Annotated in this window: 61 protein-coding genes (1 of these 61 running past the window's edge); 30 read left to right on the forward strand and 31 right to left on the reverse strand. The window is 30.8% G+C overall.

The annotated features are described in order from the left end of the window. Positions 1 to 141: 141 nt before the first annotated feature. The 3 genes from ABD939_RS02180 to ABD939_RS02190 form a co-directional block, all read right to left on the reverse strand. Positions 142 to 2763 carry an MGH1-like glycoside hydrolase domain-containing protein gene (locus ABD939_RS02180; RefSeq protein ID WP_345164063.1) on the reverse strand — a complete coding sequence of 874 codons (2622 nt, stop codon included), beginning with the start codon at positions 2761 to 2763 and terminating at the stop codon, positions 142 to 144. Positions 2764 to 2899: 136 nt separating this feature from the next. Further along, the gene (locus ABD939_RS02185) at positions 2900 to 3559 is read right to left on the reverse strand and encodes a class I SAM-dependent methyltransferase (protein WP_345164065.1); all 660 of its coding nucleotides are present in this window, start codon (positions 3557 to 3559) and stop codon (positions 2900 to 2902) included. Further along, complete coding sequence (locus ABD939_RS02190; RefSeq protein WP_345164067.1) at positions 3560 to 4093, reverse strand: RNA methyltransferase; 534 nt, start codon at positions 4091 to 4093, stop codon at positions 3560 to 3562. A 177-nt stretch (positions 4094 to 4270) separates the two neighbouring features. Between ABD939_RS02190 and ABD939_RS02195 the strand changes: the two genes are divergently transcribed. From ABD939_RS02195 to ABD939_RS02215, 5 genes are all read left to right on the forward strand, one after another. Beyond that, positions 4271 to 4540, forward strand: coding sequence for a SemiSWEET family sugar transporter (locus tag ABD939_RS02195; protein ID WP_345164069.1), 270 nt, complete (start codon positions 4271 to 4273; stop codon positions 4538 to 4540). A gap of 222 nt (positions 4541 to 4762) precedes the next feature. Continuing rightward, the gene (ald, locus tag ABD939_RS02200) at positions 4763 to 5863 is read left to right on the forward strand and encodes an alanine dehydrogenase (RefSeq protein WP_345164071.1); all 1101 of its coding nucleotides are present in this window, start codon (positions 4763 to 4765) and stop codon (positions 5861 to 5863) included. Positions 5864 to 5935: 72 nt separating this feature from the next. Beyond that, entirely contained in the window at positions 5936 to 6634 is a 699-nt protein-coding gene (locus ABD939_RS02205; RefSeq protein WP_345164073.1) for a zinc metallopeptidase, read from the forward strand. Between the two features lie 101 nt (positions 6635 to 6735). Then, positions 6736 to 7440, forward strand: a complete 705-nt coding sequence (locus ABD939_RS02210) for a Bax inhibitor-1/YccA family protein (protein WP_345164075.1) — start codon at positions 6736 to 6738, stop codon at positions 7438 to 7440. 80 nt (positions 7441 to 7520) lie between these two features. After that, a complete protein-coding gene (locus ABD939_RS02215; RefSeq protein ID WP_345164077.1) occupies positions 7521 to 9293 on the forward strand; it encodes a MutS-related protein in 1773 nt (590 codons plus the stop codon). Here ABD939_RS02215 and ABD939_RS02220 read toward each other — a convergent pair. Next, complete coding sequence (locus ABD939_RS02220; RefSeq protein WP_345164079.1) at positions 9290 to 10189, reverse strand: hypothetical protein; 900 nt, start codon at positions 10187 to 10189, stop codon at positions 9290 to 9292. The genes ABD939_RS02215 and ABD939_RS02220 overlap by 4 nt on opposite strands. A 187-nt stretch (positions 10190 to 10376) precedes the next feature. Between ABD939_RS02220 and ABD939_RS02225 the strand changes: the two genes are divergently transcribed. Genes ABD939_RS02225 through ABD939_RS02235 form a run of 3 tightly spaced genes read left to right on the forward strand, consistent with a single transcriptional unit; the run spans position 10377 to position 13212 of the window. After that, positions 10377 to 11354, forward strand: a complete 978-nt coding sequence (locus tag ABD939_RS02225) for a sensor histidine kinase (RefSeq protein WP_345164081.1) — start codon at positions 10377 to 10379, stop codon at positions 11352 to 11354. Then, complete coding sequence (locus ABD939_RS02230) at positions 11351 to 12040, forward strand: LytR/AlgR family response regulator transcription factor (RefSeq protein ID WP_345164083.1); 690 nt, start codon at positions 11351 to 11353, stop codon at positions 12038 to 12040. The genes ABD939_RS02225 and ABD939_RS02230 overlap by 4 nt, the downstream gene beginning before the upstream one ends. A 29-nt stretch (positions 12041 to 12069) precedes the next feature. Next, positions 12070 to 13212, forward strand: coding sequence for a methionine aminotransferase (locus ABD939_RS02235; RefSeq protein ID WP_345164085.1), 1143 nt, complete (start codon positions 12070 to 12072; stop codon positions 13210 to 13212). Here ABD939_RS02235 and ABD939_RS02240 read toward each other — a convergent pair. Further along, positions 13209 to 14369, reverse strand: coding sequence for a serine hydrolase domain-containing protein (locus tag ABD939_RS02240; RefSeq protein ID WP_345164087.1), 1161 nt, complete (start codon positions 14367 to 14369; stop codon positions 13209 to 13211). The two genes, ABD939_RS02235 and ABD939_RS02240, sit on opposite strands and share 4 nt — an antisense overlap. Before the next feature lie 78 nt (positions 14370 to 14447). Between ABD939_RS02240 and ABD939_RS02245 the strand changes: the two genes are divergently transcribed. Further along, entirely contained in the window at positions 14448 to 15230 is a 783-nt protein-coding gene (locus tag ABD939_RS02245) for an amidohydrolase (RefSeq protein WP_345164089.1), read from the forward strand. Here ABD939_RS02245 and ABD939_RS02250 read toward each other — a convergent pair. Continuing rightward, complete coding sequence (locus ABD939_RS02250; protein ID WP_345164091.1) at positions 15214 to 16827, reverse strand: Ig-like domain-containing domain; 1614 nt, start codon at positions 16825 to 16827, stop codon at positions 15214 to 15216. The genes ABD939_RS02245 and ABD939_RS02250 overlap by 17 nt on opposite strands. A gap of 57 nt (positions 16828 to 16884) precedes the next feature. Then, positions 16885 to 17562 (reverse strand): ComF family protein, encoded by a 678-nt coding sequence (locus tag ABD939_RS02255; protein WP_345164093.1) that lies wholly within the window; start codon positions 17560 to 17562, stop codon positions 16885 to 16887. 106 nt (positions 17563 to 17668) lie between these two features. Here ABD939_RS02255 and ABD939_RS02260 point away from each other — a divergent pair, with 106 nt between their 5' ends. Beyond that, entirely contained in the window at positions 17669 to 19210 is a 1542-nt protein-coding gene (locus ABD939_RS02260; protein WP_345164095.1) for a glycine--tRNA ligase, read from the forward strand. Between the two features lie 59 nt (positions 19211 to 19269). Here the strand turns inward: ABD939_RS02260 and ABD939_RS02265 are convergent, their stop codons facing one another. The 3 genes from ABD939_RS02265 to ABD939_RS02275 form a co-directional block, all read right to left on the reverse strand. Next, positions 19270 to 19815 (reverse strand): DUF3575 domain-containing protein, encoded by a 546-nt coding sequence (locus ABD939_RS02265; protein WP_345164097.1) that lies wholly within the window; start codon positions 19813 to 19815, stop codon positions 19270 to 19272. Between the two features lie 125 nt (positions 19816 to 19940). Beyond that, positions 19941 to 20408 carry an Lrp/AsnC family transcriptional regulator gene (locus tag ABD939_RS02270; protein ID WP_345164099.1) on the reverse strand — a complete coding sequence of 156 codons (468 nt, stop codon included), beginning with the start codon at positions 20406 to 20408 and terminating at the stop codon, positions 19941 to 19943. Positions 20409 to 20574: 166 nt separating this feature from the next. Continuing rightward, positions 20575 to 21939, reverse strand: a complete 1365-nt coding sequence (locus tag ABD939_RS02275; RefSeq protein ID WP_345164101.1) for a saccharopine dehydrogenase family protein — start codon at positions 21937 to 21939, stop codon at positions 20575 to 20577. Between the two features lie 111 nt (positions 21940 to 22050). Between ABD939_RS02275 and ABD939_RS02280 the strand changes: the two genes are divergently transcribed. Both ABD939_RS02280 and pckA read left to right on the forward strand, forming a co-directional pair. Further along, entirely contained in the window at positions 22051 to 22449 is a 399-nt protein-coding gene (locus ABD939_RS02280; protein WP_345164103.1) for a DUF423 domain-containing protein, read from the forward strand. 60 nt (positions 22450 to 22509) lie between these two features. Then, positions 22510 to 24126 (forward strand): phosphoenolpyruvate carboxykinase (ATP), encoded by a 1617-nt coding sequence (pckA, locus tag ABD939_RS02285; protein WP_345164105.1) that lies wholly within the window; start codon positions 22510 to 22512, stop codon positions 24124 to 24126. A 56-nt stretch (positions 24127 to 24182) separates the two neighbouring features. Here the strand turns inward: pckA and ABD939_RS02290 are convergent, their stop codons facing one another. Beyond that, positions 24183 to 24932: a uroporphyrinogen-III synthase gene (locus tag ABD939_RS02290; protein ID WP_345164107.1), complete on the reverse strand. Its 750-nt coding sequence runs from the start codon at positions 24930 to 24932 to the stop codon at positions 24183 to 24185. A gap of 21 nt (positions 24933 to 24953) precedes the next feature. Next, positions 24954 to 25598 carry a DUF4271 domain-containing protein gene (locus tag ABD939_RS02295; protein WP_345164110.1) on the reverse strand — a complete coding sequence of 215 codons (645 nt, stop codon included), beginning with the start codon at positions 25596 to 25598 and terminating at the stop codon, positions 24954 to 24956. Between the two features lie 122 nt (positions 25599 to 25720). Here ABD939_RS02295 and ABD939_RS02300 point away from each other — a divergent pair, with 122 nt between their 5' ends. The 3 genes from ABD939_RS02300 (at position 25721) to ABD939_RS02310 (ending at position 28444) form a co-directional block, all read left to right on the forward strand. Beyond that, a complete protein-coding gene (locus tag ABD939_RS02300; protein ID WP_345164112.1) occupies positions 25721 to 26446 on the forward strand; it encodes a polyprenol monophosphomannose synthase in 726 nt (241 codons plus the stop codon). A gap of 94 nt (positions 26447 to 26540) precedes the next feature. After that, positions 26541 to 27887, forward strand: a complete 1347-nt coding sequence (locus tag ABD939_RS02305; RefSeq protein WP_345164114.1) for a dihydroorotase — start codon at positions 26541 to 26543, stop codon at positions 27885 to 27887. A 26-nt stretch (positions 27888 to 27913) separates the two neighbouring features. Beyond that, complete coding sequence (locus ABD939_RS02310; protein ID WP_345164116.1) at positions 27914 to 28444, forward strand: DUF4296 domain-containing protein; 531 nt, start codon at positions 27914 to 27916, stop codon at positions 28442 to 28444. Here ABD939_RS02310 and ABD939_RS02315 read toward each other — a convergent pair. Further along, on the reverse strand, positions 28407 to 29414 hold the full coding sequence (locus ABD939_RS02315) for an NAD-dependent epimerase/dehydratase family protein (protein WP_345164118.1): 1008 nt from the start codon (positions 29412 to 29414) through the stop codon (positions 28407 to 28409). The genes ABD939_RS02310 and ABD939_RS02315 overlap by 38 nt on opposite strands. 86 nt (positions 29415 to 29500) lie before the next feature. On the opposite strand from ABD939_RS02315, the gene tyrS reads away from it, so the two are divergent. Then, on the forward strand, positions 29501 to 30796 hold the full coding sequence (gene tyrS / locus ABD939_RS02320) for a tyrosine--tRNA ligase (RefSeq protein WP_345164120.1): 1296 nt from the start codon (positions 29501 to 29503) through the stop codon (positions 30794 to 30796). 131 nt (positions 30797 to 30927) lie between these two features. Here the strand turns inward: tyrS and ABD939_RS02325 are convergent, their stop codons facing one another. The 3 genes from ABD939_RS02325 to ABD939_RS02335 all read right to left on the reverse strand — a co-directional run bounded on the left by ABD939_RS02325 (position 30928) and on the right by ABD939_RS02335 (position 32816). Next, a complete protein-coding gene (locus ABD939_RS02325; RefSeq protein WP_345164122.1) occupies positions 30928 to 31377 on the reverse strand; it encodes a YHS domain-containing (seleno)protein in 450 nt (149 codons plus the stop codon). Between the two features lie 37 nt (positions 31378 to 31414). After that, entirely contained in the window at positions 31415 to 32395 is a 981-nt protein-coding gene (locus ABD939_RS02330; protein ID WP_345164123.1) for a LuxE/PaaK family acyltransferase, read from the reverse strand. A 79-nt stretch (positions 32396 to 32474) separates the two neighbouring features. Continuing rightward, positions 32475 to 32816 carry a T9SS type A sorting domain-containing protein gene (locus ABD939_RS02335; protein ID WP_345164125.1) on the reverse strand — a complete coding sequence of 114 codons (342 nt, stop codon included), beginning with the start codon at positions 32814 to 32816 and terminating at the stop codon, positions 32475 to 32477. A gap of 203 nt (positions 32817 to 33019) precedes the next feature. Here ABD939_RS02335 and ABD939_RS02340 point away from each other — a divergent pair, with 203 nt between their 5' ends. Next, positions 33020 to 33700 (forward strand): response regulator transcription factor, encoded by a 681-nt coding sequence (locus tag ABD939_RS02340; protein WP_345164127.1) that lies wholly within the window; start codon positions 33020 to 33022, stop codon positions 33698 to 33700. Continuing rightward, positions 33700 to 34743 (forward strand): sensor histidine kinase, encoded by a 1044-nt coding sequence (locus ABD939_RS02345; RefSeq protein ID WP_345164129.1) that lies wholly within the window; start codon positions 33700 to 33702, stop codon positions 34741 to 34743. The genes ABD939_RS02340 and ABD939_RS02345 overlap by 1 nt, the downstream gene beginning before the upstream one ends. On the opposite strand, the gene ABD939_RS02350 is transcribed toward ABD939_RS02345, so the two are convergent. Next, positions 34726 to 35775: a glycosyltransferase gene (locus ABD939_RS02350; RefSeq protein ID WP_345164131.1), complete on the reverse strand. Its 1050-nt coding sequence runs from the start codon at positions 35773 to 35775 to the stop codon at positions 34726 to 34728. The two genes, ABD939_RS02345 and ABD939_RS02350, sit on opposite strands and share 18 nt — an antisense overlap. 111 nt (positions 35776 to 35886) lie before the next feature. On the opposite strand from ABD939_RS02350, the gene trmB reads away from it, so the two are divergent. The 6 genes from trmB to ABD939_RS02380 all read left to right on the forward strand — a co-directional run bounded on the left by trmB (position 35887) and on the right by ABD939_RS02380 (position 39542). Continuing rightward, positions 35887 to 36561 (forward strand): tRNA (guanosine(46)-N7)-methyltransferase TrmB, encoded by a 675-nt coding sequence (trmB, locus tag ABD939_RS02355; protein WP_345164133.1) that lies wholly within the window; start codon positions 35887 to 35889, stop codon positions 36559 to 36561. Positions 36562 to 36563: 2 nt separating this feature from the next. Further along, positions 36564 to 37193 (forward strand): LysE family transporter, encoded by a 630-nt coding sequence (locus ABD939_RS02360; RefSeq protein WP_345164134.1) that lies wholly within the window; start codon positions 36564 to 36566, stop codon positions 37191 to 37193. A gap of 1 nt (position 37194) precedes the next feature. After that, positions 37195 to 37524: an MGMT family protein gene (locus tag ABD939_RS02365; RefSeq protein WP_345164135.1), complete on the forward strand. Its 330-nt coding sequence runs from the start codon at positions 37195 to 37197 to the stop codon at positions 37522 to 37524. A 100-nt stretch (positions 37525 to 37624) separates the two neighbouring features. Further along, positions 37625 to 38761: an Mrp/NBP35 family ATP-binding protein gene (locus tag ABD939_RS02370; RefSeq protein ID WP_345164136.1), complete on the forward strand. Its 1137-nt coding sequence runs from the start codon at positions 37625 to 37627 to the stop codon at positions 38759 to 38761. A 3-nt stretch (positions 38762 to 38764) separates the two neighbouring features. Next, a complete protein-coding gene (locus ABD939_RS02375) occupies positions 38765 to 39010 on the forward strand; it encodes a NifU family protein (RefSeq protein ID WP_345164137.1) in 246 nt (81 codons plus the stop codon). A gap of 202 nt (positions 39011 to 39212) precedes the next feature. Continuing rightward, the gene (locus ABD939_RS02380) at positions 39213 to 39542 is read left to right on the forward strand and encodes a 2Fe-2S iron-sulfur cluster-binding family protein (RefSeq protein WP_345164138.1); all 330 of its coding nucleotides are present in this window, start codon (positions 39213 to 39215) and stop codon (positions 39540 to 39542) included. Between the two features lie 4 nt (positions 39543 to 39546). Here the strand turns inward: ABD939_RS02380 and ABD939_RS02385 are convergent, their stop codons facing one another. The 3 genes from ABD939_RS02385 to ABD939_RS02395 are packed head-to-tail and all read right to left on the reverse strand — an operon-like array spanning position 39547 to position 42796. Continuing rightward, positions 39547 to 40281, reverse strand: coding sequence for a LytR/AlgR family response regulator transcription factor (locus ABD939_RS02385; protein WP_345164139.1), 735 nt, complete (start codon positions 40279 to 40281; stop codon positions 39547 to 39549). Further along, a complete protein-coding gene (locus ABD939_RS02390; RefSeq protein ID WP_345164140.1) occupies positions 40278 to 40628 on the reverse strand; it encodes a hypothetical protein in 351 nt (116 codons plus the stop codon). The genes ABD939_RS02385 and ABD939_RS02390 overlap by 4 nt, the downstream gene beginning before the upstream one ends. Positions 40629 to 40630: 2 nt before the next feature. Beyond that, positions 40631 to 42796 carry a tetratricopeptide repeat-containing sensor histidine kinase gene (locus ABD939_RS02395; RefSeq protein ID WP_345164141.1) on the reverse strand — a complete coding sequence of 722 codons (2166 nt, stop codon included), beginning with the start codon at positions 42794 to 42796 and terminating at the stop codon, positions 40631 to 40633. Between the two features lie 208 nt (positions 42797 to 43004). On the opposite strand from ABD939_RS02395, the gene ABD939_RS02400 reads away from it, so the two are divergent. Continuing rightward, a complete protein-coding gene (locus ABD939_RS02400) occupies positions 43005 to 44162 on the forward strand; it encodes a VWA domain-containing protein (protein WP_345164142.1) in 1158 nt (385 codons plus the stop codon). A gap of 33 nt (positions 44163 to 44195) precedes the next feature. Here ABD939_RS02400 and ABD939_RS02405 read toward each other — a convergent pair whose 3' ends face one another. Next, positions 44196 to 45200: a PorP/SprF family type IX secretion system membrane protein gene (locus ABD939_RS02405; RefSeq protein WP_425550274.1), complete on the reverse strand. Its 1005-nt coding sequence runs from the start codon at positions 45198 to 45200 to the stop codon at positions 44196 to 44198. Positions 45201 to 45373: 173 nt separating this feature from the next. On the opposite strand from ABD939_RS02405, the gene ABD939_RS02410 reads away from it, so the two are divergent. The 5 genes from ABD939_RS02410 to ABD939_RS02430 all read left to right on the forward strand — a co-directional run bounded on the left by ABD939_RS02410 (position 45374) and on the right by ABD939_RS02430 (position 49927). Beyond that, a complete protein-coding gene (locus ABD939_RS02410) occupies positions 45374 to 46276 on the forward strand; it encodes a NifU family protein (protein WP_345164144.1) in 903 nt (300 codons plus the stop codon). A gap of 70 nt (positions 46277 to 46346) precedes the next feature. After that, entirely contained in the window at positions 46347 to 46547 is a 201-nt protein-coding gene (locus ABD939_RS02415) for a dodecin family protein (RefSeq protein ID WP_345164145.1), read from the forward strand. Between the two features lie 77 nt (positions 46548 to 46624). Then, positions 46625 to 48727 carry a thioredoxin domain-containing protein gene (locus ABD939_RS02420; RefSeq protein WP_425550275.1) on the forward strand — a complete coding sequence of 701 codons (2103 nt, stop codon included), beginning with the start codon at positions 46625 to 46627 and terminating at the stop codon, positions 48725 to 48727. Then, on the forward strand, positions 48724 to 49083 hold the full coding sequence (locus ABD939_RS02425; RefSeq protein WP_345164146.1) for a DUF1304 domain-containing protein: 360 nt from the start codon (positions 48724 to 48726) through the stop codon (positions 49081 to 49083). Before ABD939_RS02420 ends, ABD939_RS02425 begins: the two co-directional genes overlap by 4 nt. 28 nt (positions 49084 to 49111) lie before the next feature. Next, positions 49112 to 49927 carry a mechanosensitive ion channel family protein gene (locus tag ABD939_RS02430; protein ID WP_345164147.1) on the forward strand — a complete coding sequence of 272 codons (816 nt, stop codon included), beginning with the start codon at positions 49112 to 49114 and terminating at the stop codon, positions 49925 to 49927. A 57-nt stretch (positions 49928 to 49984) separates the two neighbouring features. Here ABD939_RS02430 and tsaB read toward each other — a convergent pair whose 3' ends face one another. The 10 genes from tsaB to ABD939_RS02480 all read right to left on the reverse strand — a co-directional run. After that, the gene (tsaB, locus tag ABD939_RS02435) at positions 49985 to 50659 is read right to left on the reverse strand and encodes a tRNA (adenosine(37)-N6)-threonylcarbamoyltransferase complex dimerization subunit type 1 TsaB (protein WP_345164148.1); all 675 of its coding nucleotides are present in this window, start codon (positions 50657 to 50659) and stop codon (positions 49985 to 49987) included. Position 50660: 1 nt separating this feature from the next. Further along, entirely contained in the window at positions 50661 to 51155 is a 495-nt protein-coding gene (locus tag ABD939_RS02440) for a TlpA family protein disulfide reductase (RefSeq protein WP_345164150.1), read from the reverse strand. Positions 51156 to 51169: 14 nt separating this feature from the next. Next, positions 51170 to 52522, reverse strand: coding sequence for a TolC family protein (locus tag ABD939_RS02445; RefSeq protein WP_345164151.1), 1353 nt, complete (start codon positions 52520 to 52522; stop codon positions 51170 to 51172). 10 nt (positions 52523 to 52532) lie between these two features. Further along, positions 52533 to 53636 (reverse strand): efflux RND transporter periplasmic adaptor subunit, encoded by a 1104-nt coding sequence (locus ABD939_RS02450; protein WP_345164153.1) that lies wholly within the window; start codon positions 53634 to 53636, stop codon positions 52533 to 52535. A gap of 12 nt (positions 53637 to 53648) precedes the next feature. Continuing rightward, positions 53649 to 54890: an ABC transporter permease gene (locus ABD939_RS02455; RefSeq protein ID WP_345164155.1), complete on the reverse strand. Its 1242-nt coding sequence runs from the start codon at positions 54888 to 54890 to the stop codon at positions 53649 to 53651. Continuing rightward, positions 54891 to 56123, reverse strand: coding sequence for an ABC transporter permease (locus ABD939_RS02460; RefSeq protein WP_345164157.1), 1233 nt, complete (start codon positions 56121 to 56123; stop codon positions 54891 to 54893). Continuing rightward, positions 56116 to 56817, reverse strand: a complete 702-nt coding sequence (locus ABD939_RS02465) for an ABC transporter ATP-binding protein (RefSeq protein WP_345164159.1) — start codon at positions 56815 to 56817, stop codon at positions 56116 to 56118. The genes ABD939_RS02460 and ABD939_RS02465 overlap by 8 nt, the downstream gene beginning before the upstream one ends. An 88-nt stretch (positions 56818 to 56905) precedes the next feature. Continuing rightward, complete coding sequence (locus ABD939_RS02470) at positions 56906 to 57124, reverse strand: hypothetical protein (protein WP_345164161.1); 219 nt, start codon at positions 57122 to 57124, stop codon at positions 56906 to 56908. Positions 57125 to 57132: 8 nt separating this feature from the next. Continuing rightward, the gene (locus ABD939_RS02475) at positions 57133 to 57663 is read right to left on the reverse strand and encodes a DUF420 domain-containing protein (RefSeq protein ID WP_345164162.1); all 531 of its coding nucleotides are present in this window, start codon (positions 57661 to 57663) and stop codon (positions 57133 to 57135) included. Next, positions 57656 to 57671: the end of an SCO family protein gene (locus tag ABD939_RS02480; protein ID WP_345164163.1), read on the reverse strand. The gene runs 731 nt beyond the window's last position; the window shows 16 of its 747 coding nt (coding positions 732-747); its start codon lies beyond the right edge, outside the window — the gene reads right to left on this strand; its stop codon occupies positions 57656 to 57658. The genes ABD939_RS02475 and ABD939_RS02480 overlap by 8 nt, the downstream gene beginning before the upstream one ends.

Genomic DNA, 57671 nt, shown 5'->3' on the forward strand with positions numbered 1-57671 from the left:
TAAGATTTTTGGTCAACTTTGTCTGTTACTTTTACGGTCATTTCTCAAATTAATGCCAACGACATGATATGACGTCGTTTTAATGACTTATATCAAGCGATAAGCGAAGTTAGATTTTAATAGCTTTAGAATCAAGTTAAATTACTCCTCATCCATTTCCAAAATTAAATTAGCAATAAGCGATGTCCAACCTGTTTGGTGTGAAGCTCCTAGGCCTTTACCAGTATCGCCATCAAAAAACTCATAGAAAAAGTGTTCATTCTTAAAGTGTTTGTCTTTTGTAAAAACCTTATCTGGGTCTTCAGAATGGTAAGGGAATTTACCATCTTCATTAGGTTCAAAAAGTTTTATTAATCTTTTTGTTAATTCGTTAGCAATTTGCTTTAAATTCAGTTTGTTGCCAGAACCTGTAGGGAATTCGTATTGATAGTCGTTACCATAAAACGTGTAATATTTTCTTAACGATTGTATAATCATGTAATTTAAAGGCATCCAAATTGGTCCGCGCCAATTGGAGTTGCCACCAAACATATTTGATTGACTTTCGCCAGATTCGTACTGGATTTGATGATGCCCATGATGATGAAATACAAAAGGATATTTTTCGTGATATTTTGAAAGTGAACGAATTCCATAATCTGATAAAAACTCATCTTCATCTAGCAAGCGTTTAAGTAAATGTTCCAACCTAAAACCTCGCATAATGGAAAATAGATAATTTCCATCTTCATTTGTTTTTTCTAAGTTAGAAATTAAGGAGGCTAAATCTGGTCTTGTTTTTATTATCCGGTTTGCTCTTTTCTTAAATTCTTTTAATTCTTCAAATAAATCTTTATGAATAATTTCAACGGCAAACATAGGTATAACACCAACTAAAGAGCGAACTCTTAAGCGGTCTGTAGCCCCGCTAGACATTTCAACAACATCGTAATAGAAATTATCTGCATCGTCCCAAAGCGAAATATCTTTTTTGCCAATATGGTGCATCGCCCAAGCAATATTTAAAAAGTGTCTGAAAAAATTAGCAGCCGATTCTTCATACACTTTATTGGTTTTTGATAATTCTAAAGCCATTCGCAGCATATTAATTGAGAACATAGCCATCCAACTAGTCGCATCGGCTTGTTGCATTTTTTTAACACCTGGTGGCATGTGGTTTCTATCAAAAACACCAATATTATCTAAACCTAAAAACCCGCCTTCAAAAAGACTTGTTCCACTTTTATCTTTTTGATTTACCCACCATGTAAAATTGATAAGTAGTTTTTGGAATGATTTTTCTAAGAAAACCATGTCTCCTTTTCCTGTTTTCTCTTTATCCTGTTCGTAAACTTTCCAAACTGCATAAGAGTGTACCGGAGGATTTACATCGCTAAAATTCCATTCGTAAGCAGGAATTTGCCCATTCGGATGCATATAACTTTCTTCTAAAAACAACAATAATTGTTGTTTGGCAAAATAAGGGTCTATTTCTACAAAGGACGCCATATGAAACGCTAAATCCCAAGCAGCATACCATGGGTATTCCCATTTATCTGGCATAGAAATAATATGTCTATTGGTAAGGTGTTGCCAATTATAATTTCTCATGTTGGTTCTGTTTGGTTTGCTTTCTCCGGGGCCACCAAACAGCCATTTAAACACATCAAAATAGTAAAATTGCTTCGTCCATAATAATCCTGAAAATGCTTTTTGGGCAAGATTTTGACGATTTTCTGGCAAGTCCTTTTTTATAATATTAGCGTAAAATTCTTCACATTCTTTTTTTCTTTCATCAAAAATACTGTCAAACGTGTCCCATGGATTTTCTAATTCAACTTGACTTAAACGTATTTTTACACTTTTTTCCTCACCAGCTTTCAGTTTAAATTTATGCCAAACGGCCATTTTAGACCCTTTATTTTCAGGGTTTACAGTCTCTTTTTTGTTTACAACATGTTCATGTATACCATCTTTAACATAAGAGACTTCATTTTTAAAATTATAAATACGCTGATTATTGGTTTCGTTTTCACAAAATAATTGTTCCCCGCCTTCATGGTATAAATAGTATTCGCCGTTTCTAGGACTGCTAGATTGTGCTGCATGAGCTCCTAAAGTTTTTATTACAGGGCGTTCATGTTTATTGTTGTGTTTCCAGAAATTTCTGAACCAGAGATGAGGTAATACATGAATTTCGGCTGCTTTTGAGCCTCTATTTACAACGGTAACTTTCATAAGAATATCATCAACATCAGCTTTTGCGTATTCTATAAAACAATCAAAATAGGCATTGTTTTTAAAAATACCGGTGTCTAATAATTCGTATTCGGGCTCATGACGCCCTTTTCTATTGCCATTAACCAAATCGTCATAAGGGAATTTACCGTGCGGATATTTGTATAAGTATTTGTTGTAAGAATGTGTTGGCGTTGATACTTGGTGAAAGTAGAGTTCTTTAACATCCTCACCGTGGTTTCCTTGATTATTGGTAAGACCAAATAAACGTTCTTTTAATATGGTATCATTCCCGTTCCAAAATGCAGGTGCCATACATAAAATTTCTCTAGCATCGCAAAAACCACCTATACCTTCTTCTCCCCACCGGTAAGCATTACTCCGTGCTTTTTCATGATCTATAAACTCCCATGACTCTCCATGTTCACTATAATCTTCTCTAACAGTACCCCATTGTCTTTCTGCTAAATAAGGTCCCCATTTTTTCCAGTTTTTATAATTGTTAGAAGCTGCTAACCGTTCTGTTTCAGGATTTTTATGAGTCATAATTTTAAGAAATTTAATGTAAAATTAACGCTTTTATTCAGCAAGTAGATGCCTGAATTATAAGTATTATTTATTTGAAATTTTTGGTTGTATTTTTTTGATATACCTTTAAAAAACAAGGTTTTAATTGATGAAATCATATTTCATATAAGGTAGTTACAATTTTACCTTTTCCGTTTTCCAAAATATTCTCTACCAGAAGCTTGTGGTGTTTAACTCTTAAATTAAAAGGAGGCTTTAATAAATTTACACCACTATTTTGTTTTATTCTAATGCCTTGACCAGAAATAATATTTTTATTTGGAATGAAATCTTCAATTGGGATATGTTCTGTAAGAATGATGTATTTATAATGTTCTAACTTTTTTACAATGCGTTGTATTTCTGTGTTAGATAAATGTTGTAATACTTGCCTTAGTATAACGCAATCACCTAAAGGAAGCTTATCTTTTGAAATATCCAAACAAAGGAATTCTAAATTGGTTGCTTTAAATAAGGTTTTGTTTCTATCAATAAGTTTTTCGGCAATATCTACAGCAATATATTTTTCAGAGTATTTGATTAAATGCTTACCTATGTTAAAATCTCCACAACCTAAATCGCAAACTACCAAAGGTTTTTTCTGAGACTTTAAAAATGAAATAACATAGTCTAAATATGGATTTACAATGTCAGGATTATGTGAGCCAAAACCAGAATAAAAGTCGACATCTTTACCTCCCCAAAGTTTCATATCATAAATTTGGTTCATGACATCTTTTGTTGGCCAAGGTTGCTTAGTTTTTTTCGTCACCATTTATGGTTGTTGAAGTTTACCAAAGACATCCCAAACCACAACCCCGCAACTCACTGAAATATTTAATGAATGCTTTGTGCCAAATTGAGGAATTTCAATTACAAAATCACTTGCCGAAACCACATCTTGTGCAACACCTTTTACTTCATTTCCAAAAACTAGCGCGTATTTAGTATTACTTTCAACGTTAAAATCGTTAAGCATTATGGCATTTTCGGCTTGTTCAATAGCACAGATTTTTATGTTTTCAGTTTTTAGCTTTTCAATTAAATCAATAGTGTTTTCAGCATATTCCCAAGCAACAGTATCTGTGCTGCCTAAAGCAGTTTTATGGATGTCTTTGTGTGGTGGTTTCGCAGTAATACCACACAAATAAATCTTTTCAATTAAAAACGCATCGCTAGTTCTAAAAACCGAACCTATATTGTTTAAACTTCTTATGTTATCTAAAACAATTATTATAGGTGTTTTTTTTGCTTCTTTAAACCCATCAACACTTAGTCTGTTTAGCTCGCTATTTTTTAGTTTTCGCATATTGTTATTCTAACTAAAAACCATTATTTCAATGATTATTTATGAGGCAAAATTAAAGAATATTTAATTCTCCTGATATTAAAAATAGATTTACCGTTTTTATTGAAAACATATTTTAAACTTAGCTGCATTTTAAAATATAAAATTGTAATATTATTATAACTTTAAAATAGATTTATGTTTCATTTTGAGCCTATTGAAATTATTGGATTTATTGCGGCAATTTTAACAACATCGGCATTTATTCCTCAAGTTTATAGAGCTTGGAAAACTAAAAATGTTGAAGCAATATCTTTAACCATGTTTATTGCTATGTTTATTGGTGTTATTTTATGGCTCGTTTATGGAATTTATATCAATAGTTTGTCAATGGTAATTGCTAATACCATAACTTCCTTATTAAGTCTTGTCATTATTGTTTTAAAAATAAGACACAGGAATGACTGATTTTTCATATAAAATATCATTTTTAATAAACTATTAGTTTATAATGTTTTGAGTGAATTTGAAATTGAATTTATTGTAAAAACTTAAAAACGATAAATATTTTTTAACAATTTTCAATATTTACTAACAATTAATCAAAAAAAGAGGTTTTTAAAACATCTAGAATCAATCATTTATTTATTATTGTACAAGCTTTCAGTCTAACTTTAAAATTGTACAATTATGAAAATTGGAGTCCCAAAAGAAATCAAGAATAATGAAAATCGTGTGGGTATGACGCCTTCAGGAGTTTTCGAATTAACTAAAAACAATCATACCGTTTACATACAAAGTGATGCTGGTTTTGGTAGTGGTTTTTTTAATGAAGATTACCAAGAAGCTGGTGCTGTAATTTTAGAAACTATTGAAGAAGTTTACTCGGCTAGCGATATGATTGTAAAAGTGAAAGAGCCCATTACAGAAGAGTATAATTTGATAAAGCCCGATCAAGTAGTTTTTACTTATTTTCATTTTGCATCAAGTGAAGAATTAACAAAAGCCATGATAAATAGTAAAGCAATTTGTATTGCATATGAAACGGTTGAAGATAGTCATGGTGCACTTCCTTTATTAATTCCAATGTCTGAGGTGGCAGGTAGAATGTCTATTCAGCAAGGCGCAAAATATTTAGAAAAGCCAATAAAGGGAAGAGGCGTTTTATTAGGAGGCGTTCCAGGGGTTCCACCAGGAAAAGTTTTAGTTTTAGGAGCTGGAATTGTTGGTATTCAGGCGGCAAAAATGGCTGCAGGATTAGGTGCTCATGTTACCATTATGGATATTAATATGAAGCAACTACGATATGTAAATGATGTTATGCCAAATCATGTAGTTACAGAATTTTCAAGTGAATATAATATTAGAAAACGAATTAAAGAAAGCGATTTAATAATTGGGGGTGTTTTAATAAAAGGTGCAAAAGCACCTAAATTAATAACAAGAGATATGTTAAAAGATATGCGCCCAGGTACTGTAATTGTAGATGTTGCGGTTGATCAAGGCGGTTGTTTTGAAACCACAAAGGCCACAACACACGAAAACCCTACATATATTATTGATGATGTTGTTCATTATTGCGTTGCTAACATGCCAGGAGCTGTTCCTTATACATCTACGGTAGCATTAACCAATGTTACCTTGCCTTATGTTATAAAACTGGCTAACAAAGGTTGGGAGAAAGCTTGTAGTATAGATTCTTCAATTGCAAAAGGATTAAATATAGTTAAAGGAGAAATTGTTTATAAAGAAATTGCTGAAGCATTTAATTGGGAAACAGAAGTGTCATAAACTGACATTATTTCATAACTAAACATTGGCTCTATTTTTGCTATATTTATTATAGAATTTAAAAATAAAAAAATGTTTGGATATTATATATTAATAGGCGCTATAGGCCTTGTAAGTTGGTTAGTTAGTAATACGTTAAAACGGAAATTTGCAAAATATTCCAAAGTTCAATTAAGAAACGGGATGAGTGGTGCTGAAATTGCAGAGAAAATGCTTTCAGACCATGGTATTCAGGACGTTGAGGTTATTTCTACACCAGGACGATTAACAGACCATTACAACCCAAAAAATAAAACGGTTAATTTAAGTGAAGCGGTTTATAATCAAAGAAATGCTGCTGCGGCAGCTGTAGCTGCTCATGAATGCGGTCATGCAGTACAACATGCAAATGCTTATAGTTGGCTGCAAATGCGATCTACACTCGTGCCAGTAGTTAGTGTATCCTCTGGAATGTCTCAGTGGTTAATTATTGGTGGTTTAGTACTTGGTGGTGCTGCAGGTTTAGGTTTAGGCTGGTGGGTTGCAGCGGCAGGAGTAGTGCTAATGGGATTTGCAACACTATTTAGTTTTATTACTTTACCAGTTGAATACGATGCCAGTAATAGAGCTTTAGCCTGGTTGAAAAATAGAAATATGGTAACACCAGAAGAATATAAAGGGTCAGAAGATGCACTTAAATGGGCAGCTCGAACGTATTTGGTTGCAGCTATTGGTGCATTAGCAACATTGCTATATTGGGCGCTTCAAGTGTTTGGAGGTTCTAGAGATTAAAAATATAATTAATATTATAAAACCGAATTTTTATATATAACGTAAGAATTCGGTTTCTTTTTTTATTACATTTAACTCTCAAACCAATACTAAATTAAAATATGGAAGATTCTATTGATGATAAATTATTAATTGGTCAGTTATCTCAAGTTGATAAGGTTGCCTTTTATAAAAAAACATATTCGCATGTGGCGGGTGGTGTTTTAGTGTTTATTCTTTTTGAATATTTATTACTTCAAAGCGAAACTATTGTCAATTTTATGCTGTCTATGACAGAAGGTTGGCGCTGGTTAATTATGCTTGGTGGATTTATGTTTATTACTAATTATGCTGAGAAAATGACTTTGAAAACACCAGATAAAAATATGCAATACCTTGCTTTTGGTATTTATATTCTTGCAGAAGCGCTAATTTTTGTTCCGCTTATATATATTGCTGCATTTTATATGGATTCTGGTCCAGAAATTTTAAATCAGGCAGCTATTGTTACCTTGGCTTTATTTATTGGGTTGTCATCTATTGTTTTTATCACAAAAAAGGATTTTTCATTTTTAAAAGCAGGCTTAACAATTGGGTTTTTTATTGCCATAGGGTTAATAATTGCAGGCAGTTTATTTGGTTTTAATTTAGGATTATGGTTTTCTGTTGCTATGTGTTTATTGGCTGGAGGTTCCATATTATATCAAACATCAAACTTGGTACATAAATATTCTAGCGACGACTATATCCCTGCGGCATTAGGGCTATTTGCGTCTTTAATGTTATTATTCTGGTATATTCTTAGTATTTTTATGTCTAGAGATTAACAAACTAAAAATATAACTTCAAGCTCTGAAATTTTTTTCAGGGCTTTTTTGTTTCTTTACTTTTTGAATGCATTTTAACAATGATAAACCCTTTAGAATTTTATAAAAATAACCTTGATAAATATCAAGCTGAAACGAAAAGACTTTATAAAAAAATGACAGCTTTTAGTCTATATAGACTTGGCATTTTTTTAATTACAGTATTTGGTGTTTACCTCAGTTTTAATCAATGGCAAGTTGCCCTTTTAATTGGTTTAGTTGGGGTTGTTGTTTTTGTTGTTTTACTATCTAAATACACAGATATAAAACGATTGCGGAATTTTAATAAAGCATTAGTTGCTATAAATGAAGAGGAGATAAAAATAGCTTCAGGTGATTTTTATGAACGCGATAAAGGTTTAAAATTTCAAGACCCACATCATTTTTACAGCTTAGATATAGATTTATTCGGACGAGGTTCTTTTTTTCAATTTATAAATAGAACTACCATAAAAGAGGGAACAGAACTATTAGCTAATAATTTAAAGGCTAATAATACAGAAGATATTATTTTACGACAACAAGCCATTAAAGAGTTAAGCAATAAAACTAAATGGCAACAGCATTATTCTGCCACATCTCGTTTAATTGAAGTTGAAACCCCTGCGAAACAGATTATTAGTTGGTTAAAAGATTATAAACCTTTTTTGTCTAAAATAATGCAAAGGCTTCCGTTAATTTATTCCGTGCTAACTTTAACCTTAATAGCCCTCACTTTTTTTAAAATTATAGGCGGAAGTTTTTTATTGTATTGGCTGTTGTTAGGTTTAGCTATTACTGGTAAATACCTAAAAAACATAAATAATCTAGCATCAAATACAGATAAAATTAAAGATACTTTTAGGCAATATGCATTACTGTTAGATTTAATAGAAAATGAAACTTTTTCATCTGAGTTATTACAAGAGAAACAGAAAAAAATTCAATCTCAAGAAAAAAAGGCATCAGTAATTTTTAAGGAATTTTCAAAGTTTTTGGATGCTTTAGATAATAGGAATAATATTATTGGAGCCATATTTGGAAACGGTTACTTTCTTACTGATATTAGGAACAGTTATAAAATAGAGCAATGGATAAATAAGCACGCCGAAAAAGTATCTGATTGGTTTAGTGTGGTTGCTTTTTTCGATGCGTATAACGCTCTCGGCAACTTTGCATTCAATCATCCAAGATTTGTTTTTCCACAGATAGTTTCAGATGCAAATTCTATAATTAAAGCCAAAGATTTAGGGCATCCTATGCTAAAAAACACAAAACGTGTTGATAGCAATTTAACAATAAATAATGAGCAATTTTTTATTGTTACTGGAGCTAATATGGCAGGTAAAAGTACATTTTTAAGAACGGTTTCTTTACACATTGTTATGAGTAATGTTGGGTTGCCAGTTTGCGCTAAAACCAGTGAATATTCGCCTGTAAAACTAATTACAAGTATGCGAACTACAGATTCCTTAACTGATGATAGCTCCTATTTCTTTTCAGAATTAACTCGACTTAAATTCATTGTTGATGCTATTCAAAAAGAGTCGTACTTTATAGTTTTAGATGAGATTTTAAAAGGCACAAATAGTACCGATAAAGCTATTGGCTCTAGAAAGTTTGTTGAAAAACTAGTGGCTTCAAATACTACTGGAATTATAGCTACACACGATTTAAGTTTATGCGAAATTGAAAAAGAACTTGAAGATGTTAAAAACTACTATTTTGATGCCGAAATAATTAATGATGAGCTTCATTTTGATTATAAATTAAAAGAAGGCATTTGTAAAAATATGAATGCATCCTTCTTATTAAAAAAAATGAACATAGTTTAATCTCCAATATTAATTTTTTTAATCTTTTCAACCATAGTTATTGCATTTTTATCATCGGGTTTTAAACTCAACACTTTATAATAATTTTTTAAAGCTTCATTATAATTTTCTAGCTTTAAATTAGCTTCACCCAAACTATCAAAAACATTGTGCCTGTAAGGGAATATTTTGGTATTTAAATCAAAAATATATAGTGCTTTTTCTAATTGATTTGAGCGTAAAAGTGAATATCCATAAGTGTTTAGTTCTCTGCTACCTTTTACAAATTCTGCTAGTCTTGGTACTAAATTAGCTTCATCTTGTTTTAAATCTTCAATAGATTTTGAAGCCAATAAATACCTCATGTAATTAACTGCAACATAATTAGGCGTATACTTTTTTTCAATAACTATTTTATGAATATCGCGCTCAAAAGTTTCAACCGGAGATTCCACAATTCTTCCAACTTCTTTGTCATTGTTATAAAAAATAAAAGTTGGAACTCGATGAATGCTTAGTCCTTTTTCTTCATGATTAGGACTTTGTTTATAAGCATCCTCAGTGTTATTTACGGCAATTACTTGTAATTGTTCTTCTGGGAATTTTGCTAAATCTAAAACATTGTAAAATCTTGGAACACCACGTTTACTATCGCCACACCATGTACCTAAAAATACTTTTATATTGTAATTTTTTAATGAGTCTTTTAATTGTTTAGCAACATCTTTGTTTGGTAAATAATCGTCGTAATTAGAATTAAACCAAGTTTTAAAACTATTTTGAGTTAAATGACTGCGATTAATTTCTCCGAGCAATAATTCTTTTCCGTTTTTATCTAATGTTAAGGGAGTTGATGATTGAGAAAACCCTAACTGTAGGCTAAGTATTAATATTATAAAAGGAATTGTTCGTTTCATGATTGATTGTTTTTTTCAAATGTAGAAGACCTTCAAACACTAATCCAGAAATATGGATACAAGACTTTTTTAACAACACAAACACATTATTTAACCTTGCAAACAACAAAAAAATACGTTTGTAACTACAAAATGTGTTTTTGTACACTTTCTTTGATGGTTATATGTTTTCTAATTACTTTTAAAAATGAAAATGAGAATTATTAATAAAAACATCTCCCAAGTATTGGTTCACATCTTATTCTGGATGCTGTTTGTTTTTGTGTCACTTTTTTTATTCTCAGATTTCTATTGGAAAGAAAATCCATTTTTACAGTATGTTTCTATTTTAGTAGCTATTGTTTATTTAAACAATTTCTTTTTACTACCATTTTTTGTAAAAAAGAAAATGTATGCGTTTTATGTTTTTGTATTTGCAGCTATTTCTTTTTTGGCAACCCAATTATACTGTTATGCTTTTGCCCAATGCGGCTGTACATTGGTTAAATGTTTAAGTGATTATTTATGGCAAAGTTTAGTGCCGTTAATTTTCTTCTCATTTGTTTGGATTTTATACCGATTTATAGATAAACAAGAAGAGGTTGAAACCGTTAAAAAGGAGCATACAGAAATGGAACTTAAATTTTTAAAGTCTCAAATAAATCCTCATGTTTTATTTAATAATTTAAACACCATTTATTCTTATTCTATCGAGAAACCTAATGAAACTCCTGAGCTTATTTTAATGCTTTCAGATAATTTAAAACATGTATTGTACGATAGTAACGAGAAAACTATTTCTTTAGAAAAAGAAGTTCATTTTATAGATAATTATATCAAATTTCAAAAAATAAGAACTGAGGGCGTTAAAAAAATAGTTTATCATAAAAACTTAGATAATTTAAATTATAAAATTGCACCATTACTTCTAATAACTATTATTGAAAATGCATTTAAACATAGTAGTTTAAATAGTGATATTGTTATTAATATTAAAATAGAAAACGGTAGTTTAAATTTTACTTGCGAAAACGATTTTAACCCCAATAAAGTAACCACGACAGATTTTAAAATTGGTTTACAAAATTTAGAAAAAAGATTGGCGCTAATTTATGATGGGCAATATGAATTAAATATTGATAAATCTGATAGGTTTAGAGTATCACTAAAGCTAGAATTGACATGAATTGTATTATTATAGAAGACGAAATTCCGGCACAGAAAATTTTAAATAATTTCATATCTAAAATTCCAAATTTAGAACTTGTAGATACATTTAAAGCAGCTATTGAAGCTAATACATTTTTAAATAGTAATACAGTTGATGTTGTTTTTTTAGATATTAATTTGCCCGATATATCCGGTATTGATTTTATAAAAACCATAAAAAATCCACCAGCAATTATAATGACAACCGCGTATCCTGATTATGCGGTAAATAGTTTCGAACTCGATACTATCGTAGATTATTTAGTAAAACCATTTTCTTTTGATAGGTTTTTGAAAGCTGTTAACAAGGCAAAAGACAGAAAAGAACGCTTTAATAATATAACAGTAGAGGACGAAGAGACCATATTTTTAAACGTTGATAAAACATTACATAAGTTGGTTTTAAACTCTATTTTATTCATTGAATCAGATAGAAACTACATAACGGTTGTAACTGAGAGTCAAAGATTTTCATATATAGATTCACTTAAAAACTGGAAAGAAAAGCTTCCATCAAATCAATTTATTCAAGTCCATAAATCTTATATTATTAATAGCAAGTTTGTAAGTAAAATTTCTGGTAATGTATTATTTGTAAAAGACAATAAAATACCAATTGGAAGAACATACAAACAAGATTTGCTAGTAAAATTGGGTGTGTAATTATTTCAAGAAGTCTGTATCTTTACAAGATGCAGCATATTTCTAAACTTCCGAATGTAGAGACTACAATTTTTTCAGTAATGAGTAAATTGGCAAAAAAACACGATGCCATAAATTTGTCTCAAGGTTTTCCAGATTTTGGTAGCGACCAAAAGTTAATAGATTTAGTTTGTAAAGCCATGAATTCTGGTTATAATCAATACGCGCCAATGGCTGGTAATCAAGAATTACGGGAAGCTATAGCTAAAAAAATAGAGTTGCTTTATGGTTCAATTTACCATCCAGAAAATGAAATTACAATTACTGCAGGTGCCACTCAAGCTATTTTTACAATTATAAACACATTTGTAAAACCGAATGATGAAGTTATAATTTTTCGTCCTGCTTATGATAGTTACCAACCAGCTGTAACTATAAACGGCGGAAAAACCATTTCTATTCAATTAAAAGCGCCAAGCTTTTCTGTGGATTGGGTTGAGGTTAAACAGAAGGTTAATAGTCGTACAAGAATGATTATTATCAATACACCTCATAATCCGTCTGGTACTGTTTTTTCAAAAAGCGATATGCTAAAACTTCAAGAAATTACAAGAAACACCAATATTATTGTATTAAGTGATGAGGTTTATGAGCACATGATTTACGATGGAGAAAAACATCAAAGTGCATGCTTATTTCCAGATTTAAAATCTAGAAGTTTTGTAGTGGCTTCTTTTTGTAAAACTTTTCATAATACGGGTTGGCGAATTGGTTATTGTTGTGCTCCAAAAGAACTTATGAAAGCATTTATGCAACTGCATCAATTTAATGTGTTTTGCGTTCATCACCCCACACAAAAAGGAATTGCAGATTATATGCAAAACCCCAAACATTACTTGGATTTACCGGAGTTCTACCAGAAGAAGAGAGATTTATTTTTAAATTTGATTAAAGATTCTAGGTTTAAGTTTACACCATCAAAAGGGACATATTTTCAAGTTTTAGAGTATTCTGAGATTACACAAGAATATGATGTAGATTTGGCTAAGAAACTTACTATTGAATCTGGTATTGCCTCAATTCCACTTTCAGTTTTTAATGATGATAATTTGGACAATAAGGTGTTGCGATTTTGTTTTGCAAAAACAGATGAAACTTTAAAAAAAGCAGCTGATATTTTAAATACAATTTAATTTAGAGCTTTAGTTAATTTTTGCATGAATTCACCAATTTTTGAGGGTTCTAACCAACGGGTTACAACAACAATATTGTTTTTTTTATCAATAACAATAAAATTACCTCCAAAACCAGCTGCATAATAAACATCTTCAGATACATCTTCCCAGTATCTGGAGCCTTTTTTATTCAGCCACCACATATAGCCGTAATTAACATTTGGCACCGAGGATTTGGTTGCATTTGCAATCCATTTTTCACTAATTATCTGCTCATTTTTCCATTTACCATCGTTTAAAAATAGTAGTCCAAATCGTGCCATATCTTCTGCTGAAATAAATAAGCCAGCTCCAGAATGCCCGCCGCCGGTAACAGATTTCATTTTTAAGCCATCTATAGTTGTCCAAGCATTGTCGTAACCAAACCAACGCCATGTTGTAGAAGCATCAATTTTATCCATCACTTCCTCTTTAAGTACTTGCGGTAAAGTTTTTCTCCAAACATGAAGTAAAGAATACGCAAGTACATTTACGCGAACATCGTTATACTCCATAAAGGTTCCAGGTTCTTTGAGTGTTCTGTTTTTCCAATCGTCCAAATCGCCTTTTCGAGGTGGACGATCTGCCCAATCTTTTCCGCCCCAAAGTTCTCCAGACCAATCAGAGTTTTGTTGTAATAAGTGTTGGAACGTAATTTTAGAATTATGTGCGCCATCAAAAGTACCATCCCAAACATAGTCTTTAGCTTTATCGGTTTCATTTTTAATTAATCCTTTATCAACAGCTAGACCTGCCATTGTAGATAGAAAACTTTTGGTAACACTAAAAGTCATATCTACTCGTTTTGTATCACCCCATTTTGCAATTATATAACCATCTTTTAAAATTAATCCTGCAGGACCGCCTCGTTTTTTTGTTGGTCCCAAAATTTGATGAAATGGCTCTCTAGCAAAACCTTTAAGAATAGCAATTCTTAAATCTCTTGAGCCAGAATATTCGTTTGTTTCAGCAAAATCAATAACTGCATTTAGTTTATTAATATCAACATTGAAACTTGAGGGCGATTTTTCTTCCCAATTAGCATTACGTTCGGGGAAATAATCTATTTGAGCTTCTATAGAATTAAAGAAAGTAATGGTAAAACAAAAGAATAAAAAGAACGTATATTTTCTCATAAAAAAGGCATAAAATTTTTACCAGTTGAAATTACTTAATTAATTTTAATTCTTCTATAAAATGTGTAATTTTAAGATATGCAAAACGAGTTAAAGATAGCGTTAGTACAATCTGATTTAGTTTGGGAAAACCCTAAAGAAAATTGTGACCAATTCACCAAAAAAATTAGTGATATTCCTGAAGAGGTAGATATCATTGTATTACCAGAAATGTTTACAACTGGCTTTACTATGAATGCTGCAAAAGTTGCTGAACCTATGCATGGAGATTCTGTAGCTTGGATGCAAGAGATGGCAAAAAAAACAAATGCTGCTATTATAGGAAGCCTTGTAATTGAAGAACATAAAAGCTATTATAACCGCTTGTTGTTTGTTGAGCCATCGGGCTATATTTCAAAATACGACAAACGGCATACGTTTACTTTAGTTGGCGAAGACAAAATTTACAAAGCAGGTACTGAAAAAGTAATAATAAATTACAAAGACTGGAAAATAAGTCCTTTGATTTGTTACGATTTACGTTTTCCGGTTTGGGCTAGAAATATTGCAGATTATGATGTTTTGCTTTATGTTGCAAATTGGCCAAAACCAAGAGTATCTGCTTGGGATGCTTTATTAAAAGCTAGAGCAATAGAAAACATGAGTTATTGTATTGGAGTAAACAGGGTGGGAGTTGACGGTGTAAATAGTGAATATTCCGGTCATTCGGCTTGTTATGATGTTTTAGGAAATTTGATAACCTCATTTATGCCTAATAAAGTACAAACTGAAATTGTAAAGTTGGAAAAAAGGCATATCGAAGCTTATAGAAATAAACTTAAATTCTTAGATGATAGAGATGCCTTTAATCTAACAAATTAATAGTCCAAACATCATTCCAGCCTGCTCTAATATCATCATCAGGTTCGCCTGGAAGAAAACTAATACGCTCTGGTTGAATCTTTTTTAAGTAATTGCCAGAATCATATTTTCCATTACCATTAGTATCAAAAATAACTCTTAAAAAATATTTCCCTGGGTTAATATTTAAAAAATCTAAAGCTTCTTGTTTTTCAGAAACCTTTTCATAAATAACTTCTTCACTGTTGTTTGTTAATTGAACAATAATAGGATACGTAGCATTATTTATAATAACCTTTAGGTTGCCATAATCCGATTCTTTTTTTGTTTTTAATGTATAATTTAAGGTGTCATTCTTATCATCAAAAAAATCGATAAAAGCTTCTGGTAGTATTTGTATTTTGTATGTATTGTCTTCTGTTTTATCAAAGTTTATATCATATGTGTTTGAAATCATGTCAAACTTTGTTGTGAAGTTAACATCCATAGAATCTTTATCCATTATAGAAATTTTTGAATTATCAAATTCTATAAGTGGTGTAGATCCTGAAATTTTAAAAGATTCATCATAACCAATGGAGCTTGAAGGCGATGAGGTTATGTTTAACGAATCTCTTTTTTGCTCACTAATTCTAACAGTAAAATCTTTTTCAAAATCACCTTTAGATACTTTAAATAATAAAGAATCTACTTCTAATCTTGGTTTATACCAATAGTAAAGTGTATCTGCTTTTTCGTCTTTAGTTATTCGCGAAACAAACTCATCGGGAGTATCTGATGTAATGGCAATTTGCATGTTTTTATAATCGCCTTCGTAACCAAAAATAATTTTTTCGCCAGAGATTAATTTAGGTCTTGTAGCATTAAAATCTAGCTCTTCTGAAAATAATTTTAGTGTGTAAAGTGAATCTGTAGGTACATCAATAAAACTTTTGTAAAATGCTATTTTATCTATTTTTTGTTGAAATTTATTGTCATCATTATTATCTTTTAAAGCTATTAGCATGTATTTGCCAGCTTTAATATTCTCAATAGAAAAAGTAGTAAGACTATCTAAAGTATTGGTAATATACTTAGGTGGTTTTTTATAAATTATAGAGTCGTTAAAAGTTGAGTCAATCTCGTATAAAGCTACTGACACAAAAGTTTCTGGCTCTCTTTTTATGGCATCAACGATGTTGCCTTTTACGGTTAATGAATCGATGTAATCTCCTGTAGATAGAACATACCTGTAATAAGGGTATGGGTTTCCTTCATTATTATCGGTAATGCTGTTTCCAAAATTGAAAGCATAAGTAGTATTAGGTTGTAAAGTATCCTTTATTTTGATTGTAATGTATTTGCTGGCACCTCCAATTGGCGAGATTTCCGGCTGTGTAGTCATTGGTGGAGAAATAACTAACTGCTTTTGTACGTCTTTCATTTTAACGTATTCATCAAAATAAATTTTTATTTCCTTGCTCTTAAAATTTGTCGAGTAATTATCTGGTTCTGTTTTTTCTATAACAGGTGGTGTTTCGTCTTTTGGACCTCCATCAGGATTTCCTCTATTCGCACAATTTATAAAAACAAGCCCAATAAAAGCAGCTATAATAAAATTTGAAAGGGTTTTGTTCATTACCAATTTAATCTTTTCACAAACCTACATAATTTTAAAGATATAACGACGAGATTATTATGCTATTGCCATGGTTGCAATACTAATTTTTACATTTTTTGCCTGGTTTAAAACATTTGAACAGGCTTCTAAAGTTGCGCCAGTGGTTATGATATCGTCAACCAAAAGAATATGTTTATTTTCAATGGATTCTATGTTTTTAATTGCAAATAATTCTTCACTATTAATCCAACGCGCTAATCTGCCTTTTTTTGATTGCGACTTGTTATTTGTTATTTTAACAAGTATGTCGTCTCTGTACTCAGTGTTTAAAGCTCTGGATATTTGTTGTCCGAATTTGGCAACTTGATTGTAGCCACGTTTTTTTAATTTTTTTTTATGCAGTGGCACAGGAATAACAATATCAATACTGTTGTAATCATCAATTTCACGTAATTCGTTACCCAACCAGTTTCCTAAAATAAAACCTATGTTTTCATAGTTTTTATACTTTAACCCATGAATAAGTTGTTGAACAAGTCCTTTTTTTTCAAAGCGAAATAAAGCTGTAGCGTGTTCAATTTTAACGCGACCGTAAAGTACTTTTTTTACCGTATCGTTATTTTCAAAATGAAAGTTTGTAACAGGTAAATCGTTCCTGCAATCTACACAAATAGTGTTTTCATTATCGCCCAATAAATTTAAGCAAGCGTAACAAACTTTAGGAAAGAATAAATTGATTAAAGCTTTTAACATCTGTAATAAAATGAAGTCTTGTAAACTTAATTAAAAAAATAAAGAATTCGCACTTATTTTTTGATAAACAAGATGTTAGTTTGAGGTGGTTTTTTATTTTTGCACCATGGCAAATCAAGATGATCAATTTAAGAAGGTTATATCGCATGCTAAGGAATATGGTTACGTATTTCAAAGCAGTGAAATATACGATGGTTTAAGTGCAGTATACGATTACGCGCAAAACGGAGCAGAATTAAAGAAAAACATACGCGACTATTGGTGGAAAGCCATGGTGCAAATGAATGAAAATATAGTAGGTATTGATGCTGCTATATTTATGCACCCAACAACTTGGAAAGCTTCTGGTCACGTAGATGCTTTTAACGACCCGTTAATTGATAATAAAGACTCCAAAAAGCGATACAGAGCAGACGTTTTAATAGAAGATTATTGTGCTAAAATTGAAGCTAAAATTGATAAAGAAGTTGCTAAAGCAGCAAAACGTTTTGGTGATGCCTTTAATAAAGAAGAATTTGTATCTACAAACGGGCGTGTTTTAGGATATCAAGAAAAAATAAATACTACGCTTTCTAGAATGGCAAAATCTTTAGAAAATGAAGATTTAGCTGATGTAAAGGCTTTAATTGAAGAACTGGGAATTGCCGACCCATTAACAGGAAGTAAAAATTGGACTGATGTTAAACAGTTTAATTTAATGTTTGGTACAAAATTAGGCGCTTCTGCTGAATCTGCTATGGATTTATATTTAAGACCAGAAACTGCACAAGGTATTTTCGTAAACTTTTTAAATGTACAGAAAACAGGTAGAATGAAAATTCCTTTTGGTATTGCGCAAACAGGAAAAGCGTTCAGAAATGAAATTGTAGCTAGACAATTTATCTTTAGAATGCGTGAGTTTGAACAAATGGAAATGCAATTTTTTATTAAACCTGGAACGCAGCAAAAATGGTATGAATATTGGAAAGAAGCGAGAATGAAATGGCATTTAAGTTTAGGGATGGGAGCTGATAATTACCGTTTTCATGACCATGAAAAACTAGCGCATTATGCTGATGCTGCCTCAGATATAGAGTTTAAATTCCCATTTGGATTTAAAGAATTAGAAGGTATACACTCGCGCACAGATTTTGATTTAAAAGCTCATGAAGAACACTCTGGAAAAAAACTTCAGTATTTCGATCATGCAGATAATTCAAGCTACACACCTTATGTGTTAGAAACTTCAATAGGTCTAGACAGAATGTTTTTAGCCGTTTTCTCAAACTCTTTACAAGAAGAAGCACTGGAAAATGGAACTACTAGAACCGTATTAAAATTGCCAAGTGTTTTAGCTCCTGTAAAAGCTGCAGTTTTACCATTGGTTAAGAAAGATGGTTTGCCAGAAATTGCACGTAAAATCATTGAAGATTTAAAATGGGATTTTAATGTCATTTATGATGAAAAAGATGCCGTTGGAAGACGTTATAGAAGACAAGATGCAAACGGAACACCATTTTGTATAACAGTAGATCATGAGTCTTTAGATGATAAAATGGTAACCATTCGTCATAGGGATACAATGGCTCAAGAACGAGTTAATATTGAAGACTTAAGAGAAATTATTAAGCAAGAAGTAGATGTTCGATCTTGGTTGATGAAAATGTAAACATAAAAAACCTTCAAGGTCTAAAACTTGAAGGTTTTTAAATTTATGTATTTATTTAACTAAAAACGGTAGCCAAAAGTAATACCTATTTTAGCAATAATTTCGTAATCATATCTATCGCTATTAAAAAGGTTTCTACCAACACCTAAATTTAGCTCACCAATAAATCCACTATTGGTAATCCATTTACCACCTAAGCCAATACCAAGCGCAAAGTCGGTGATTTTTTCCTGTCTGGTGGAAACGTCAAACACATCCGTAAATCTAAAATCATTTGTAGAATTTAACATTCCAAATCCTTCTAAAAAGAAACCTGCAGCATATTTTTTGCCGAAATAAAAACGGTAATACGGCGAAATATAATAATTCACATCGTCGTTTACATCGTCATCAAATGGTAAAAATACATTTAGACCAAAAGCAGATTCTTCATTGATAGTACGTTCGTAAGTTATATCAAAAGCTCCAAGAACAAGATAAAGTCCGTTTAGCTTAATTTCGTTAAAGTTTTCAGAAGTATTATTATCAGTTTTAGTTTTTTCTTGCGAAAATGATGAAAATGAAAATAAAATAGAGACAAATAGTAATACGTAAGTTTTCTTCATGATTTTAGTTTAAAGTTATTTTGCAGTTAGTAGCAAAAATGATACCATGAATTAGATACAATCTTTTAAAAAGGTTGCTTAATAAAAATGGTTATTTAGATTAATTGAATAACTGATGTTTAACTTTAAATAGTTATTTGTCTATCAATTTGTTGATCTAAAGATATAAAAGTTTCCGTTCTAGAAACACCCGAAATGGTCTGTATTTCGTTATTAAGTAAATGCATTAAATGAGCATTATCTTTACACAATATCTTAATTAGAACATTCCAGTTTCCAGTAGTATAGTGGCATTCTAAAACCTCAGGCACTTTTTTTAATTGTTTTATAGCTTCTGGATTTTGAATGGCTTTATCTAAATAAACACCAATAAAAGCAACGGTTTTATAACCTAATACTTTGGGGTCTATTATAAATTTGGAGCCAGAGATTAGGCCAGATTTTTCAAGTTTTCTAATTCGCTGGTGAATTGCAGCTCCAGAAATATCGATATTTCGTGCTATTTCTAAAATAGGAATTCTAGCATCGTCCATTAAAGCACGCAGTATTTTTTTATCAATACCATCTATGGTGATAGTTTTGTTTTTAGACATCGTTTTTTAAGAATAGTTTCGGTTTGTAATACAAAAATAGGTATTTGATTTTGATTTGAAAGTAAAACAGAGTCAGTTAATAAACAAATAAGAAAAATTCACAAAAAGTCGTGTATGGGTTTTGTTGTGGTAAAGATTGATGGAAATTATTAGTAAATCTTAAAAATTAATTATTCAAAGGATTATACCCTAAGTAAGGTACTTCTTTTTCGTTAAATGAAATATTAAAATCTTTAAGTTCGTTTAAAATGGGTTCATAAACTTCTTTAGTTATGGGTATTTGTACGCCCGGTGTATTAATTTTTCCATTTAAAATAGCTAATGTAGCCATGGCCACAGGTAAGCCTACTGTTTTTGCCATTGCTGTGTAAGTTTGGTCTTCGCCTAAAACAACCATATTAGCATCAATTTGATGTTTTTTGCCATCTTTTTCGTAACCAAATTTATGATACATAACAATCATATCTTTATCGCTTTCTGCTAATGTCCAGCTATCCATTAATATTTTTTGAAGTATTTGAGCAGGCGTTGCTTTTTGAAGTTTTACTCTTTTATTTGCATTGAAAATGTCTAACTCTACTAATTTATCCCAAACAATATCATCCTGATCTATTTTTAAGGCATGTCTCAGCTTTAATTCAACTGAGTCTGATGGACTATAAGGTAAAAAAGCGTTTACAAAATCGCGATAACTCATATTTTCGCTATCATCAATTGTGTAGCTATCATCAGTCATTCCTAGAGTTACAAAAATATTCCAAGCTCTACTAAATCCAACACGACGCATAGTACCTCTATACAGCGTTTTTATATTATTTAAACCATAAACACTTTGGTATTTTAAAGAATCACGATTAGCGTAAACCTCAAAACGCCCAAAATTTTCTATGTCTAAGAATTCAGTTCTTCTAAAAAGTCTATTGTATGGAATATATTTATAAGTGCCCTCTTGTAGAAATTTAGCAGCTCCACCTTGTCCCGCAGTAACAACATTTCTAGGATTCCAAGTAAATTTATAATTCCAAAGATTATTGTCGCTTTCTGGAGCAACTAGTCCGCCAGTAAAGGATTCAAATAAAATAATATTGCCTCCATCTTCTCTTACACGATTTAGAACTTGCATAGCACTCATATGATCTATGCCCGGATCTACTCCAATTTCGTTCATTAAAATAACGCCCTTTTTTACGGCGTCGTCATTAAGGTTTTGCATTTCCTTACTTACATATGATGCAGTAACCATATGTTTGCCATACAAAACACAATCTTTAGCTACTTCTATATGAAATCTTGCAGGTAGCATAGATACTACTATATCTGCATTTTTTATTACCTCAGAACGAGAAGATGCGTTAAAAACATCCAGTGAAATGGTATTGACGTTTTTTGAGTTTTTAATTAGTTTATTAACGTTTTCAAGATGTATGTCTCCAACCGTAATATGTAGTTTTTCTGAAACAGCTTTTTCTGATAAATATTTTAATAAATAAGAGGAAGATTTTCCAGAACCAATCACTAAAATTTTTCGCATATTGAATTTAGTTGAGTAATTTTGTTACATGTGAAATAAACAAGAAATAAAACTTTTGTTTTTCGAAATTAATAAAAACAAAAACAATTTATTGAGAATAATTTACAAAAAATGAATAAAATCATATTAATTACTGCTTCAATTTTAGGTTTAACAAGTGTTGTTTTTGGCGCTTTTGGTGCACATGGTTTAAAGGAATTAATTTCCATAGAATCTCAACAAACTTTTGAGACTGGTGTAAAATATCAAATGTATCATGCGCTAGTATTACTTTTTGTTGGAAGCACAGATTTAATTCAACAAAAAACTAAAAGAATAGTTTACTATTTAGTGGTTGTTGGACTTATTTTATTCTCTGGTTCAATTTACGGATTAGCCACAAATGAGTTGTCTGCATTTAATTTTAAATCCATAGGGTTTGTCACACCCATTGGTGGTTTATCGTTAATTCTTGCATGGATTTTATTGTTTATCGATTTCATAAAGATTTCATCTAAAAAGGTGGTATAATTATGATATACTTAAAATAATTATTTTAATTTTGTATAATAAACAATTTTACATCATTTTATGGAAAATTACACCCAGTTTACGAAAACGATTTCGTTAGAGCAATATGGCATTAAAAATGCTAAAGTACAATATCAATTATCACCAGAAGAATTACACAAAATAACTATTAAAAAAGGGCAAGGTGTTGAAGCATCGTCAGGTGCTTTAGCTGTTAATACTGGGGAGTTTACAGGGCGCTCTCCTAAAGATAGGTTTATTGTAAAGGATGATATAACCAAAGATCTTATTTGGTGGGGAGATATTAATATTCCATTTGAAGCCGATAAGTTTAATTCATTATATAAAAAAGTAACTGAATATCTTTCAGGAAAAGAGGTTTTTGTTAGAGATAGTTATGCTTGTGCAGATGAAAATTACAAGTTAAATATTCGTGTTATAAATGAATACTCTTGGAGTAATCAATTTGCATATAATATGTTTTTGAGGCCAACAGAGGCGGAGTTAGAAAATTTTGATCCAGAATGGACCGTAGTAAATGCTCCTGGTTTTATGGCAGATTCAGAAATTGATGGTACACGTCAGCATAATTTTGCAATTTTAAATTTTACTAAAAAAATAGCACTAATTGGTGGTACAGGGTATACAGGAGAAATAAAAAAGGGGATTTTTTCTGCATTAAATTTTATACTCCCAGTTTATAAAAAAACATTACCAATGCATTGTAGTGCTAACGTTGGTAAGGCAGGTGATACAGCTATTTTCTTTGGTCTTTCAGGTACTGGTAAAACAACACTTTCTACAGACCCAAATAGAAGTTTAATTGGTGATGATGAGCATGGATGGACTAACGAAAACACGGTTTTTAATTTTGAAGGCGGTTGTTATGCAAAAGTGATAAACTTATCTAGAGATAACGAGCCAGAGATTTATGATGCTATTAAAAGAGGTGCCATACTTGAAAATGTCATTTTAGATGAAAATGGTGATGTAGAATTTGCTAATACATCCATTACTCAAAATACACGAGTTAGCTACCCTATACATCATATTGAAAATATCCAAAAACCATCAATAGGAAAAAATCCAAAAAATATTTTCTTTTTAACTGCTGATGCTTTTGGAGTTATTCCACCAATCTCAAAGCTAACGCCCAGTCAAGCCGCATATCATTTTATATCTGGTTATACTGCAAAAGTAGCAGGAACAGAAGCTGGTGTTAAAGAGCCTCAACCATCATTTTCAGCATGTTTTGGAGCGCCTTTTATGCCATTGCATCCATCCAAATATGCAGAAATGTTAAGCAAAAAAATGATTGATGCTGGTGTAAATGTTTGGTTAGTAAACACAGGTTGGACAGGTGGTCCTTATGGTGTTGGAACGCGTATGAAATTAAAATACACACGAGCTATGATTAACGCTGTTTTAAATGGCGATTTGGGCTTATATAATTATGATGATTACCATATACATTCTGTATTTGGTGTGGCACAACCAAGAACTTGCCCTGGTGTTCCAACAAGTGTATTAAGCCCAAGAGCTACTTGGAATGATGATGAAGCTTACTATAAAACAGCTTTTAAGTTAACGAATGCTTTTAGAGAAAACTTTAAAAAGTTTGAAGAGCATTGCTCTGAAGAAATTAGACGAGGCGGTCCACAACGATACGCACATTAAAACAAAAAGCCCGATTTTAATAAAATCGGGCTTTTTTGATTATTTTATTTAGAGAATTATTTTCCCTTATTAACTTTATCAATATATTTTTGTAGAGCCATTGTCATTGATGGCGTTTCAGGTGTTGGTGCAGCAATATCAACACGTAGTCCTTTTTCTTCAACTGCTTTAATAGTCGTGTTTCCAAATACAGCAATTCTAGTTTCATTTTGTTTAAAATCTGGAAAGTTTTGAAATAAAGATTCAATTCCAGAAGGACTAAAGAAGACTAAAACATCATAGTAAACATTTGCTAAATCAGAAAGATCGCTAACAACTGTTTTGTAAAATGTAGCTTGTTTCCAATCAACTCCTAAACCATCTAATGTAGTTGGTACTAGAGGTTTTAGTTTGTCGGTAGTTGGTAAAAGAAATTTTTCATCCTTATATTTTTTAATAAGAGGAGATAATTCTGCAAAAGTACGCTTACCAACATAAATTTTTCGTTTTCTGTATACTACATATTTTTGCAAATAGTAAGCAACAGCCTCAGATTGACAAAAATATTTCATCGCATCTGGAACTTTAAAACGCATTTCTTCAGCAACTCTAAAAAAATGATCTACGGCATTTCTACTTGTAAGTATAATAGCCGTATAATTATTTAAATCTATTTTTTGATGTCTTATTTCTTTTGCATCTACGCCTTCAACATGAATAAAAGGCCTAAAGTCAATTTTAACCTTTTGTTTTTCCTCTAAATCAAAATAAGGAGAGTTCTCTATTTTAGGTTCTGGCTGAGATACTAAAATGGTTTTCACTTTCATAAGCTGTGATAATTTATCTTTTTACGAAAAAAATACCTTATACAAAATGGTGTAGGGTGCGATTTCGAGAGCGCAAAGATACAAAATAAAATAAAAAAAGTTGTTTTTTATTAAACTTTGATGTGTTTTAAATGAAGTTATTAGCCCTATAATATTTACTGTTAAGAGTATAGTAATGAAAACATAAACTAAATTTAAAGAATCTTGTATACTAAATAGTAAAATGGCATTTATTGGCAATAAAATGAGCCCTAAATAGTTTTTGTAACTTATTTTTTGGAATAAGTATTGGTCAATTAATTTATCGATTTCAAAAAGACTTCCAATTAACCGCTCAATAAGTACTTTTATTAATATGAAAGCTCCAATACCAATTAGTAATTTAAAGAGCATATTAATATCTGCTTCTCTATAGCTTGATGTTTTTTGGTAAACTATAAAACAAAAAATAGTTAAGCAAATAATTAAATTTCCAAAAAGTAAGGCGTCAAACTTATCGAAAAATTTTTGTTCTCTGGAATAAATTTTAAGGTATTTAGAGTTTCCTAAAACGAATAAAAAGTCTTCGAACCGTTTTGGAGTAGCTAATTTTGCTATAGCTACAATAACAAGGCATACTACTAATAAAATGGTAAATAATTCATTTGAAGGGATATCTCGAATCATCAGATAAAATTATTATAAAATATTAACAATGAAGCTATAATTATTAAGGAAAATTAAGAAAAAATTATCTTTGAAATAATGTACATTTGCTAAAATTTATTCGTTTTCACTAAAATTGTTGCATGGAGAAAACCATAGTTATTATTCCAACATATAACGAGATAGAAAATATCGAGGCTATTGTAAAGGCTGTGTTTTCTCAATCTGATGATATTCATATTTTAGTTGTAGATGACAATTCTCCAGATTTAACAGCTTTAAAAGTTAAAGAGCTTCAAAAAGATTTCTCAAATCGTTTATTTTTAGAGGTTCGTAAAATAAAATCTGGGTTGGGAACGGCATATATTCATGGGTTTAAATGGTGTTTAGAAAAAAAGTATGATTATATTTTTGAGATGGATGCTGATTTTTCACATAATCCAAAAGATTTAATAAAACTATATAATGCATGTTCTATTGGTGGTGCAGATTTATCAATAGGTTCTAGATATGCGACGGGAGTTAATGTTGTAAATTGGCCAATGAGTAGAGTGCTTATGTCTTATTTAGCGTCTAAATATGTTCGTGTTATTACAGGTATGAGAATACACGATACTACCGCTGGTTTTGTTTGTTACAAAAGGCATGTTTTAGAAGCTATAGATTTAAATAGTATAAAATTTATAGGCTATGCCTTTCAAATAGAAATGAAATTTAAGGCATATTTAAAAAAGTTTACCATTACAGAAGTACCAGTAATATTTACAGATAGAACAAAAGGGGAGTCAAAGTTAAGTTCTGGAATAATTTCTGAAGCCATTTTTGGAGTTATTTCAATGAAATTAAAAAGTCTTTTCAAGAAAAAATAATGATGATTAAAGGAGTATGTTTATAATATCATCAAATAATGGAATGATTAATAACGAGTCGCATGTGACCGTTAAGAATTAATAAAATAGACACATGAAACAGAAAACGACACTTATAAAAAACGCGAATATTGTAAACGAAGGTTCGGTTTTTAAAGGCGATATACTAATAGAGGGTGAGTTAATAAAAGAGATTAAAGATTCAATAAGCGCAAAATCTGCAGATGTTCATGTCATTGATGCAGAAGGTAAATATATTTTACCAGGTGCTATTGATGACCAGGTACATTTTAGGGAACCAGGATTAACACATAAAGCCAATATTGCTACCGAATCTAGAGCAGCATTAGCTGGAGGTATTACCTCTTTTATTGAAATGCCTAACACAAATCCACAAACTACTACAGTTGAAAAACTTGAAGAAAAGTTTGAAATAGCTGCAAAAACATCATCTGCAAATTATTCATTCATGTTTGGGGGCACAAATGATAATTTAGATGAAATTTTAAAAGTAGATTCTAAATCAGTTGCTGGTTTAAAGTTGTTTTTAGGTTCTTCAACAGGAAATATGTTGGTTGATGACCCTAAAGTTTTAGAGAAAATTTTTAAAAGTACAGATATGGTTATTTCTGTACATTGTGAAGATGAAGCAACAATTAGAAAGAATTTTCAAGAACATGTAGATAAGTTTGGAGACGATATTCCTATAAAATATCATCCAATTATAAGAAGTGAGGAAGCTTGTTATTTATCGTCATCAAAAGCTATAGAGTTAGCAAAGAAAACTGGAGCAAGACTGCATGTTTTTCATCTATCTACAGGAAAAGAAACAAATTTATTTTCCAATAAAATTCCTTTGAAGGATAAAAAAATAACAGCTGAAGTTTGCATACATCATCTTTGGTTTAATGATGAAGACTATGATAAAAAAGGAACATTTATAAAGTGGAATCCAGCAGTAAAAACTGAAAAAGATAGAACCCAATTATGGAAAGCTTTACTTGACGATAGAATTGATGTAATTGCAACAGACCATGCTCCACATACTATTGAAGAGAAAAATAACGTTTATACAAGTGCACCTTCAGGAGGGCCTTTGGTACAACACGCAATTCCTGCTATGTTGGAAATGTATCATAAAGGAAAAATCTCAATTGAGAAAATTGTCGAAAAAATGTGTCATAACCCAGCTATATTATTTCAAGTAGAGAAAAGAGGGTATATAAAACCAGGATATTTTGCAGATTTAGTTTTAGTAGATTTAAATAATCCTTGGACCGTAAATAAAGACAATATTCTATATAAATGCGGTTGGTCTCCTTTTGAAGGAACTACGTTTAAGTCTAGAATTACGCATACTTTTTTAAATGGAAGTTTAGTTTACCAGAACGCTAAATTTACAGATGTAAAAGCTGCTAAAAGATTAACTTTTAATAGATGATTGTAAAACGATTAATAATATTTTTTATGCTTGTTTTATTGATGACTGCTTGTTATCAATATGAAAAACCAGATAAACCAAAGGATTTAATATCTAAAGATAAAATGGTAGATGTTTTAATCGATGTTAAGCTAGTAGCGTCTATAAATACTATTGATAAAGAAGCTATTGATAAAAATAATATTAATGCAGAAACTTATGTTTTCTCAAAGCATAATATTGATAGTTTGCAGTTTGCACAAAGTAATAACTACTATTCTTTTTATGTAAAAGAGTACGAAGAAATTTATGGTAGGGTTAAGGATAGCTTAGAAAAATTAAAAGATATTTATAAAGACTTAGAAATTAAGGAAGAAGAGGAAGCTAAAGCAAAAAGAAAAAGAGATTCAATTAAAGCCATTGAGCAAATAAAGGATTCTTTGGGTATTATTAAATACCAAGATTCATTAAAAACTAATATAAACATCGACTCTCTCAGTAAAACGCTTTTAAAAAATAAGTTAGAGCGAGTAAAACTTATTACTCCTGTTTCTGATACTGTTTTCCAATCTCAATAATACTTTCATTAACATCTTTAAAAGTATAGTTTAAAGTTTCTTTTATTTTATTATTGCTGTATTCCGTTTCTGTAGATAAAGAATTTACAATTTGCTTAGTAAGTAATCTTCTTTTACCTGTAATTTTTGTTTTTAACCAGTCTAATCTCCAAGCTATCTGTAGTAATTTTTTAGAAGCCATTTTTTTTGGCTTCTTACTTCCAACTGATGTCGCTAAGGTTTGTAAAAAGTCTTTATAAGTCCAGTTTTCTGCTACCAAAATAAAGCGCTCATTTTTAATTGGGCTATTTAAAAGAGCTACCATAATTGAAATTACGTCTTCTACAGAAACTAAAGCTATAGTGCCGGATGTATAGTATTTAAGGCCTTTTTTTGCTTTTTTGAATAAACTTCCACTTCCGTATCTCCATATTCCAGAGCCTAAAATAACACCAGGATTTACAATTACAGCATCAATTCCTTCTTGGGTTCCGCGCCAAACTTCCATTTCGGCACCATATTTAGTTATAGCATAAACGTTATTATCGGCTTCAGGATTCCAATCAGTACTTTCCGTAATTGGTTTACTGTTTAACTCGGTGCCAAGTGTAGCTATGGAGCTAACATAACAAAGTTTTGTTACCGAATTTGCAATACATAAATTAACAATATTTGCAGTGCCTTCAATATTAGTTCTGCGTAATAGTTGATATTTATCGGGCTCAAAAGATACAAAAGCAGCACAATGATACACATGCGTTACATTATTAAAAGCTTCATTTAATGTAGGAATATCTAAAATATCGGCTTGTATCCATTCAATAGAATCATAAAGATTTTTGTAATCTTTAGTGTAGGTTGAAAATACATTTTTAACGTTGTTTAGTTTTCGTTTTGTTCTATAAATAGCTCTAACTTTTTCCTTCTTATTTGCTAATTTATAAAGCAAATGTGAACCTACTAAACCTGTACTTCCAGTTACTAAAATCATAGAACTAAAGTAAAGAATTATTCATAAATCACGAGTAATTCTATACGTATTTTTATATTTGCCAAAGATTACTAAATAATAGAATAATGATAAAGAATTTTGTTGAAGAACTAACATGGAGAGGCATGATACACACAGTAATGCCCGGTGTTGAAGAGCACTTAATGGAAAGCATGCGAAGTGCTTATGTAGGTTTTGATCCAACCGCTGATTCTTTACATATTGGAAACCTAGTACCCATAATGTTATTAGCACATTACCAACGTTGCGGCCATAGACCAGTAGCTTTAGTTGGTGGTGCAACTGGAATGATTGGTGATCCTTCAGGTAAATCGAATGAACGAAATTTATTAGATGAAAAAACCTTAAGACACAATCAAGATGCTATAAAAAATCAATTAGCTCATTTTTTGGATTTTGAAAGTAACGCTGAAAATGCTGCAATTCTTGTAAATAATTACGATTGGATGAAAGATTTTTCATTCCTAGAATTTATTCGTGATGTTGGTAAACACGTTACTGTTAATTATATGATGGCAAAGGACTCAGTGAAAAATAGAATTTCTTCAGAGTCTACAGAAGGTATGAGTTTTACCGAGTTTACTTATCAATTAGTACAAGGGTATGATTTTCTTCATTTATACAAAGAAAAAGATTGCTCTATACAAATGGGAGGAAGCGATCAATGGGGTAATATTACAACAGGAACAGAACTTATTCGAAGAATTGACAGCGGAAAAGGATTTGCCATTACATGTCCATTAATTACAAAATCTGATGGGTCTAAATTTGGGAAATCTGAAGGAGGAAATGTTTGGTTAGATGCAAAAAGAACATCTCCATACAAATTCTATCAATATTGGTTAAATTCTAGTGATGAGGACGCTGAGAAGTATATTAAAATTTTCACTTTTTTAGACGAATCTGAAATAACTAGTTTAATAAAAGAGCATCAAGAAGCACCACATTTACGTGTCTTACAAAAGCGATTAGCGGAAGAAATTACTTTAATGGTACATTCAAAACAAGATTTAGATAACGCTATAAAAGCAAGCAATATTCTATTTGGAAAATCGACTAGCGATGATTTAAAACAACTTGACGAACAAACATTTTTAGATGTTTTTGATGGTGTTCCTCAAACAGAAATTAACCTATCTGACATTGAAAATGAACTTGATATTATTGCTGCACTAGCTGAAAAAGGAGGGTTTCTAAAATCAAATGGAGAAGCAAGACGAGCATTAAAAGAAAATTCAATTTCTGTAAATAAAGAAAAGGTAAAAGACGATTATAAAATTACCTTAAAAGATTTAATTAACAATAAGTTTGTATTGCTACAGCGCGGTAAAAAAAACTATTTTGTTTTAAGAATTAAATAAAAAGATAAAAGCTTGAGTAACCAACTCAAGCTTTTTATTAACCAACTAACTAAACTAAACTAAACTAATTTTTCTTTTTCATAGTTAAGGTTTTTGTCGAAACACTTATTCAAATCTTACAAAAAGTATAATTATTTTTTAAATTTTATTTTTTCCCAGTTTTTATTTGCCTTTTGTATTAAAAGCGACTCATCTTCTTTTTGCCATAATTCCAATGTATTTGTGCCCCAAGCATTATAAAAAAGATATAATTTACCGTCTGTTATTTGAAAACTTTCTGGATTTATTGATACTTTACTATTTTTTAGTGCAACGGCATAAGCGCAATATCCACCATATTCCGGAATGTACTTTTCAGGACTGGTTTTAAATGTGTTTAAGTTTTCTTTAGAAACAAATTTGTATTTAACGCCATCATATTCAAAAATGTTTTTTTTGTTTCCTTCAGAAGCTTCATTTTTAAAATAGGCAACTACATCGTAGCCATTGGCGGCAAATCCTTTTTTTGTATTATAATCATCAGTTTGAGAATATAAATATGTAGAGGAAATAAGTAGAAATAATAAAATTGATTTTTTCATATTTATTAGGTCGTAAAGAAATTTAAAACTTAACGCTTTAAAGAACCATTAAATTACAACCTCTTATGTCTGAATTATCAAAGCGACCAATAATTTCGAACGAATTATTTTCATAAACTCTACCTAAATCTTGAGTAGCAATAAATGAACATGAATTTATGTTAGCTAGGTCAATTATATTTATTCCTCCAGCTTTTCCACAAAAATTCATGGTTAATGCATCTTCAGTATCTCGTATTAATACTTTCATCCATTTGGGAGTATTAAAAACACCATTTCCTTTTGAATATGCTTGACTTAAGAGTTCCGTCATACCATATTCACTATGTATTTTGTCAACACCAAAACCTTCCTTTAGTTGTTTATGAAGTTCTTCTCTAATAAGCTCTTTTCTTCTACCTTTCATACCACCTGTTTCCATTATTATGGTGTTTCTTAGCTGGAATTTATAAGTTTCAATTAAATCTAATAGTGCAAAAGAAACACCTATTAACAATACTTTTTTTCCTTCAGAATTAAGTTTTATTAGTGTGTTTTTTAATTCGGTTAAATTGTTTAAATAAAATCCTCTTTCCTTATGTTTAGATCGAGATATCATATCATTAACCATGTATACTAATGATGAGCCTTCGCGCTCTAGATAAGATGGTAGTAAAGCAAGAACAACATAATCTTCAATATTTCCATAGAAATTATAAAACCCTTTAATAAAACTTTGTTTATAAATATCTAAGTCTGTTACATGATGTTTACTAGTTATACTTCCTGTTGTTCCAGAACTTGAAAATGTTACTTTAATAGAATCTTTAGAGCTAAGTATTTGGTGTGATTTAAAAAACTGAATAGGTAAATAAGGAATATCTTTTATAGTTTTTACATCGCTTGGATGTCTATATAATAAATCGCAAAAAGACCTATAAACATTATTGTTTTCAAATTGAAAATTAAAAATTTGTAATGCTAAGGCTTCAAACTCTTCTTGATTTTTTATATTAAAAATAGAATTTATGTCGATCATAAAACAAATAAAGAAACAAAAGTATATAAAAAAAGCGCTACCGGATTAAAGTAACGCTTTTGAATATTGTTAATAAAAGTTATTTTACAACTAGTTTTCGTGTTTCGCTAACATCGTTTTCAGTTATTTTTAAAACATAAACGCCTTTACTTAAGTTGGCTATGTTTATTTCTTTACCTGTAATTTCCGTAGAAAAAATACGTTTTCCTAAAACATTAAAAAACTCAACATTTTTTGTTAGATTTTTTTTTGATGTAATATATATAAAGGTCTTACCGTTAGTAACAGGGTTGGGGTAAATAGATAAATCTTCAATACTCTTTTGTATAGGATTATCTGTATAGCTATTTTGAGAGAACCCTTGTTGGGAAATCAAAAAAGCTACGGGAAACAATAAGATAAAAAAGTATTTTTTTGCCATAATCTCTTGTTATTCAAGGTAAAAGTACTATAAAGTCATCAATAGTCATACCAAAAAAGTGTTAAAGATTTAGGTAATTTGTCGAAAGGTTAAATTCTTGTAAGTTGATTGTTACCTTAATGTTATTTATTTTAGCATTTTATCAAAGCAATATTATTAGCTTTATATTTACTAGAATAAATATGATTTATTTTAATTAACCAATGAAAAAAAAGGACATAAAAATATTATTAGTTGATGATGAACCTGATATCTTAGAGATTGTAGGTTATAATTTGTCTAGTGAAGGTTATCAAGTAATTACTGCCGAAAACGGTATTGAAGGCGTAAAAAAAGCCAAGAAAGAACTTCCTCATTTAATTATTTTAGATGTTATGATGCCAGAAATGGATGGTATTGAAGCTTGTGAGTTAATTAGAAAAAATCCTGATTTAAAAAATACTATTGTTACCTTTTTAACTGCCAGAGGAGAAGATTACTCGCAAGTAGCTGGGTTTGATGCTGGAGCAGATGATTACATTACTAAGCCAATAAAACCAAAGGTTTTGGTAAGTAAAGTAAAAGCACTTTTACGACGTTTTAAAGAAGAAGATTTAGTAAATACTGTTAAAATTGGAACTTTAGAAATAAATAGAGAAGAGTACAAAATCACTTCAAAAGGAAAGGAAATTGTACTTCCTAGAAAAGAATTTGAATTATTATCTTTGTTAGCATCAAAACCAGGAAAAGTATTTAAAAGAGACGAAATCCTAGATACAGTTTGGGGTAACGAAGTTGTTGTAGGAGGTAGAACTATAGATGTTCATATTCGTAAACTACGAGAAAAACTTGGTGACAAAAGCTTTAAAACAGTAAAAGGAGTTGGTTACAAGTTTGTTGACTAATGCACACAAAATTTAAAAAATCATACAAGTTTGCAATAAACACCTCGTTTTATATTACCATATATATAACGCTCTTAATGAGCGTTTTTTTATATTTCTTTTTTGATGTTATTTGGTGGATTTTATTATTGATTTTCTTTTGCACCTATATTTTTTCTTTTTTAGTAGTACAATACAGGGTTGAAAGATTTATTTATCGGCGTGTAAAAAAAATATATGATGATTTAACACTTTTAGAATCGGCCAGTATTTCCAAAGGAGCTATCACTACAGATATGCGAACCCTAACTCAAGAAATAGACAAATTTGCAAGAGACAAGAAAATAGAAATTGAAACTCTTAAAGTTCGAGAAAAATATCGAAAAGAATTTCTAGGTAATGTATCTCACGAATTAAAAACCCCTTTATTTACTGTACAAGGTTATATTTTAACATTGCTTGACGGAGCTATGAATGATGAAAATATTCGGGAGAAGTATTTGCAAAGAGCCAGTAAAGGAATAGAGCGATTAGGTTATATTATTAAAGACTTAGATATGATTACCAAATTAGAAGTTGGTGATTTAAGTTTAAAAGTTGAAGCTTTTGATATTGTAGAGTTAGTTGAAAATGTTTTTGAAATGCTTGAAATGAAAGCAAGTAAAAAGAAAATCACACTTACTTTTGATATGGACTATTTACAACCGGTAATGGTAAAGGCAGATAAAGAGCGTATTCAACAAGTTCTGGCCAATTTAATAGTTAATTCATTAAAATATGGACGAGACAAAGGTACTACTGAAATTAGTATAGAAAACCTTATAAAAAATAAAGTTATTATTAGAGTTACAGATAATGGCGAAGGTATTTCTAGCGAACATCTACCGCGTTTATTTGAACGTTTTTATCGCGTTGATAAAAGTGGTTCTCGCAAAGAAGGAGGTTCTGGATTAGGGCTTTCAATAGTAAAACATATTATAGAAGCACACGACGAAAAAATTTATGTAGAAAGTGAATATGGTGTAGGTAGTGAGTTTTCTTTTACCTTAGAAAAGGCTAAATAGTTTCTTAAAATCTACTTCAAATTCAAAAGATTTTAAGCCTTTAAAAGAATCAATATTATCCAGTTTATCTAAAGTGAAATCATCTTGATTGCAGCTTGGTACTAGGTTTTTTTCATTTAATCGTTTTGCTAAATACTCTTGTTCAAATTGTCCTGGTGTGGGAATAAAAAATGCTTTTTTATTTAGTTTGGCTAAATCCATAACCGTGGTGTAACCAGATCTTGAAATAACTAAATTACTTTCATTAATTGTTTTTTCGAGTAACTCTGAAGTCATGAAATTATAGATAGTCATGTTACCTAAAACTTGTTTGGTTTGCTCTTGCTCCATAATACCTTTTACTAAAATCACCTTTCCTTGGTAAGTCTTTAATGTTTTTAAAAGCTTTTCTTGTAGTAGGGTTCGTTGAGGTTCGGGACCAGAAATTAAAACCAAAATGTCATTTGAGATGGTAACTTGTTTATTTTCAAATCTGCTTAATGGGCCAATATATTCTGTTGGAATTTCAAAATAATCTGGATGTCCTAGTTTTCCACTTAAATTAGGCTCTTGTTTTACGTCAGGAACCCAACAGGTATTAAATTTTTTAATAATTCTTGAGTGCATTTTTGTGCTTAACCAAGTTGTTTTTCCGCTTAAAACATTTAATTGATGCGTAACGAAAATTGATGGTACTTTTTTACTGTGTACTCCCAGTCTGTTGTCAGAAATGATTCCCGAAATATTTTCGTTTTCTAAAATTTGTTTGGTTGCTTTTTTTTCTGCTTTTATTGCTTTAAGGAGTTTAGGTGAATCTTTTAATAGTTTTAATTTAAAATACTTTCCCTTTTTTGCGTAAGTAACATTGTAGGCCGGAAGCTCAATAAAAGGTAGTTCTGGAAATTCTTTTTGTAAAAGATTTAAAGCAACACCATCAGAAGCAATAATTGGTTGGAAGTTATTTTCAATTAAAGCTTTAATTATAGGAATGCTTCTTGTTGCATGTCCTAAACCCCAATTTAAAGGCGCTATTAATATTTTTTTCTTTACCATTAAGAATTAAGACATCACAAATTTCTGCCAAATTCAAAGATAAGCATATAAACGCTCTCGTATATTTCCTTAATTTTACCAAATATTAAAATATACATTAGCAAATAACCTGTGGGTAGTAAAAATAAACTTAGGCGTTTTAGAGAAAATGAAACTTTTTCAAATGTATTTCAGCCAACACGAGATGAACTAGTAAATTCAAATTTCAATTTAAAAGGCAATTGGCAGCATGAAGTTTTCAAAAATAAAAATCCGTTAGTTTTAGAATTAGGTTGCGGTAAAGGAGAATATTCAGTTGCTTTGGCTAAAAAATATCCAAATAAAAATTTTATTGGTATAGACATTAAAGGGGCACGTTTTTGGAGAGGTGCTAAAACCGCTATTGAAGAGAATATACCAAACGTAGCTTTTTTAAGAACTCAAATTGAATTAATAGACCACGCATTTGCAACAGATGAGGTTGATGAAATTTGGATTACTTTTCCAGACCCTCAAATAAAATACAAGCGCACAAAACATAGAATGACAAATGCAACATTTTTAAATCGGTACAAAACTATTTTAAAACCAGAAGGTGTTGTTAACTTAAAAACAGATAGTGAATTCATGCATGGTTACACGCTTGGTTTATTACATGGTGCAGGGCATGAAGTATTGTATGCTAACCACAATGTATATAAACAAGAGGGCAGTCCAGAGGAAGTTACCAGTATTCAAACCTTTTACGAATCGCAATATTTAGAGCAAAACAAACCAATTACGTATATTAGGTTTAAAATAAAATAATAGTGAATGTAACTTTCATATTTTTTATTGGCTTAATTGTAGCTTTTGTTGGAGTAATTCCACCAGGGCTGTTAAACATGACAGCTGCCAAAATAAGCTTAAAAGAAGGCCACGTTAGAGGTGTTTTGTTTTCTGTAGGTGTTTGCGTTATTGTAATCTTTCAAACATATATAGCAGCTATTTTTGCTAGGTATTTAAGTAAACATCCAGAGGTAATTGATATTCTTCAAAGAGTGGCATTTGTCATTTTTGTGTTAATTACTATTTATTTTTTATTCGTAGCTAAGTCTCAACCAAAATCTCAACTTAAACCTAAAATAAAAAGTAAACATAGTCGGTTTTTCCAAGGCATGTTTTTGTCTTCAATAAATATGTTTCCAATACCATATCAAGCTTACATGACAATTACACTAGCTTCTGTTGGTTGGTTAGCGTTTGATAAAATAAGTATTGCTTCCTATGTTTCAGGAACAGCAATGGGAACTTTTGTAATGCTTTACATGTATATTTTCTTTTTTGATAGAATAAAAGAGAAAAAGTTTACTTCCCAAAAAAGCATGAACTATGTAATTGGTGGCATTACAGGAATAATTTCCATCGTTACTTTAATAAATATTATTAAAGAATTGTAAAATGAAGTCTGAAACTCTTAATTTTTTTGATAAAGTTTACATGGTTGCTCGATTAATACCTCATGGCAGAGTAACAAGTTATGGTGCCATAGCAAAATATTTAGGGGCCGCAAGAAGTGCACGTATGGTTGGTTATGCTATGAATGGTTCTGGTGGGAAAGACGTACCTGCGCATCGTGTTGTTAATAGAAAAGGACTTTTAACAGGCAAACATCATTTTGACGGGACCAATTTAATGCAACAACTTTTAGAGAGCGAAGGTGTATCAGTTATCGAAAATCAAATTCAGAATTTAGACAAGGTGTATTGGGATCCTTCCGAGGAATTATAATTCATAAAAAAATCAAATAACTACATCAATAAAAGTTCTTACTGCGCACTATAAAATTCTATCTATATTAATTATCTTTGTTTAGAATTAATCTGAATAAATGAAGCTCAATAAACAAGATATATTAAAAGCACTTGAAAGTATTACAGTTCCTGGTGAAGGACAAAATATGGTTGAAAGTGGTGCGGTAAAAAATGTGATGACTTTTGGCGATGAAGTAATTGTTGATATCACAATTAAAAACCCAAGTTTACAGGCAAAAAAACGTACTGAGGTTGATATTTTGAAAACGATACATGAAAAGGTTTATGAAAAAGCCAAAATTACCGTAAACGTAAAAGTTGAAGCTCCGGCTAAACCCAAAGCAAATGTTATAAAGGGGAATCCTATCCCTGGAATAAAAAATATAGTAGCTGTTGCCTCAGGTAAAGGAGGTGTTGGTAAATCTACAGTTACAGCAAATTTAGCTGTTACTCTTTCAAAAATGGGGTTTAAAGTAGGAGTTTTAGATGCCGATATTTATGGACCTTCAATGCCTATTATGTTTGATGTGGAAGCAGAAAAACCATTGGCAGTAAACATAGAAGGTAAATCTAAAATGAAACCGATAGAAAATTATAATGTAAAAATATTATCTATTGGTTTTTTTACACAACCTAATCAAGCCGTAGTTTGGCGTGGACCTATGGCTGCAAAAGCTCTAAACCAGATGATTTTTGACGCCCATTGGGGTGAAATAGATTTTCTATTATTAGACTTGCCTCCTGGAACAGGCGATATTCATTTAAGTATTATGCAATCTTTACCTATTACGGGAGCTGTGGTTGTAAGTACTCCACAAAATGTTGCATTAGCTGATGCTAAAAAAGGTGTAGCTATGTTTCAACAAGACAGTATTAATGTACCTGTTTTAGGAATTATTGAAAATATGGCTTACTTTACACCTGCCGAATTGCCAGATAATAAATATTATATTTTTGGTAAAGAAGGAGCGAAAAATCTAGCAGAAGATTTAAACGTTCCTTTTCTAGGCCAGTTACCTTTGGTGCAAAGTATACGAGAGGCTGGTGATGTTGGTCGTCCAGCGGCATTACAAACCGCTACACCTTTAGAAAAAGCCTTTGAAAAATTAACACAAAATGTTGTACAAGAAGTAGTAAGACGAAATGACGATTTACCACCAACAGAAGCCATTAAAATAACAACAATGGCTGGTTGTTCAGCAGTAAAAAAATAGAATATGAGTTCAGAAGAAATAAAACTAAACGTAGAGAAAGCCCTAGAAGAAATTCGACCGTTTTTACAAAGTGATGGTGGCGATATTTCGTTATTATCTATTGAGGATAACGATACTTTAGTTAAAGTTCAGTTGCAGGGTGCTTGTGTTGGGTGTAGTGTTAATCAAATGACGCTAAAATCTGGTGTTGAAATGACAATAAAAAAATACGCACCTCAAATTGAACAGGTTGTGAATATTGAAATTTAAACTTGTATAATACTGTAATACTGCCAGTAAAAACAATAATATTCTAACAATTCTTATTCTAGAAATATAGAATTTTATTAATTCAATATTTTTTCTCTTAAGTATTTAAAATCATATATAAAACACTTAAAAATATAAAATCAACTGTTAAATTTGTGGCACGAATTATGACATGATTTTTTAGATATCACATAATAAAGTAATGAGCGACGTAAATATAAAAATAACTGATAGAGATGGGGTAACTCATGATATAGTTGCACCAACGGATATGGCAATGAATCTGATGGAGGTTGTAAGATCCTACGAACTTGCCCCAGAAGGAACTATTGGTGTTTGTGGCGGAATGGCAATGTGCGCTTCATGCCAATGCTATGTGTTAAGCGAAACTGAATTACCAGAAATGAGTGATGATGAAGAAGCGATGCTATCAGAAGCTTTTGATGTTAAAGATACCAGTCGTTTAGGTTGTCAAATACAAATGACGCCAGAAATGGAGGGACTTGAGGTAGAACTTGCTCCCGAAAGCTAATATTTTATTTAAAATAGGATAGTAGAACCGATTTCTTTGATGCAGATACCATTATTTCTTGTCCGTTACTAAGCACAACACTACCTCCTTTTCCTTTTAAATATTTTACAACTTCGTTTACGTTTACTAAATACGATTTATGTACACGAGCAAAACTAGAATTAGCCAAAGCATCTTCAAAATATTTTAAAGTTTTACTTACTAGTTTCTTTTTATTATTGTTCAAATATATTTCGGTATAGTTATCGTCAGCTTTACAATATAGAATATCAGAAGTATTAATAACTTCAAAACCGCTTTGTTGCGGAATTGTAATTTTACCAGCTACACTATTAGTTTTTGGTATGAGTATTTCATCTTGTAAAGCATCCTCTTTGGTTTTAATTTCAGTAACATAATCAACAGCTTTAATTAACTCATCAATAGAAATGGGTTTCATTAAATAATAACTTGCATGCGCATTTAAAGCGTCCATAGCATAATGGTTATATGCTGTTACAAAAATAGTTTCAAAGTTTATGTCTCCAACTTTATCTAGCAAATCGAAGGCATTACCATAAGGCATTTCAACATCAAGAAAGACTAAGTCTAAATCGTTATTTCTGATTAAAACCAATGCTTCTTGAACATTTGAAGCTTCTCCTAAAACAGTAACATTCGGGCAGTATTTTTTGAGGTAATTCTTTAGAATTTCTCTACTAGTTTCTTCGTCTTCTACGATTATTGAGGTTAGTTTCATTTGTATTTATTTAAGCACTTATTGGTTGAAATTAAAATAATTTTTGCTGATGGTTTACAAAAGGTAGTTGTTTCTATATTTAAATATTTAGCATCTAATAAATCAAAATCTTTTTTATTTATTAGATGCTTAATTAAACTATCTTCGATTGGTATTCCATCTATTATATACAAAACATCTTCAAATTCGTTTTCTTCTATTCTTAAATATGTTTTGAGATTATTAAAAGTATTAATATTTAAAATTGTTTTGTCTTTAATATTCTCAAAGCAACTTCTTTTTTCTTTTGCAGATTTACAGGAGATAATTAAAATAATAAATGAAATTAAAAATATTTTAGATTTCATTATCAATCCTTTTTAAGCGTTACAACTACTTTAGTTCCAGTATCTTCCTCATCTTTAAAATCATCAATAAACACATCAACTTTATCTTTATACATATCATTTAAAATAGATACACGTTTTTTAATATTCCCCATGCCTTTGGAGTTTTGTTTTTGTTGGTTTTCTGTTTTTAAAGCTTTTGATTTTTCACGACCTATTCCATCATCTGTAATCGTAATTTTTATTTCATCTGCCTCAGTTTGTGCTATTGCAATTTCTAAATGGCCTTTAGTCTTTTTATATCTTAACCCATGCCAAACAGCGTTTTCTATGTAAGGTTGCAATAACATAGGTGGGATAACAAAGTCTTCAACGGTAATATTTTCATCAACTTTAATAGAGTAATCAAATTTATCTTGAAACCTAAAATGTTCAAGTTTTGTATAAAGTTCTAAAAGGGTTATTTCTTTTTCTAATGGAATAAAATCTTCTTCACTATTTTCTAAAACAGCACGCATTAGTAATGAGAAATCTGTTAAATATTTGTTTGCTGTACGTTCATCATTTGAAGCTATAAAACTATTTACGGAGTTTAGTGCATTGAATATAAAATGCGGGTTCATTTGACTTCTCAAACTTTTTAAAGCCAGTAAATTATTAGCTAAACGCTGTTGCTTAATATATTTGAACATTAAAAATGCTGTTAGCAATAGCAATAAAACTCCCCCAATTAATGAGTAAATAATAAGCTTTTGTCGTTTAGCTTGTTCTATATTAAAATTGTATTTGCTTTCAGATAATGCTCTGTCGCTTTCTAAACTTAAAATTCTGTTTTGTTTGCTGGTTAGTTCTCGCCTAAAACGAGTTGCTTGAGATATTTGCTGCTCCTTTTTTATGTAAACCTGGTCTACTAAATCAACATAGTCTTGAAACGCACTTAGTGCTTTCTCGTAATCTTCAGCGCTTTCATATACCTCAGATAGTTTTCTTGTTGCATCCTTTTTTACGATTAAATCTTCTTTACTATCAGCTTCTTCAATACTTTTTTCAAGATATGGAATTGCATTTCCTAAATCGCCTTGTTCTAGATAAGCATTTCCTATTTTGTAGTTTTGTTTTTGAGATGTTAGCGGACTTTCGTTATCGAAAATTGAATCTGTTTCTATTTCTTCAATGATATTTAAGGCTTCTTTTCTTAGAGTAATTTCTGTTGAATAATCGTTTATGTTATTCTGAAAATCGGCTACTTTTAGTTTCTCTTCAACCGCACGTTTTTTATTTTGTTTATTGGCTTGTTTTAAAGATTCACTAAAATAATTTTTTGCAATTTGAGTATCTCCTTTAGCGTTATAAACTTCGGCTATTTTAGAGTTTAAGTCAGTTACTTTGGGTGTAATTAAGTGTTTTTTTGCTAGAGCTAATCCTTCTTTATATGCGTTAATTGATTTTTCGAAAACTTTAGTTAAACGATAAACATCCCCAAGTCCTTCGTATAAAGTGACTAATTGCCAGTTTGAAAGTTCACTTTTGTTAATAGCATTATAGGTTTGTAAGCTTTCTTGATAATTTTTATTAAGCTGGTAAGCCTTCGCTAGTTTTAATGAGGATTCATTAGTTTCAATGTTTTGTAAGCTTATCCTGTAGTTTGAAACAGCTAAATCATATTGTTTCCAATGGATATTAATATCGCCTAAAACTTCATAGGCTTCAGCATTTTCTTTTTTAGAACTACTTTCAGATATCGCTTCAGTAATAAATTGAATACTTTTCTGTGCGTCTTTTTTTAAATAAGTTTCGGCAGAGTCTATTAATGATTTAAAAACAGGCAGTCTAGACTTGGAAATTTTACTCTTGTAATTACTATCATTAATAGGTTCTACTCGAACTTCAATACGTTCATTACTGGTAATAGTATGATAAATGGTATAAAAATCTTTATGCCTAATTGTTAGTTCATCGCCTATACTAACTTCAATTCTAAATTTACCAGAAAGATCTGTTACTGTATAACCGCCACCATTAACCTCAATATTAACATCTGGTATAGGGTTTCTAGTATCACTTTCTATCACAGAACCTCTAACAGTAAATCTTGGTTTATTACCAAGGTTATCGTAGTTCTGCGCAAAGATTGTTGTACTGCAAAGAATAATACTAATGCATATAATATAATTGAAAACTAACTTCATTTGCGCTTTTATAATGATAAACTTACGCACTTTACTTGGTATATTAAAATGTAAATTTTGTAAAAAGAGCGTGTTTTAAGCTTAAAAAGGATACTTCACGCATTTAAGTGTTTGTTTTACTCATTTACTATTACCATTCAATCATTATTGATTTTTTAAAAGAAAAGTTGGTTATAGATTTACGCAAATCAAAAAACGTAAAAATCTTATGAAAACTTATTTTAAAACACTTTTACTATGCATCGCGTTAATTGGATTTATTTCCTGTAGTGCCAAAAACAAAAAGCAAAACATTGCTTCAAATCAATTAAAAGCAATGCATCACGAACCCAATAAACAATTTATAAAAGTGGCACTTTTATTAGATACCAGTAATAGTATGGATGGATTAATAGACCAAGCTAAATCGCAACTTTGGGATATTGTAAACGAACTCTCTTATGCAAAATGCAATAACGAAAAATCCAATTTGCTCATTGCTTTATATGAATATGGAAATGATAGGCTAAGTGGAAAAGAAGGTTATATAAGACAAGTATTAGCATTTAGTGATGATTTGGATGAAATTTCAAAAGAGCTATTTTCTTTAACTACTAATGGAGGTGAAGAATATTGCGGACAAGTAATACAAAAGTCTCTAAACCAACTAAACTGGGGTAAAAATGCAGATGACTTAAAACTTATTTTTATTGCAGGAAACGAACCTTTTACACAAGGTAAAGTTAGTTATAAAGATGCCTCTATTAATGCAAAAGAAAAGGACGTTACAATTAATACTATTTTCTGTGGTGATTTTAATCAAGGTATTTCTACATTCTGGAAAGACGGCGCTAAATTAACAAACGGAGATTATATGGCTATAAATCAGAATAACAAAACGTTACATATCGCGTCGCCTTATGATGATGAGATTCTTATTCTAAACCAAAAGCTGAATAAAACCTATGTTGCTTATGGTAGAGAAGGGATGCAAAAAATGTCGCTTCAAGCAGAACAAGATTCCAATGCAAGTGTTTACAGCAAAGCAAATGCAGTTAAAAGAACTGTTAGTAAGAGCTCTCATCTTTATAAAAACAAAAGCTGGGATTTAGTAGATGCTGTTGAATTAGAAGAGGTTAAGGTTGAAGAAATCTCAGATGATGAATTACCATCAGAATTGAAAGGCAAAACAAAAACAGAAATTAAAAGTTATGTAGCTAAAAAAAGTAAAGAGCGAGAAGTTATTCAAAATAGAATTAAAGAGTTAAATAGTAAACGTAAAGATTACGTTTTCAAACAAAAAAAAGATAATACCAATAGTTTAGAAAACGCCATGACAAAAGCCATAAAAGAACAAGCAAAAAAGAAAAAATATTCTTGGGAATAAAAAAAGGCTCGCAATTGCGAGCCTTTTTTTATATTAGTTTACTGCGGGACACTTACAGTCGTAAGCTTCTCGTCTGCAATTAAAGTTGTAACCAAGTGTAAATTGATGAAATCCACCGTTTGTAAAAACAAGTGAATTTGATTGATATGTATACGTGTATGCAAACATAAATTCATTATAATTAACACCAACAATAGGCGTAATTTGCTGAAGCTTCTGGCTGTTAATAGCTCCCGATGAGGTTAGAAATTCAGCACCATCCAAACTTGTTCTATATGATAAACCTCCCCAAATACTTCCAAAATCCATTTGTTTATATGCTTTTGCATTAATGTCTAAAGAAGATTCACCTGTACCATCTTTGTGTTGAAACATTAGTGAAGGCTCGTAACTCCATGAACTTCCTAGTTTCCCAAAAACTCCACCAATTGAAAATAAATAGCGTCTTAAATTACTGGTAATTTCAATATCGTTATTAACGCCAGCATTTTCTAAAACATTTTTAATAGTACCATGCATATAATAGTCTAAGAAATGATAAGAGAAGCCAAAGTCAATATTAAAGTTAGTTGCACTTTGTACTATACCATCTATTATGGGGTCCGGGCCATCAAACAAAAAAGTAGTTTCGTCAAGTTTATATTGAATAAAACCAGCACTTAAACCAAAAGAAAGCATATTTAAATCTGCTTCAGTTCTTGAAAACATTAAATGGTGCGCATAAGTTAAATATGCTCCAGACTGAGAATGATACCCATTTTTATCGGTAAATAAAATTCCACCAATAGCTGAAGGTGTATCACCAATTCTACTATTAGCACTCATAGTTAAAAGTTTAGGAGCGTCATCTTGTCCAAACCATTGTTGTCTAGCAGTTAATCTAATTTTGGCACAATTAGCTGCACCAGCCATAGATGGGTGTATTAAGTAGTAGTTATCTGTTAAATAATCTGTGTAAATAGGTAAGCCTTCTTGAGAACTAACATTGTGCGATAGCAATATTGCTAGAGTTACCATAAAAATATTTTTCAATTTCATAACTTATCTACAAGGTAGGTTTGGTTAAAAGTAAACGCCTTAAAACCTAAAAAAGTATATGTAAAGATAAAGCATAGCCTTCTATCTTTTTTAACTTATTATTAAGGCAACTAAACTCAAATATATGGATATCTAAAGTTTTCTTTTATTATTTTTGCTAAAAATTAGTTGAAATGAACACTTTCAAGGTTTCTGTGCAAGAAACATCCAATAATTCTATAGTGAAATTCGAGGTAAATCAGTTTATTACCAAACATCAAAGCTTTGAATTTAATAATATTGATGAGGCAAAATCCTCCCCTTTAGCGCAACAATTATTTTATTTACCTTTTGTGAAAAAGGTTTATATCTCTGGGAATTTTATAGCAGTTGAACGATATAACATTGTTGAATGGAGTGATGTACAGGATGAAGTTTCTGAACAAATTGAAGCTTATTTAAATGATGGAGGTGTTGTTGTAGAAGAAGCTGCGGCTCCAAAAAAAGTGGCTGTAACGGTTTATGCCGAAAGCACACCAAACCCCTCAGTAATGAAATTTGTTGCTAACAAGAAAATAGTAACTGCACTTTTTGAGTTTACATCTATTGACGAAGCTAAACTATCACCTTTGGCTACTGAATTGTTTCACTTCCCGTTTGTACAACGTGTATTTATTGACGAAAACTATGTGTCTATTACAAAATACGACATGGCAGAATGGCAAGATATTACTGTAGAACTACGTGAATTTATAAGAAGTTATATTGAAACAGGTAAAGATGTTGTTTTGCCAGAAGCTGTTGAAAAGCTTGAAAAATCTTCCAAGCAGCTTGATAGTAATTTTGAAGCTTTAGATGATGTTTCGAAAGAAATAGTAAATATTTTAGAAGAGTATGTTAAGCCTGCAGTAGCTAGTGATGGAGGTAACATTCAATTTATCTCATATGATTCTGCAGAAAAGAACGTAAGTGTAATGCTTCAAGGCGCTTGCAGTGGTTGTCCATCATCAACTTACACTTTAAAAAGTGGTATAGAAAACATGCTTAAAGAAATGCTTCCAGGTAAAATTGAAACCGTTGAGGCTATAAATGGTTAAATTATAAGTGACTTTTTCTAATAAATGGTGTCCTATTTATCAAGTTAAATAATTTATAAATCAAAATATTATGGCAGTATTAAAAGTTATTGAAGTATTATCTAACTCAGATAAAAGTTGGGAAGATGCAACAAAAAAAGCAGTAAAACAAGCATCTAAAAGTGTTAAGAATATTCGTTCTGTTTATGTTCAAGACCAAAGTGCTATTGTTAAAAATGACGAAGTAACAGAGTTTAGAGTAAACTTGAAAATTACGTTTGAAGTGAATTAGTTTTACCTTGTTTAAAAACTTGAGCGTTCATGTAAATGGGCGCTTTTTTTATACTTTAATTTCGCTAACTTTGAAAGATGAAGCAAATACCATTACTTTTATTTATTATTCTAATCAGTTGTAAAGGAGAGATTACTAAACCTATGGATTATAAATATACTAATGTCTTAGTAAATGAAACAAGTCCTTATTTGCTTCAACACGCCCACAACCCAGTAGATTGGAATCCTTGGAATGAAGTTACACTAGAAAAAGCAAAAACTGAGAATAAACTGATGTTGATTAGTGTTGGTTATGCTGCTTGTCATTGGTGTCATGTTATGGAACATGAAAGTTTTGAGGATAGCCTTGTAGCTCAAGTGATGAATAAAAACTTTATTAATATTAAAGTAGATAGAGAAGAGCGTCCAGATGTAGATCAAGTTTACATGAATGCTGTTCAATTGATGACCGGAAGTGGCGGATGGCCATTAAACGTAATTGCTTTACCAGATGGCCGCCCAGTTTGGGGTGGTACTTATTTTAAGAAAGCGCAATGGATCGACGCTTTAAATCAAATCTCAAAATTATATATAGAAAATCCCGATAAACTCAATGAGTATGCTAGTAAATTAGAAGAAGGAATAAAGTCCTTGGATGTTGTTCAATTAAATGCTGATGAACCAGTATTTGAGAAGCCTTTTATTGATGATGCAATTAAAAACTGGTCAAAACAATTTGATAACAAACAAGGCGGCATGAATCGAGCACCAAAATTTATGATGCCTAATAATTATCATTTTCTATTAAGGTATGCCTATCAAAATAATGATACGGAAGTGTTAGACTTTGTGAATTTAACACTCAAAAAAATGGCTTATGGTGGTGTTTTTGATCAAATAGGAGGAGGGTTTTCTAGATATTCTGTAGACGCAAAATGGCATGTTCCACATTTTGAAAAAATGCTCTACGATAATGGGCAGCTAGTTGGTTTATATGCTGATGCTTATCTCGTTACAAAAAATGAAGTTTATAAAGACATCGTTACAGAAACCTTAAGTTACATAAAGAATGAGATGACTGCTGATAATGGTGCATTCTATTCCTCGTTAGATGCGGATAGTAATACAGAAGAAGGCGAACTTGAAGAAGGTGCTTTTTATGTTTGGACAAAAGCTGAGTTAAAATCATTTTTAAAAGAAGACTTTGATTTGTTTTCAGATTATTACAATGTAAATAACTACGGTTTTTGGGAGCAAGATAATTATGTACTTATTAGAAAAGATGACGACGAATCCATTGTAGAAAAGTATCATATTTCCAAATCTGAGTTAGCTGATAAGAAACAAGAATGGAAAGCTATTTTAATAAACGAGCGAGACAAAAGAGCAAAACCAAGACTTGATGATAAAACACTAACATCATGGAATGCTTTAATGCTAAAAGGTTATTTAGATGCCTATCGTGTTTTTGGAAATGCAGATTACCTCGCTTCCGCAGAAAAAAATGCTGATTTTATAATCACTAATCAGCTAAGAGAAGATGGTGGATTAAATCATAATTACAAAAACGGGATAAGTAGTATAAATGGTTATTTAGAAGATTATGCAGCAACCATTGATGCTTTTATAGTACTTTATGAAAACTCTCTGGATGAAAAATGGTTAAAAACAGCTAGAGATTTAGCTAATTATACTTTTGATCATTTCTTTGATAGTTCAAGCAACATGTTCTTTTTTACTTCAAATGAAGATGCTTCCTTGGTATCTAGAAGTATTGAATACCGAGATAATGTTATTCCTGCTAGTAACTCCATTATGGCAAAAAACCTGTTTAAATTATCACATTATTTTGATAGTGAGTATTTCAGTGAAACAGCAATGACCATGCTAAACAATGTTAAACCAGAAATGCAAGAGTATCCATCTGGTTATTCTAATTGGTTTGATTTGATGTTAAATTATACACAGCCTTACTATGAAGTTGCTATAGTTGGTAAAAATGCTAAACAAAAAATGGTAGAACTAAATAAGACTTACAGTCCAAATAAATTGATTGCTGGAAGCACTTCAGAAAATAACATGCCTTTATTAGAAAATAGATACAATCCAAATAATACATTAATTTATGTTTGCGTAAATAAAGCTTGTAAACTGCCTGTGTCAGAAGTTAGTGAGGCCATGAAATTTTTAAGAGAATGACAACCGTAAAAACTATATTAATAGCATTTGTAGCTTTAGAACATCTCTACTTTTTATATTTAGAGATGTTTATGTGGACTAAGCCAAAAGGCATAAAAGCTTTCGGTTTAAAATCTAAAGAGTTTGCTGAGGAAACAAAAGTATTGGCAGCCAATCAAGGTTTGTACAATGGTTTTTTAGCAGCAGGACTAATATTATCTATCGTACAAAAAGATATAGATATTGCCATTTTCTTTCTAATTTGTGTGACTATTGCAGGTATTTACGGGTCTTACTCAACAAAGCAAATAAAGTTATTTTATGTACAAGCAGTACCTGCCATAATTGCTCTGATATTTTGCTTTATTAAAAATTAATTAATCAACATTTGAACACTTAAAAATTATGAATTTAGAAAACATTGACACAGAAAAATGGCTTCAGCTAGCCTTAGATTACGGACTGAAAATTTTAGGAGCTGTTGTTATTTGGATTATTGGCTCATGGGCCATCAAAAAAATAATAAAAACTACAAAAAAAATAATGTCTAAAAGGGATTATGATGAAAGCCTTCAAAAGTTTTTATTAAATCTATTGGGTTGGATATTAAAGATTGTTTTAATAGTGGTTGTTCTAGGAACTGTTGGTGTAGAAACAACATCATTTGCTGCTATTTTAGCTGCTGCAGGTTTAGCTATCGGTCTTGCATTACAAGGCTCATTAGGTAACTTTGCAGGAGGTGTTTTAATCATGATTTTTAAACCATTTAAAATTGGCGATTTAATTGAAGCTCAAGGAGAGATAGGTGTTGTTAAAGAAATTGAAATTTTCACAACAAAATTAACAGGTTTGTCTAACAGAGAGATTATTATTCCAAACGGGTCATTATCTAACGGTAATATTATCAACTATACAACAGAAGGTACGCGTCGTGTAGATTTAGTTTTTGGTGTTGGATACGATTCTGATATTAAAAAGACCAAAGAAGTGTTGATGAATGTTTTAACATCTCATCCTAAAGTTTTAAAAGAACCTGCTCCAACTGTAAATGTTTCTGAGTTGGCAGATAGTTCGATAAATTTTGCAGTAAGACCTTGGAGTACTGCTGATGACTATTGGGACGTTTATTTTGGTATAACAGAAGATGTAAAAGAAGCGCTTGATAAAGCTGGTATTGAAATTCCTTACCCACATCAAGTTGAAATACAAAAGAAAGGTTAATTAACCTTAAATAATAAATTAATTAAGCCCTTCAGATTTTAAAAATTTGAAGGGTTTTTATTTGCGCTTTGGTTTTAAAGCCACAAAATCTTTTAAATAATAAGGTTCAAAATAAGCAACGTCTTCGATATCTCCCATATTATATTTTTCATAAGATAGTTTACTCATCTCATTAGCAGAGGGGAGTTTATCATCAATAAAAATAGCATTAGGATGATTAATTATCGTTTTTGTTTTTTCAACACCATTTCCAATAAAATAAACGGTTCCTTGTTTTAAGTAGTCGCTAAACGCGTTTTTATCTAATATTTGAGCTTGAGTTTCACGGATTTGATTGTAATTTGAATCATAAACAGCAGAATAAACTTCCATTCGTCTGGCATCTAACATTGGAATAATAGTGCCATCATCACAAATGGCTTGATGAGCTAAAGCCTCAAGAGTAGGTACAGAAATTAATGGTTTACTTAACGCAAAACATAAACCTTTAGCGGCAGAAACGCCAATGCGTAAACCTGTGTAAGACCCTGGGCCTTTACTAACTGCTATGGCATTTATGTCATTTTTAGAAATACTAGCTTCATTTAAAACAGCATCTATATAAACGTGTAAACGTTCTGCATGAGAATAATTTTTATCGTAGTCTTCTTTTAAAATAAGGGTTTTTCCTTTTTTTGAAAGTGATACAGAGCAATTGGTAGTTGCGGTTTCAATATTTAAAATAATACTCAAATTAATTATATTTTTCAATAATATTTTTAATAACGCTAGAAGTAAGTTCAAAATCTTTTAAACTTGGATATCCTTCCCAACGTACTATACCCTTTGGGTCAATTAAAACGCAATGAGGAATTCCTTTAACTTTGTATCGTTTTTCTAATCTCTCCTTTGTATCAATAGCGCTATAATAGTTTATAATAGGACTTTTCATTTGGTCTATCTTAGATTTTGGTTCATCTGAAATGCCAATAACAATTAAATTATCCTTAAACTCTTCTTGGTATTTATTAAGTTCTGGAATTGCTTTTCTACAAGGGCCGCACCAAGTTGCCCAAAAATCTATCAATACAAATTTACCTTGGGTTATAGGCTTTTCGGAAAGCCAATTTTCAACTATTAAGTTTGGAGCTTTTTTATTTAAAAAAGACTTAGCCCAAAGTTGCTTTTTTTGTTGTGCATTTATTGAAAATAGTGATAGTGTAAAGAAAAGTAAAAGAAGTTTTTTCATTTAATAAAGATTATCTAGTTTGTTAAAGATTTTCCCATATAAAAATCTAAAACTTTTGTTTTAAAAACAAAATCATATTTTGCGTTTATAAGTGATGATTCAGCATTTATTAATCTTACCCTAGATTGTTCTAATTCAAAAGAAGTTAAACTATTTAAGGTATATCGTTCTTTATTATTACTAAAAGCTAATTCTTGCGAAGCTAAAGATTTTTTAGCAGCTTCATAAGCTTGAAAAGCAGCTTTAGCGTCTGTAAATGCACGTTGAATATTTGATTCTAAATTAAGCTTTTCTTGTTCTAAATTGAGTTTGCTATTTTCTTCTTGAATTCTAGACCTTTCAACAGCAGTTTTGTTTTGAAATCTCGAAAAAATTGGAATACCTACGCTCAAAGTGAAACTATGAGATTTTTGATCGTTAAACTGATTTAAAAATGAGGCTTCAGTGTCGGTAATATTGGTGAAAAAGGCATTGGTGCCAAAACCATAATTAAAATTTACCGTAGGATAATAGCCAGATTTAGAAATTTCTGTGCTTAATTCTGCATTTTCAATATTTTTTTCTGCTACTTTTATTTCGTTTCTATTTTGAAATGCATAATCAAGTATTGGAGAAATATTATTATATAACAAAGCTTCAGATGGTGTCCCTACATCAATAACTTCAACATCAAAACCTTCAAAAGGCAACTGAAGTAATTGTGATAAACTAAGTAATGCAAGTTGATAATTGTTTTCAGCAACTACAACGTTTTGTTCGTCAGCACTTAAAGTAGCTTGTACATCATAAATATTAACTCTTGGTTGTGATCCTGCCTCAACTAGTTCCTTTACTTGTTCAACTTGAATTTTAGAAAAATCTAGTTGTGCATTTGCTATTTCTAAACGTTCTTTATTAAATAAAATATTAAGATATGAGTTTACTACATTTAAGGAAATATCATCTTTTATTCTACCTAATTCAAGTTTACTGGTTTCTAAATTTAACTGAGATTGTTTGTATAAGTTTGTTAACCTAAACCCATTAAACACATTTTGGTTTACATTTACGCCTAAATTTGTAACATTGGTAGTCCTTTCAACTACAACTTGTGTGCTACCAACATCAATTCGTTGCGTACCAATGCCTAAACTATGACCTAAATTAGCACTAACAGATGGTAGAAATTGACCTTTTGAAGCTATAATATTTTGCTCATCTGTGAGTAAATTGTTTTGACTCTGCGAAATAGAAATATTATTCTCCAAAGCATAATTTACGCATTCTTGAAGTGTCCATTTTTTTTCTTGAGCAATTGATGTTATTGATACTAAAGAAAATATTAGTAACACTAAAAGTTTTGTTGTTTTACTATTTGAATTAATCATATTTAAAATCTTAATTTTCTCTAGAAACTTTATTCCAGATTTTGATTTTATCGCCTTCATCAACACCGTCAATAATTTCAACATTTATCCCGTCAGATAAGCCCAATTTAATGTCTTGTTTTTTAAATGAATTGTCATCTTGTTGAATTTCTACGTATGGTTTCTCAGTTATTCTATCAAATCGAACTAAAGATTCCTTGATACTAAAAATACTATCTTTACTCGCAATGTTAATTTCTGCATTAGCACTATATCCGGCTCTAATATTTGCGCTTAATTCAACTTCAACATCTGCTTTTATGGTAAATTGTACTGCCCCAGCGTTATCTGAGATACCTTTAGGTGCAATAAAAGTTAACTTACCTTGTAATTTTTTCTCGTCGAGTGCTCCAATAATAACATCAATAGGTTCACCTTCTTTTAGTTTACCTACCTCAGACTCATCAACCGTACCTTCAAAAATCATATTACTCATATTTGCAATAGTAGCAATACTCGTTCCAGCATTAAAGTTATTACTTTGAATAACTTGGTCTCCTACCCGAACAGGTATCTCTAGAACCGTTCCAGCTATTTGAGCAATAATGTTTGTATTAGCAGAGTTGCCTCCAGAAATAGATCCTTTTTTAATGATTTGATAATCATTTTGCGCTTGAGACAAAGTTTCTTTTGCTTGATTGAATGCGAGTTCGCTATTTTCAAAATCTTGTTTAGAAATCACACCTTTGTCAAATAAAACTTTATTTCTTTTGTAAAGAACATTAGCATTATCAAAAGATAACTTTGAACTATTTAGCCTACTGTTGGCACTAACTAAAGATTGCTCGTTTGGGACAACTCTTATTTTGGCAATTAAATCTCCTTTGCTAACCATATCTCCTTCTTCAACTAAAATTGCATCGACAATACCTGTAATTTGTGGTTTTAGCTCTATTTCTTCTTCAGGATTAAGACTACCAGTTGCCACTATTTTAGTACTGATAGAGGTATAGAAGGGAGTCTGAGTATCAAAGGATTCTGGTGCACTATTGTTGGCAGTATAAAAGTACTTCAATACCCAAGCAAATAATATTATTGCTATAACAATAAAAACGATTTTAATAATTCTTTTCATTTTATATTTAATTTATTCTTCTCTTAACGCATCTATTGGTTTAATGCTTGTTGCCTTAAAGGCAGGTATTAAACCGATTAAAGTACCAAGAATGGTAACAATAAAAAGAGCAAAAAATACCATACCTATTGATACAGATGGATTTCGCATAAAGGCATCTTCGCCTTGAGCAACAAATGTATTCACCATTATTAATATTAAACCGCCACTTATAATACCCAAAAAGCCAGAAAGTAATGAGATGGCGACCGCCTCCACAATTATTTGACGTTTCACAAGATAAGGTGTAGCTCCTAAAGCTCGTCTTATTCCAATTTCTTTGGTACGTTCTTTAACAGATATAAGTAAAATACCCCCAATAGCGAAAACACCTGCAATTAATGTTGCTATCCCTACAAACCAGGTTAAAAATTGCATACCAACCACAAATCCATTAATTCTATCGAAAAAATCGCCTAAATTAAAACCATTTAGTGCTCGATTATCGTCTGGATGAATGTCGTGAATATTTTTAAGTAGTAATTTAACTTCAGCATCTAACTGAATAATATCAAAATCTGGCTTACCTGTAATTGTTAAAACGTCAATATTATTTCCACGATTATATATTTGTTGAAACGTTGTAAAAGGTATATCAGTATCATTTGGAGGACCTCCGGTTTGAACCACTTCAAATACTCCAATAACTGTAAAATTTATATTATTTGCTTTGACCATTTTACCTATTGGGTATTCTCCTTTTTCAAATAATTGTTTATAAACATCTTCTGAAATAACTATAGCTTTTTTACGGTTATCAATATCATTTTGATTGATATATCGACCCCATAAAAGATTTTTTTTAGCTAGCTTATCTCGAAATGGAAATTCTCCATTTACGCCAAAAATACCAGATAACGTTTTTCTACTTCCCGTTATCTGACCCGCTAGACTAGGTAAAACATACTCAACTCCTTCTATATTGTCTTTAATTTTTTCAACATCATCTAGCGTCATTTTTACGCGACGTCCTTCTTGATAGCCTTTAAAAGGAATTGAAGAAGCACCACTAAAAATAAAAACACTATTTGTTGCATAATTTTGAAATCGTATATTAAAATTATTTTCAACACCTTTTGCAGACCCTAGTAAAGCTATTAGTAAAAGAATACCCCACCAAACACCCACCATAGTTAAAATAGACCGGAGTTTATTTTTACTTAGGCTATCAAAAACTTCTTGCCAAGTATCTTTTTCTAGTAAAAATTTTATCATTTAACCATTTCTTAAAGCTATTATTGGTTTAATTTTAGATGCTTTTTTTGCAGGTACAAATCCAGCAATAGCACCAGCGATTATTAAAACAATAGTTGCTGTAATTAAAATAGATGAATTAACGCTTGGGTTTGTAATAAAATAACGCTCTAAGCTAGATCCTATGGCTTCTAAAATACCAACACCAATTAATAAGCCAATGTAGCCTGTAATAGTTGTTATTAAAATAGACTCAAGTAATATAATAGATACTACAGATTTGGGCGATGCTCCTAATGCTTTTCGGATGCCAATCTCTTTTGTTCGCTCTTTTACTATGAAAATCATAATATTACTAATGCCTAAAATCCCTGCTATTAGTGTTCCAAATCCAATAATAGGTATTAATGCCGCTAGACCAGATGAAATATTATCAAGGCGTTTTTTTTCTGTAAGAGCTCGACTTCCAATTCTAATGGCGCGTTGATCATTGGGGGCAACCTCAAATCTATTCTTTAACTTAGTAGTCATTTCTTTTACTAAACCTAGACCTTGATCTATGTTCATTTTAGGATTATATGTTAATGAAATGTTTCCAATATCATCATTACCAAAATATAATCTTTGTATAGTGGTAAATGGAACGTAAACAACGCGTTCTTGTCTATCTCCACCGTCATCAGAGTATACTCCAACAACCTTGTATTGAACACCTTCTAAATCAATATATTTACCTACAGCAGATTCTTTTAAAAACAAATCTTCTTCTACGAGGCGACCTATAACGCATAACTTTTCCTTACTTTTTATATCTTTTAAGTTAATAAATCTACCATCTTTTATTTTAGCTTTCTCAATATATTGATAGTCTGGAGAAACTCCAGAAACACTGTAAGAGCCTTTTTCTTTCTTATATTTAATTTGATAATTTCTAGAGAGTTTTGTGGATAAGAATTCTATGTTATCTCCAAACTCTTCTTTTAGATATATTAAGTCTTTACTAGTAGGCATAATTTGTCTTCCTACCTGAAGTCCTTTATAAGGCTTAGAGGTAGTTCCGAACCTTATATTAACTGCATTTTCAGCGGTTCTAACAAAAAATTTCTCAAACGTATTTTCAAGTCCATTGGCAATTCCAAAAAGAATGGTAAACAGCATAATAGCAAATGCTACTGTAAAACCAGAGAGTAAAGCTCTAGTTTTATTTTTATTAATACTTTGGAATATTTCTCGCCAAAGGTCTAAATCAAACATATTGTTCTGCTCGTACTTGAGTTACTTTTGTGTCTTCCATAATAACGCCATCACGAAGCCTTACAATACGTTTGCACATGTTAGCAATGTCTTCTTCATGCGTTACCATTAATATGGTTTTACCTTCATCATTTAATTGTTGAATAAACGCCATAATTTCGTGAGATGTTTTGGTGTCTAAAGCTCCTGTAGGCTCATCAGCTAATAATAACTTTGGGTTTGCTGCCAAAGCTCTTGCTATAGCTACACGTTGATTTTGCCCACCAGAAAGTTCCTTAGGTAAATGTTTTGCCCAATCTTTTAAACCTACTTTCTCTAAATGAAACAAGGCTTTTTCTTGTCGTTCTTTACGGTTCATACCTTGGTAATAGAGTGGAAGTGCAACGTTCTCTAAGGCGTTTTTGTAGTTTATTAAATTGAAAGATTGAAATATGAAACCTAAAAACTTGTTTCTATAAACTGCTGCTTTCTTTTCCGTGAGGTCTTTAATAGCTAAGCCATCTAATATATAATCACCTTCATCTGCCTCATCAAGCATACCAATGATGTTTAATAAGGTAGATTTTCCAGAGCCAGAAGACCCCATAATAGCTACCATTTCGCCATCTTTTACAGACAAATCTATACCTTTTAAAACATGTAAACTTGAATCTCCTATGGGGTAGGATTTGTGCAGTTGGCGAATTTCTAACATGGGATAATAATGTTAAAGCTAATCGAAGCTTTATTATTAGACTAAAAATACAAAGAAATGTTACTAAAAGAGTTTAAAAAAGTTTTTATTATTTTTTTAACTTATTGTATTTCTTGTAAATAAAAAAACCAATCCCGCCAACTAATAGATAGGGAATAGCCATTAAATACACAATACCGTCATTTATACCTTCTGCAGCGGTTTGACCTTCTTCACTTTCTAAAACGGCACGACACATAGCGCATTGTGCATTAGTCTTTAAAAAAAAGAATAGTGCTAAAAGAAAAAAGATGACGTGTCGCTTCATTTTTTAATTTAATAATAAGGAGCTATCATAATGTAAACCACTACACCAGTTATGGCAACATATAGCCAGAGTGGGAATGCAATTTTTGCAATTTTTTTATGTTTTTCAATATTGTTAGTAATAGCTCTTACATATGTTATTAAAACAAATGGAATAACTATTACAGATAGTAGTATGTGTGTTATTAAAATAAAATAATAAAAATATTTTACAAAACCTTCACCTCCATAAGAAGTGGAATCACTGGTCATGTGATACGCTACATACATAACCAAAAAGGCAACAGACAGAATAATTGCAAACTTCATTAACCTTTCATGAAGTTTAATTTTTTTATTACGAATAGCTATAAAAGCAAATACCAAAATTAATGCAGTTAAGGCATTTGTACTAGCGTATATTGGTGGCAGAAAAACAGGGAGTTCAGCATCAATTTTAACGCCAAATAAAACAACAACTACAAGGGGAATTAAAATAGATAATACAACAATAAGTTTATTGTACTTTTTTTCGTTTGTTAGATTTTTTGAGTTACTCATTTAATAAT

The sequence above is a fragment of the Algibacter aquimarinus genome (assembly GCF_039543265.1).
Lineage (GTDB): Bacteria > Bacteroidota > Bacteroidia > Flavobacteriales > Flavobacteriaceae > Algibacter_B > Algibacter_B aquimarinus.

Coding starts and splice junctions, on each gene's coding strand:
- ABD939_RS02180 (WP_345164063.1), bottom strand. CDS start 2,763: ATGACTCATAAAAATCCTGAAACAGAACGGTTAGCAGCTTCTAACAAT.
- ABD939_RS02185 (WP_345164065.1), bottom strand. CDS start 3,559: ATGGTGACGAAAAAAACTAAGCAACCTTGGCCAACAAAAGATGTCATG.
- ABD939_RS02190 (WP_345164067.1), bottom strand. CDS start 4,093: ATGCGAAAACTAAAAAATAGCGAGCTAAACAGACTAAGTGTTGATGGG.
- ABD939_RS02195 (WP_345164069.1), top strand. CDS start 4,271: ATGTTTCATTTTGAGCCTATTGAAATTATTGGATTTATTGCGGCAATT.
- ald (WP_345164071.1), top strand. CDS start 4,763: ATGAAAATTGGAGTCCCAAAAGAAATCAAGAATAATGAAAATCGTGTG.
- ABD939_RS02205 (WP_345164073.1), top strand. CDS start 5,936: ATGTTTGGATATTATATATTAATAGGCGCTATAGGCCTTGTAAGTTGG.
- ABD939_RS02210 (WP_345164075.1), top strand. CDS start 6,736: ATGGAAGATTCTATTGATGATAAATTATTAATTGGTCAGTTATCTCAA.
- ABD939_RS02215 (WP_345164077.1), top strand. CDS start 7,521: ATGATAAACCCTTTAGAATTTTATAAAAATAACCTTGATAAATATCAA.
- ABD939_RS02220 (WP_345164079.1), bottom strand. CDS start 10,189: ATGAAACGAACAATTCCTTTTATAATATTAATACTTAGCCTACAGTTA.
- ABD939_RS02225 (WP_345164081.1), top strand. CDS start 10,377: ATGAAAATGAGAATTATTAATAAAAACATCTCCCAAGTATTGGTTCAC.
- ABD939_RS02230 (WP_345164083.1), top strand. CDS start 11,351: ATGAATTGTATTATTATAGAAGACGAAATTCCGGCACAGAAAATTTTA.
- ABD939_RS02235 (WP_345164085.1), top strand. CDS start 12,070: ATGCAGCATATTTCTAAACTTCCGAATGTAGAGACTACAATTTTTTCA.
- ABD939_RS02240 (WP_345164087.1), bottom strand. CDS start 14,369: ATGAGAAAATATACGTTCTTTTTATTCTTTTGTTTTACCATTACTTTC.
- ABD939_RS02245 (WP_345164089.1), top strand. CDS start 14,448: ATGCAAAACGAGTTAAAGATAGCGTTAGTACAATCTGATTTAGTTTGG.
- ABD939_RS02250 (WP_345164091.1), bottom strand. CDS start 16,827: ATGAACAAAACCCTTTCAAATTTTATTATAGCTGCTTTTATTGGGCTT.
- ABD939_RS02255 (WP_345164093.1), bottom strand. CDS start 17,562: ATGTTAAAAGCTTTAATCAATTTATTCTTTCCTAAAGTTTGTTACGCT.
- ABD939_RS02260 (WP_345164095.1), top strand. CDS start 17,669: ATGGCAAATCAAGATGATCAATTTAAGAAGGTTATATCGCATGCTAAG.
- ABD939_RS02265 (WP_345164097.1), bottom strand. CDS start 19,815: ATGAAGAAAACTTACGTATTACTATTTGTCTCTATTTTATTTTCATTT.
- ABD939_RS02270 (WP_345164099.1), bottom strand. CDS start 20,408: ATGTCTAAAAACAAAACTATCACCATAGATGGTATTGATAAAAAAATA.
- ABD939_RS02275 (WP_345164101.1), bottom strand. CDS start 21,939: ATGCGAAAAATTTTAGTGATTGGTTCTGGAAAATCTTCCTCTTATTTA.
- ABD939_RS02280 (WP_345164103.1), top strand. CDS start 22,051: ATGAATAAAATCATATTAATTACTGCTTCAATTTTAGGTTTAACAAGT.
- pckA (WP_345164105.1), top strand. CDS start 22,510: ATGGAAAATTACACCCAGTTTACGAAAACGATTTCGTTAGAGCAATAT.
- ABD939_RS02290 (WP_345164107.1), bottom strand. CDS start 24,932: ATGAAAGTGAAAACCATTTTAGTATCTCAGCCAGAACCTAAAATAGAG.
- ABD939_RS02295 (WP_345164110.1), bottom strand. CDS start 25,598: ATGATTCGAGATATCCCTTCAAATGAATTATTTACCATTTTATTAGTA.
- ABD939_RS02300 (WP_345164112.1), top strand. CDS start 25,721: ATGGAGAAAACCATAGTTATTATTCCAACATATAACGAGATAGAAAAT.
- ABD939_RS02305 (WP_345164114.1), top strand. CDS start 26,541: ATGAAACAGAAAACGACACTTATAAAAAACGCGAATATTGTAAACGAA.
- ABD939_RS02310 (WP_345164116.1), top strand. CDS start 27,914: ATGCTTGTTTTATTGATGACTGCTTGTTATCAATATGAAAAACCAGAT.
- ABD939_RS02315 (WP_345164118.1), bottom strand. CDS start 29,414: ATGATTTTAGTAACTGGAAGTACAGGTTTAGTAGGTTCACATTTGCTT.
- tyrS (WP_345164120.1), top strand. CDS start 29,501: ATGATAAAGAATTTTGTTGAAGAACTAACATGGAGAGGCATGATACAC.
- ABD939_RS02325 (WP_345164122.1), bottom strand. CDS start 31,377: ATGAAAAAATCAATTTTATTATTTCTACTTATTTCCTCTACATATTTA.
- ABD939_RS02330 (WP_345164123.1), bottom strand. CDS start 32,395: ATGATCGACATAAATTCTATTTTTAATATAAAAAATCAAGAAGAGTTT.
- ABD939_RS02335 (WP_345164125.1), bottom strand. CDS start 32,816: ATGGCAAAAAAATACTTTTTTATCTTATTGTTTCCCGTAGCTTTTTTG.
- ABD939_RS02340 (WP_345164127.1), top strand. CDS start 33,020: ATGAAAAAAAAGGACATAAAAATATTATTAGTTGATGATGAACCTGAT.
- ABD939_RS02345 (WP_345164129.1), top strand. CDS start 33,700: ATGCACACAAAATTTAAAAAATCATACAAGTTTGCAATAAACACCTCG.
- ABD939_RS02350 (WP_345164131.1), bottom strand. CDS start 35,775: ATGGTAAAGAAAAAAATATTAATAGCGCCTTTAAATTGGGGTTTAGGA.
- ABD939_RS02365 (WP_345164135.1), top strand. CDS start 37,195: ATGAAGTCTGAAACTCTTAATTTTTTTGATAAAGTTTACATGGTTGCT.
- ABD939_RS02370 (WP_345164136.1), top strand. CDS start 37,625: ATGAAGCTCAATAAACAAGATATATTAAAAGCACTTGAAAGTATTACA.
- ABD939_RS02375 (WP_345164137.1), top strand. CDS start 38,765: ATGAGTTCAGAAGAAATAAAACTAAACGTAGAGAAAGCCCTAGAAGAA.
- ABD939_RS02380 (WP_345164138.1), top strand. CDS start 39,213: ATGAGCGACGTAAATATAAAAATAACTGATAGAGATGGGGTAACTCAT.
- ABD939_RS02385 (WP_345164139.1), bottom strand. CDS start 40,281: ATGAAACTAACCTCAATAATCGTAGAAGACGAAGAAACTAGTAGAGAA.
- ABD939_RS02390 (WP_345164140.1), bottom strand. CDS start 40,628: ATGAAATCTAAAATATTTTTAATTTCATTTATTATTTTAATTATCTCC.
- ABD939_RS02395 (WP_345164141.1), bottom strand. CDS start 42,796: ATGAAGTTAGTTTTCAATTATATTATATGCATTAGTATTATTCTTTGC.
- ABD939_RS02400 (WP_345164142.1), top strand. CDS start 43,005: ATGAAAACTTATTTTAAAACACTTTTACTATGCATCGCGTTAATTGGA.
- ABD939_RS02405 (WP_425550274.1), bottom strand. CDS start 45,200: ATGAAATTGAAAAATATTTTTATGGTAACTCTAGCAATATTGCTATCG.
- ABD939_RS02410 (WP_345164144.1), top strand. CDS start 45,374: ATGAACACTTTCAAGGTTTCTGTGCAAGAAACATCCAATAATTCTATA.
- ABD939_RS02415 (WP_345164145.1), top strand. CDS start 46,347: ATGGCAGTATTAAAAGTTATTGAAGTATTATCTAACTCAGATAAAAGT.
- ABD939_RS02420 (WP_425550275.1), top strand. CDS start 46,625: ATGAAGCAAATACCATTACTTTTATTTATTATTCTAATCAGTTGTAAA.
- ABD939_RS02425 (WP_345164146.1), top strand. CDS start 48,724: ATGACAACCGTAAAAACTATATTAATAGCATTTGTAGCTTTAGAACAT.
- ABD939_RS02430 (WP_345164147.1), top strand. CDS start 49,112: ATGAATTTAGAAAACATTGACACAGAAAAATGGCTTCAGCTAGCCTTA.
- ABD939_RS02440 (WP_345164150.1), bottom strand. CDS start 51,155: ATGAAAAAACTTCTTTTACTTTTCTTTACACTATCACTATTTTCAATA.
- ABD939_RS02445 (WP_345164151.1), bottom strand. CDS start 52,522: ATGATTAATTCAAATAGTAAAACAACAAAACTTTTAGTGTTACTAATA.
- ABD939_RS02450 (WP_345164153.1), bottom strand. CDS start 53,636: ATGAAAAGAATTATTAAAATCGTTTTTATTGTTATAGCAATAATATTA.
- ABD939_RS02455 (WP_345164155.1), bottom strand. CDS start 54,890: ATGATAAAATTTTTACTAGAAAAAGATACTTGGCAAGAAGTTTTTGAT.
- ABD939_RS02460 (WP_345164157.1), bottom strand. CDS start 56,123: ATGTTTGATTTAGACCTTTGGCGAGAAATATTCCAAAGTATTAATAAA.
- ABD939_RS02465 (WP_345164159.1), bottom strand. CDS start 56,817: ATGTTAGAAATTCGCCAACTGCACAAATCCTACCCCATAGGAGATTCA.
- ABD939_RS02470 (WP_345164161.1), bottom strand. CDS start 57,124: ATGAAGCGACACGTCATCTTTTTTCTTTTAGCACTATTCTTTTTTTTA.
- ABD939_RS02475 (WP_345164162.1), bottom strand. CDS start 57,663: ATGAGTAACTCAAAAAATCTAACAAACGAAAAAAAGTACAATAAACTT.